This is a genomic window from Hazenella coriacea, assembly GCF_004341825.1.
GTDB lineage: Bacteria > Bacillota > Bacilli > Thermoactinomycetales > Thermoactinomycetaceae > Hazenella > Hazenella coriacea.
Window position 1 is genome coordinate 1 of the sequence record NZ_SMAG01000011.1, and the last position, 57671, is coordinate 57671.

At 40.1% G+C, this 57671-nt stretch carries 54 protein-coding genes and 1 rRNA gene (1 of these 55 running past the window's edge); 52 read left to right on the plus strand and 3 right to left on the minus strand.

Annotated elements, in window-relative coordinates:
• Positions 1-93, plus strand: a 5S ribosomal RNA gene (gene rrf / locus EDD58_RS13705); the annotation flags it as partial.
• Positions 94-168: 75 nt separating this feature from the next.
• Here rrf and EDD58_RS13710 read toward each other — a convergent pair.
• Positions 169-1323, minus strand: coding sequence for an MFS transporter (locus tag EDD58_RS13710; protein WP_131926520.1), 1155 nt, complete (start codon positions 1321-1323; stop codon positions 169-171).
• 236 nt (positions 1324-1559) lie between these two features.
• Here EDD58_RS13710 and EDD58_RS13715 point away from each other — a divergent pair, with 236 nt between their 5' ends.
• Both EDD58_RS13715 and EDD58_RS13720 read left to right on the plus strand, forming a co-directional pair.
• Positions 1560-2423 (plus strand): LysR family transcriptional regulator, encoded by an 864-nt coding sequence (locus EDD58_RS13715; RefSeq protein ID WP_131926522.1) that lies wholly within the window; start codon positions 1560-1562, stop codon positions 2421-2423.
• Positions 2424-2768: 345 nt separating this feature from the next.
• The gene (locus EDD58_RS13720) at positions 2769-3998 is read left to right on the plus strand and encodes an MDR family MFS transporter (RefSeq protein WP_131926524.1); all 1230 of its coding nucleotides are present in this window, start codon (positions 2769-2771) and stop codon (positions 3996-3998) included.
• A 261-nt stretch (positions 3999-4259) separates the two neighbouring features.
• On the opposite strand, the gene EDD58_RS15310 is transcribed toward EDD58_RS13720, so the two are convergent.
• On the minus strand, positions 4260-4880 hold the full coding sequence (locus EDD58_RS15310; protein ID WP_341539278.1) for an Asp23/Gls24 family envelope stress response protein: 621 nt from the start codon (positions 4878-4880) through the stop codon (positions 4260-4262).
• Positions 4881-5146: 266 nt separating this feature from the next.
• On the opposite strand from EDD58_RS15310, the gene rimP reads away from it, so the two are divergent.
• From rimP to EDD58_RS13950, 45 genes are all read left to right on the plus strand, one after another.
• The gene (gene rimP, locus EDD58_RS13730) at positions 5147-5608 is read left to right on the plus strand and encodes a ribosome maturation factor RimP (RefSeq protein ID WP_131926526.1); all 462 of its coding nucleotides are present in this window, start codon (positions 5147-5149) and stop codon (positions 5606-5608) included.
• Positions 5609-5630: 22 nt separating this feature from the next.
• The gene (gene nusA, locus EDD58_RS13735; protein WP_131926528.1) at positions 5631-6719 is read left to right on the plus strand and encodes a transcription termination factor NusA; all 1089 of its coding nucleotides are present in this window, start codon (positions 5631-5633) and stop codon (positions 6717-6719) included.
• A 19-nt stretch (positions 6720-6738) separates the two neighbouring features.
• Complete coding sequence (gene rnpM / locus EDD58_RS13740) at positions 6739-7017, plus strand: RNase P modulator RnpM (RefSeq protein WP_131926530.1); 279 nt, start codon at positions 6739-6741, stop codon at positions 7015-7017.
• Positions 7010-7306, plus strand: coding sequence for a YlxQ family RNA-binding protein (locus EDD58_RS13745; protein WP_131926532.1), 297 nt, complete (start codon positions 7010-7012; stop codon positions 7304-7306). The genes rnpM and EDD58_RS13745 overlap by 8 nt, the downstream gene beginning before the upstream one ends.
• A gap of 27 nt (positions 7307-7333) precedes the next feature.
• Positions 7334-9646: a translation initiation factor IF-2 gene (gene infB, locus EDD58_RS13750; RefSeq protein WP_131926655.1), complete on the plus strand. Its 2313-nt coding sequence runs from the start codon at positions 7334-7336 to the stop codon at positions 9644-9646.
• A gap of 5 nt (positions 9647-9651) precedes the next feature.
• On the plus strand, positions 9652-9930 hold the full coding sequence (locus EDD58_RS13755; RefSeq protein WP_424321681.1) for a DUF503 domain-containing protein: 279 nt from the start codon (positions 9652-9654) through the stop codon (positions 9928-9930).
• 21 nt (positions 9931-9951) lie between these two features.
• Positions 9952-10314, plus strand: a complete 363-nt coding sequence (rbfA, locus tag EDD58_RS13760) for a 30S ribosome-binding factor RbfA (RefSeq protein WP_131926536.1) — start codon at positions 9952-9954, stop codon at positions 10312-10314.
• Positions 10307-11278, plus strand: a complete 972-nt coding sequence (locus tag EDD58_RS13765; RefSeq protein WP_131926538.1) for a DHH family phosphoesterase — start codon at positions 10307-10309, stop codon at positions 11276-11278. Before rbfA ends, EDD58_RS13765 begins: the two co-directional genes overlap by 8 nt.
• A complete protein-coding gene (truB, locus tag EDD58_RS13770; protein ID WP_131926540.1) occupies positions 11275-12201 on the plus strand; it encodes a tRNA pseudouridine(55) synthase TruB in 927 nt (308 codons plus the stop codon). The genes EDD58_RS13765 and truB overlap by 4 nt, the downstream gene beginning before the upstream one ends.
• On the plus strand, positions 12183-13124 hold the full coding sequence (locus EDD58_RS13775; RefSeq protein WP_131926542.1) for a bifunctional riboflavin kinase/FAD synthetase: 942 nt from the start codon (positions 12183-12185) through the stop codon (positions 13122-13124). The genes truB and EDD58_RS13775 overlap by 19 nt, the downstream gene beginning before the upstream one ends.
• Positions 13125-13273: 149 nt before the next feature.
• Positions 13274-13543 (plus strand): 30S ribosomal protein S15, encoded by a 270-nt coding sequence (gene rpsO, locus EDD58_RS13780; protein ID WP_131926544.1) that lies wholly within the window; start codon positions 13274-13276, stop codon positions 13541-13543.
• A gap of 122 nt (positions 13544-13665) precedes the next feature.
• Complete coding sequence (gene pnp, locus EDD58_RS13785; RefSeq protein ID WP_131926546.1) at positions 13666-15792, plus strand: polyribonucleotide nucleotidyltransferase; 2127 nt, start codon at positions 13666-13668, stop codon at positions 15790-15792.
• Positions 15793-15917: 125 nt separating this feature from the next.
• The gene (locus tag EDD58_RS13790) at positions 15918-16895 is read left to right on the plus strand and encodes a polysaccharide deacetylase family protein (protein WP_131926548.1); all 978 of its coding nucleotides are present in this window, start codon (positions 15918-15920) and stop codon (positions 16893-16895) included.
• A 173-nt stretch (positions 16896-17068) separates the two neighbouring features.
• A complete protein-coding gene (locus EDD58_RS13795) occupies positions 17069-18322 on the plus strand; it encodes a M16 family metallopeptidase (protein ID WP_131926550.1) in 1254 nt (417 codons plus the stop codon).
• On the plus strand, positions 18312-18758 hold the full coding sequence (gene dut, locus EDD58_RS13800; protein WP_207903312.1) for a dUTP diphosphatase: 447 nt from the start codon (positions 18312-18314) through the stop codon (positions 18756-18758). The genes EDD58_RS13795 and dut overlap by 11 nt, the downstream gene beginning before the upstream one ends.
• 17 nt (positions 18759-18775) lie before the next feature.
• Complete coding sequence (locus EDD58_RS13805; protein WP_131926554.1) at positions 18776-18955, plus strand: aspartyl-phosphate phosphatase Spo0E family protein; 180 nt, start codon at positions 18776-18778, stop codon at positions 18953-18955.
• Positions 18956-19062: 107 nt separating this feature from the next.
• A complete protein-coding gene (locus tag EDD58_RS13810) occupies positions 19063-19332 on the plus strand; it encodes a YlmC/YmxH family sporulation protein (protein ID WP_131926556.1) in 270 nt (89 codons plus the stop codon).
• A 109-nt stretch (positions 19333-19441) separates the two neighbouring features.
• Positions 19442-20341: a dipicolinate synthase subunit DpsA gene (dpsA, locus tag EDD58_RS13815; RefSeq protein ID WP_131926558.1), complete on the plus strand. Its 900-nt coding sequence runs from the start codon at positions 19442-19444 to the stop codon at positions 20339-20341.
• Complete coding sequence (locus EDD58_RS13820; RefSeq protein WP_131926560.1) at positions 20338-20940, plus strand: dipicolinate synthase subunit B; 603 nt, start codon at positions 20338-20340, stop codon at positions 20938-20940. Before dpsA ends, EDD58_RS13820 begins: the two co-directional genes overlap by 4 nt.
• A gap of 168 nt (positions 20941-21108) precedes the next feature.
• Positions 21109-22140: an aspartate-semialdehyde dehydrogenase gene (locus EDD58_RS13825; protein WP_131926562.1), complete on the plus strand. Its 1032-nt coding sequence runs from the start codon at positions 21109-21111 to the stop codon at positions 22138-22140.
• Between the two features lie 19 nt (positions 22141-22159).
• The gene (gene dapG, locus EDD58_RS13830; RefSeq protein WP_131926564.1) at positions 22160-23392 is read left to right on the plus strand and encodes an aspartate kinase; all 1233 of its coding nucleotides are present in this window, start codon (positions 22160-22162) and stop codon (positions 23390-23392) included.
• 14 nt (positions 23393-23406) lie between these two features.
• Complete coding sequence (dapA, locus tag EDD58_RS13835; RefSeq protein WP_424321682.1) at positions 23407-24288, plus strand: 4-hydroxy-tetrahydrodipicolinate synthase; 882 nt, start codon at positions 23407-23409, stop codon at positions 24286-24288.
• 238 nt (positions 24289-24526) lie between these two features.
• A complete protein-coding gene (locus EDD58_RS13840; protein WP_131926657.1) occupies positions 24527-26194 on the plus strand; it encodes a ribonuclease J in 1668 nt (555 codons plus the stop codon).
• Between the two features lie 183 nt (positions 26195-26377).
• Positions 26378-27103, plus strand: a complete 726-nt coding sequence (locus EDD58_RS13845) for a ClpP family protease (protein WP_131926568.1) — start codon at positions 26378-26380, stop codon at positions 27101-27103.
• On the plus strand, positions 27100-27321 hold the full coding sequence (locus EDD58_RS13850) for a YlzJ-like family protein (RefSeq protein ID WP_131926569.1): 222 nt from the start codon (positions 27100-27102) through the stop codon (positions 27319-27321). The genes EDD58_RS13845 and EDD58_RS13850 overlap by 4 nt, the downstream gene beginning before the upstream one ends.
• A 73-nt stretch (positions 27322-27394) precedes the next feature.
• On the plus strand, positions 27395-29701 hold the full coding sequence (locus EDD58_RS13855; RefSeq protein ID WP_131926571.1) for an FtsK/SpoIIIE family DNA translocase: 2307 nt from the start codon (positions 27395-27397) through the stop codon (positions 29699-29701).
• Positions 29702-29917: 216 nt separating this feature from the next.
• Entirely contained in the window at positions 29918-30952 is a 1035-nt protein-coding gene (locus EDD58_RS13860) for a BMP family lipoprotein (protein ID WP_131926573.1), read from the plus strand.
• Between the two features lie 275 nt (positions 30953-31227).
• Positions 31228-32733 carry an ABC transporter ATP-binding protein gene (locus tag EDD58_RS13865; RefSeq protein ID WP_131926659.1) on the plus strand — a complete coding sequence of 502 codons (1506 nt, stop codon included), beginning with the start codon at positions 31228-31230 and terminating at the stop codon, positions 32731-32733.
• Positions 32734-32735: 2 nt separating this feature from the next.
• The gene (locus EDD58_RS13870) at positions 32736-33818 is read left to right on the plus strand and encodes an ABC transporter permease (protein WP_131926575.1); all 1083 of its coding nucleotides are present in this window, start codon (positions 32736-32738) and stop codon (positions 33816-33818) included.
• Complete coding sequence (locus EDD58_RS13875) at positions 33805-34746, plus strand: ABC transporter permease (RefSeq protein ID WP_165875988.1); 942 nt, start codon at positions 33805-33807, stop codon at positions 34744-34746. Before EDD58_RS13870 ends, EDD58_RS13875 begins: the two co-directional genes overlap by 14 nt.
• Before the next feature lie 338 nt (positions 34747-35084).
• Positions 35085-36131: a BMP family lipoprotein gene (locus tag EDD58_RS13880; RefSeq protein ID WP_131926579.1), complete on the plus strand. Its 1047-nt coding sequence runs from the start codon at positions 35085-35087 to the stop codon at positions 36129-36131.
• 271 nt (positions 36132-36402) lie between these two features.
• Positions 36403-37704 carry a hypothetical protein gene (locus EDD58_RS13885; protein WP_131926581.1) on the plus strand — a complete coding sequence of 434 codons (1302 nt, stop codon included), beginning with the start codon at positions 36403-36405 and terminating at the stop codon, positions 37702-37704.
• A 27-nt stretch (positions 37705-37731) separates the two neighbouring features.
• Positions 37732-38508, plus strand: a complete 777-nt coding sequence (locus EDD58_RS13890; protein WP_131926583.1) for a trypsin-like serine peptidase — start codon at positions 37732-37734, stop codon at positions 38506-38508.
• 214 nt (positions 38509-38722) lie between these two features.
• Entirely contained in the window at positions 38723-40015 is a 1293-nt protein-coding gene (yfmF, locus tag EDD58_RS13895; protein WP_131926585.1) for an EF-P 5-aminopentanol modification-associated protein YfmF, read from the plus strand.
• Positions 40008-41303: an EF-P 5-aminopentanol modification-associated protein YfmH gene (yfmH, locus tag EDD58_RS13900; RefSeq protein ID WP_131926587.1), complete on the plus strand. Its 1296-nt coding sequence runs from the start codon at positions 40008-40010 to the stop codon at positions 41301-41303. The genes yfmF and yfmH overlap by 8 nt, the downstream gene beginning before the upstream one ends.
• Positions 41304-41520: 217 nt before the next feature.
• Complete coding sequence (ymfI, locus tag EDD58_RS13905; protein WP_165875984.1) at positions 41521-42270, plus strand: elongation factor P 5-aminopentanone reductase; 750 nt, start codon at positions 41521-41523, stop codon at positions 42268-42270.
• Between the two features lie 135 nt (positions 42271-42405).
• Positions 42406-42654 (plus strand): DUF3243 domain-containing protein, encoded by a 249-nt coding sequence (locus EDD58_RS13910; RefSeq protein WP_131926591.1) that lies wholly within the window; start codon positions 42406-42408, stop codon positions 42652-42654.
• Between the two features lie 606 nt (positions 42655-43260).
• The gene (locus tag EDD58_RS13915) at positions 43261-44028 is read left to right on the plus strand and encodes a DUF3388 domain-containing protein (protein WP_131926593.1); all 768 of its coding nucleotides are present in this window, start codon (positions 43261-43263) and stop codon (positions 44026-44028) included.
• Between the two features lie 32 nt (positions 44029-44060).
• Positions 44061-45194 carry a helix-turn-helix domain-containing protein gene (locus EDD58_RS13920; protein WP_131926595.1) on the plus strand — a complete coding sequence of 378 codons (1134 nt, stop codon included), beginning with the start codon at positions 44061-44063 and terminating at the stop codon, positions 45192-45194.
• 16 nt (positions 45195-45210) lie between these two features.
• Positions 45211-46554, plus strand: a complete 1344-nt coding sequence (locus EDD58_RS13925; RefSeq protein ID WP_131926597.1) for a helix-turn-helix domain-containing protein — start codon at positions 45211-45213, stop codon at positions 46552-46554.
• A 327-nt stretch (positions 46555-46881) separates the two neighbouring features.
• Positions 46882-48345 (plus strand): helix-turn-helix domain-containing protein, encoded by a 1464-nt coding sequence (locus EDD58_RS13930; RefSeq protein WP_165875985.1) that lies wholly within the window; start codon positions 46882-46884, stop codon positions 48343-48345.
• 112 nt (positions 48346-48457) lie between these two features.
• The gene (locus EDD58_RS13935; protein WP_131926601.1) at positions 48458-49315 is read left to right on the plus strand and encodes a RodZ domain-containing protein; all 858 of its coding nucleotides are present in this window, start codon (positions 48458-48460) and stop codon (positions 49313-49315) included.
• Between the two features lie 170 nt (positions 49316-49485).
• Positions 49486-50067: a CDP-diacylglycerol--glycerol-3-phosphate 3-phosphatidyltransferase gene (pgsA, locus tag EDD58_RS13940; RefSeq protein WP_131926603.1), complete on the plus strand. Its 582-nt coding sequence runs from the start codon at positions 49486-49488 to the stop codon at positions 50065-50067.
• A 33-nt stretch (positions 50068-50100) separates the two neighbouring features.
• Complete coding sequence (locus tag EDD58_RS13945; protein ID WP_131926605.1) at positions 50101-51348, plus strand: competence/damage-inducible protein A; 1248 nt, start codon at positions 50101-50103, stop codon at positions 51346-51348.
• Positions 51345-52934: a DEAD/DEAH box helicase gene (locus EDD58_RS13950; RefSeq protein WP_131926607.1), complete on the plus strand. Its 1590-nt coding sequence runs from the start codon at positions 51345-51347 to the stop codon at positions 52932-52934. The genes EDD58_RS13945 and EDD58_RS13950 overlap by 4 nt, the downstream gene beginning before the upstream one ends.
• A gap of 69 nt (positions 52935-53003) precedes the next feature.
• Here EDD58_RS13950 and EDD58_RS13955 read toward each other — a convergent pair whose 3' ends face one another.
• Positions 53004-53288 (minus strand): metal-sulfur cluster assembly factor, encoded by a 285-nt coding sequence (locus tag EDD58_RS13955; RefSeq protein WP_131926661.1) that lies wholly within the window; start codon positions 53286-53288, stop codon positions 53004-53006.
• Positions 53289-53478: 190 nt separating this feature from the next.
• Between EDD58_RS13955 and recA the strand changes: the two genes are divergently transcribed.
• The 4 genes in view from recA to EDD58_RS13975 are tightly spaced (at most 39 nt apart) and all read left to right on the plus strand, a layout consistent with a single transcriptional unit that may run on beyond the window.
• Positions 53479-54588, plus strand: coding sequence for a recombinase RecA (gene recA / locus EDD58_RS13960; RefSeq protein ID WP_131926609.1), 1110 nt, complete (start codon positions 53479-53481; stop codon positions 54586-54588).
• 39 nt (positions 54589-54627) lie between these two features.
• Positions 54628-55287 (plus strand): RecX family transcriptional regulator, encoded by a 660-nt coding sequence (locus EDD58_RS13965; RefSeq protein ID WP_131926611.1) that lies wholly within the window; start codon positions 54628-54630, stop codon positions 55285-55287.
• The gene (locus tag EDD58_RS13970; protein ID WP_131926613.1) at positions 55287-56270 is read left to right on the plus strand and encodes a metallophosphoesterase family protein; all 984 of its coding nucleotides are present in this window, start codon (positions 55287-55289) and stop codon (positions 56268-56270) included. Before EDD58_RS13965 ends, EDD58_RS13970 begins: the two co-directional genes overlap by 1 nt.
• Positions 56267-57671: the 5' portion of an AAA family ATPase gene (locus EDD58_RS13975; RefSeq protein WP_165875986.1), read on the plus strand. 80 nt of this gene lie beyond the right edge of the window; 1405 of the gene's 1485 nt are visible here — the first part of the coding sequence; it begins with the start codon at positions 56267-56269; its stop codon lies off the right edge, out of view. The genes EDD58_RS13970 and EDD58_RS13975 overlap by 4 nt, the downstream gene beginning before the upstream one ends.

Consider the following 57671-nt stretch of genomic DNA (forward strand, 5'->3'; position numbering starts at 1 on the left):
CCACTCGTTCCCATCCCGAACACGACCGTTAAGCCCTCCAGCGCCGATGGTACTTGGGGTGCAGACCCCTGGGAGAGTAGGACGTTGCCAGGCAATTTATAAAGAATGAGTTAGGAGATTGATCCTAACTCATTCTTTTCTTTATTTGGGATGTATGGTGTGTAAATTTTAATCCGTTTGACTTTTAGTTTTATTTGTAAACATTATTACTAATTGTCCCAAAAAGGCTACTAACACGAGTAAACCAGTAACAACAGGAAGTTGAGAAGGACTTAAACCTGAAAGTAGAATAAATCCTCCAACCATTGATCCTACTGCACCCCCTAAATAATTTGCAGAACTGTTTAATGCGACAACAGCTTCAGAATGATCAGGTTGTGCAAGAAGTAAGGCGTGTTGTTGTGGTGCTAAAGAAGCCCAACCCATTGTTCCCCAAAGGAAAATAGGTAGATATAGTAACATAGGAAATTTAAGTGCAAAGGGCAGACTAAACATTGCTAATGCCAATACAGCTAAGATCCCAGACAAAAGTAATGCTGGACGTCCTAGTCGATCAATTAGGGTTCCGATTGAGAAGCTTCCCACAACTCCTCCGATTCCCCAAGCCCACAGGTATGGAGTGACATTATTAATATCTCCAACATTCTGTAAGAGAGATGAGATATACGTATAAAGACCTAAACTAGCAATGGCAGCTATAAATGTGATACTAACGATTGCTAAGACTTTTTTATTAGTCATCATTGTAAAACGTTGACGTAATGATGGTGGGGCTTTAGCAAGGGTGTTGGGAAATGAAACGATTATTCCGATTATTGGGATAAAACCTACTATGGTAACCAACCAGAGAGTTCCTTGCCATCCAACTTGTTCGGCTGTAATTAAACCAAGAGGAACCCCTATAACTGTTCCCATACTCATACCGCCAAGTGTCATACCGAGAGCGCGACCACGTTTTTGTTCAGAAACAAGGCTTGCCGCTGCAACAGTGGCCAATGGAGAAAATAGACCCGCCCCAGCACCTGCGACTGCTCGTGCTATAAGCAACAATGAAAAATTAGGAGCTAATGCACTAGCTGCATTTGCAATAGAAAATACAGCTAATGCGATAACTAAAATATTACGCATTGATTTTCTAGCTATCAGTGTTGCAAATATTGGAGCTACTAAGGCAAAGCAAAGAGTGAAAACGCTGACTACTTGCCCTGCTTGTGAATGACTAATGCTAAATGTTGCACTAATTTCAGGTAATAAACCTGCTACTACATAAGCATCAAATCCAAGAGCAAACATACCTAATGTCAGAAGTAAAACCTTTTTCATCTGGATCCCCTCGTTTAAGTTGATGAGTTAGATGTTTTGTATCACTACTTTCATCTTTGTTTAAGAGGGAATTATGGTATAAACAATCCCTGATCTTAGACAAGCTCTATATAACATTATGTTATGATGATGAAAGCTGTATGTGTTATATAAAGTATCAGAGATTTATTGCATAAGGAATAAACATTATTCTATATAGATATAACGAATTGTTATATCGAAAGGGGATTAAAGCAATGAATATGGAATGGTTAAACAGTTTTGCTCAGGCTGTTAAACTAAAAAGCTTTTCTAAAGCCTCCAAAGCTATTAATCTTTCCCAACCTGCTTTAAGCAAACATATTCGTAATCTAGAAAATGATCTAGATGTTACATTATTCTATAGAACCTCTACTGGAATCGAACTCACTGAGGCAGGCAAACGTTTTTATGCTCGGATTATGCCTGTTATTTCAGAAATAACTGAGATCCGCCAAGAATTACGCCAATTTTGCCGAAGTAATCCAATAGCTATAGGGAGTCTTCCGAGTATAGCTACATACTATTTACCTGCAAGATTAAAAGAAATTCAAGAAATAAATCGCCCTCATACTTTAATGATTCAAAACACATCAAGGGAACTCATACAATCATTACAAGAAGGAAGGCTTGATGTCGTGTTTCTTAATGCATTATATACAGACGAGTCTTTATGGAATTATGAATTATTTGAGGAACCTTACTGCGCAGTATTTCCTTTAGAGCATCGTTTCCACTCGAAAAAATCTGTTGATCTTGCTGAGATCTGTGAGGAGCCACTCATTGTTCATCAAGCCCCATGTGATTCAAGGAAACATATTATTTCCGAAATGGAGTTGCTTGGACACAAGCCTCATATCATTAATGAGGTTGCTTTTGGTGATTTTATCTATGGGTATGTGATGGCGGGGATGGGAATAACGATTGTTCCTGAGTTGGTGGCTAAGAATTTAAATCACCTCCAACTCTTCGCCTTACCCATTGTGGATGCTAGAAGAACGATTTCAATGACAACTAAAAGTAACAAACTTGGAAAACAGTTAGCTAAGTTTATGTCAATAAAGGATGATTTTATACTATGAAATATTATTCTGGTGGCTACTATATTGTCTCCCTGACATCCAGCTCGGATTATAAGAACGAGAAGCTTATGCCAGAACCCATTTTGTCGGCAGTGATTGTATCTGTGATACAAAAGCTAACGACGGAGCGTATAATTCTATTTTAGGTTTTTTTATGTTATATCATTTTTATAAGCCTCGATAAAGAATTGGTATATTCGACCATCTCTGATCTCATTCTTACATCTAGTATTGTTACTAGAAATGGAACATGATAAAGTAATTCTGTAATCGAAATAAACTGGTGAACCGTAGGTGACCCCTATTTTTTGATGGGGGTCTTTTTGGGTGGAGAGGGATCGAGAGATGATAAAGAAATGGAAACAGATGCCAACGGTTATGTGGATATTAGCCGTTTGTTTTATGGTAAACACGTTAGGGGAATCTCTGTTATGGCCGTTACAGATGACCTATATCCATCAACAATTTGGACAATCATTAACAGTTGGCGGATTTGTCCTCTTTTTTCATTTTGCAATTGCTTTTATAGGTAATCTGATTGGTGGGTATTTATATGATCGTTGGGGAGCGAAACGGATCTTCACGTTATCGATCTCTTTTTCATTTTTAATTGTTATTTTGATGATGTCAGCAAAAGAATTTTACTTGTATGCGACCCTTCTATTATTATTGGGATTTTCAAAAGGGATGTTTCTTCCTTTAGCAAGATCTCTTCCTCTTCAGATTTGGCCTGAAGGGGGTAGGGATGCAGTAAATGTGACTTATGTGATGGAGAACTTGGGTGTCGCACTTGGAGCAGCCTGTTCGGGATTTCTAGGAGAAGTTTCGATGAATTTAGTGTTTGCAGGAAATGCTTTTACTTATATTTTAGTTTTAGTAGCAACCCCTTATTTGTTTCGACGTCTCTCTCAAACTATTACTGAAACAGAAAATGAGATTGAGGAATCAAAATCAGCTGTCGGAAAAGTGGTTGATTCAAAAAGAGGGATGTTTCAACTGGTTATGCTTACATCGTTCTTTAGTATTTTAATTATTTCCTATGTACAGTGGCAAACGGTTGTCCCAACTTATTTAAAAAGTATTGATATCCCTTTAACAGCATATGGTCTGCTTTGGACGGTGAATGGCTTGCTTGTTGTTACAGGGCAACCATTTGTAACTTGGCTCATTCGTGTAACAAGGATGAAACTTCATATGCAGATTTTTTCGGGATCGCTTCTGTTTGTGATTACAATGTTGATTCTTTCTCAAGCAACTCACTATGAATGGTTTGTTCTTGGGATGGTTGTGATGACATTTGGAGAGATGCTGGTTTGGCCAGCGGTTCCTGCTCGGGTTGCAGAGATTGCACCTAAAGACAAGCAAGGGTTTTACCAAGGAATTGCTGTCAGTGGACATTCAGTTGGGCGAATGATTGGACCTCTATTGGGTGGTTATTTATTTGAGCAGTTGGGTAACCAAGTGATGTTTATGTCAATGGCTGCAATTTGTTTATTAACAAGTGTACTATTGTGGAGCTATCAACTAAAATCCTACAAGAGGCAAAGTCATTGGGGTTCAGAACAAGCTAGCTGAATGTCAATCAATGATAGATTTCAGATTTGTTGTTAATAAAAAAGGTAAATAGTTTTTAAAATGGGTGATAGTGAAAGTAGGAGCCTTTTCTCGACCCTGTTTGATACAAAGCCGAGAAAAGGATATCCTTGCACATTACATAAGGGTTCAATTGGGAGAAATCAGTTAGATTAAACTCCCTTTCTTAATTAAGGGAGTTGAACCCGCTGTTCGAGGGATCCTGTACAGTTGCGAAATTATCACTTTTAAATGGAAATTTATTTATCTTATCATTCTATGTGGTTCTGTACTTTTAGGTTGTTTTTCTTCTTTTTCCTCTTGTAGAGTCACTCCTTCGACGAACATATTTACCTCAACTACAGAGAGACCAGTCATATTTTCGATGGCTTGTTCAACAGATTCAACCACTTGCTTGTATAGATGGGGGACATTTCGCCCGTACTCTACGATTACTTTTAAGTCTACAGCTACCTCCATTTCACCTAGCTCTACACTAACCCCTTTAGATAGGTTTTTTCGTCCGAGTCGTTCGGCAAATCCTTCTACCATTCCTCCGCTCATCGCTACGATTCCTTCGATTTCACTCGCAGCAATTCCAGCAATGGTTTCGATCACATCTGCGGAAAATTTTAAACCTGAACTCGTTATCTTTTTTTCAGCCATTGTTGTAACCAACCTTTCATTTGATAGTCTTCTCAATTGTAACATCACTAACATGGACCCAGAAGGTGAATGAACAGGAACAGAGTCATGGTTCCAATGTTGTTCAGGGTGGATTGTCAGATTGTAAATGACAAGTCCAGTAGATTCCTCACAGAAGATATTAGGCATCCAGTACATTTCTTCCTGTTTATATTTTGCACTTTTTAAGAATGATTTCATTTACCTGTTTTAGGGATAAAATTATTCATAAAAAGAAAAGAGAGGATGATTTTATCCCGAGAGCGAAAAAAACAAGTACTTGACAAAAGATTGAGCTTGAAATCAATAGGTTTTTGAAATCCAATTGCACCTGTTTTTATGATTGTGATATAATCAATTTGGCTATACTTGAGTGTAGATACGTCTGATGCGGAAGAGTGGGTTTTTTGGCCCACTCTTTGCATTTGCTTAAGACAAACTCAAGTTAGGGATAAGGAGGGTTGGCTTTGAGCCGCCAAGTTACTCAAACTGTCGAGAAGATTGCCTTGCCTATTCTTGAAGCTGAAGGGCTCGAGTTAGTAGATGTTGAGTACAAAAAAGAAGGGCAGAATTGGTTTTTACGTGTGTTTATTGATCGGGAAGAGGGTTCTATCGATCTTGATGATTGTAGTCGAGTCAGTGAACAACTCAGCAATGCGCTGGATGAAGTGGATCCCATTCCAATGGCGTATTTTTTGGAGGTATCTTCACCAGGTGCAGAACGCCCGTTAAAAAAAGAAGCAGATTTTAAAAAAGCGATTGGTAAACATGTTCATGTAACTACATATGAACCAATACAAGGGCAGAAAGTTTTTGAAGGAGTATTATCCCACTTTTTAGATGAACAATTAACATTAGATGATAAGGGAAATACCATTCATATTCCACTTAATAAAGTGGCTAAAGCTCGCTTGGCAATCGTTTTTTAATCTGAAGGGAGGAAGTAGACCGATGAATGCTGAGTTCATCGAGGCCCTCGGTCAACTAGAGAAAGAAAAGGGAATTAGTAAGGATATTTTGATTGATGCGATTGAAGCTGCACTGATCTCTGGATACAAACGGAATTTTCATTCTGCTCAGAATGTACGGGTGGATATTAATCGTGGGAATGGTGCAGTTAAGGTATTTGCTAGAAAGACAGTTGTTGAAGAGGTTCTTGATCCGCGGTTAGAGATCTCTTTAGATGCAGCAAGTGAAATCAATAAAGTGTACCAATTGGGAGATATTGTGGAGATCGAGGTAACTCCCGCTGATTTCGGAAGAATCGCCGCACAAACAGCGAAACAAGTGGTGACTCAACGGATTCGGGAAGCGGAGCGCAGTATTATCTACCAAGACTTTATTGATCGTGAAGAAGATATTGTGACTGGGATTGTACAAAGGGCAGACAATCGCTACTATTATATTGACTTAGGGCGAATTGAAGCATTATTACCACATACAGAAACGATGCCTGGAGAACGTTTTAAACACGGTGATCGTGTTAAAACGTTTATCACGAAAGTAGAGAAATCCACTAAAGGACCACAAATCTTTGTTTCACGGACACATCCGGGTTTATTAAAGCGCCTGTTTGAATTAGAAGTTCCTGAAATCTTTGAAGGTGTAGTTGAGATTCGTTCAGTAGCTAGAGAAGCCGGATATCGTTCGAAGGTGGCTGTTTACTCTCGTGATCCAGATGTTGATCCAGTAGGTGCTTGTGTCGGACATCGTGGGCTTCGTGTTCAGACCGTTGTCAATGAACTCCGTGGAGAGAAAATCGATATCGTTCGTTGGTCTGATGATATTGATGAGTGGATCGCTAATGCATTGAGCCCATCTAAAGTCGTTAGCGTAACTGTTTTTGAAGAAGAAAAAATGGCACGTGTAGTCGTTCCTGATCATCAGTTATCATTAGCGATCGGGAAAGAAGGACAGAATGCACGTTTAGCAGCCAAGTTAACTAATTGGAAAATCGATATTAAAAGCGAGTCGGAATCGGATGTTCATAGTGATGAACAATTAGAAGATTTCACCGATGAGCAAGAAGAACATAAGTGAAATTCGGGAGGTTGCAATGATGAAGCAACGAAAAGTTCCCATGCGTAAGTGTGTTGCTTCTCAGGAAATGTTTCCTAAAAAGAACCTTGTTCGTGTGGTGCGTACACCTGAAAATGAGGTCATTATTGATCCCACTGGAAAAAAATCGGGACGTGGTGCCTACTTATGTGCCAATATAGATTATATCGATATGGCGCAAAAGAGAAAAGCTTTGGATCGAGCTTTAAAAGTTTCAGTAAGACCAGATTTTTATGACCAGTTACGAGAATATATCAAGCAGGTAGCGACAGATGAATAAATTATTCTCTTTGCTGGGGCTTGCTATGCGGGCTGGTAAAATCGTATCGGGTGAGGAGCTTGTACTTAAGGAAGTTCGTTCGGGAAAAGCTCAACTCGTTTTGTTAGCAATAGATGCAGCTAAAAATACTGAGAAAAAAGTCTCTGATAAATGTTCAACCTACCAAATCCCGATCCTCAGATACGGAACAAGGCATGAACTGGGAAATGCGATTGGTAAAGCGGAGCGAGTCGTTATCGCAATTACAGATTCAGGATTTTCCCGGTCAATGCAGAAGCTCGTTCAGTAACTGACGGGGGTGAATGGTTTGACCAAAATGCGCGTGTATGAATACGCAAAAAAAATGAATATGACCAGTAAAGAAGTCATTACCATACTTGAGCGTATGGACCAGAAAGTAAATAATCATATGAGTGTGATGAACGAAGGAATGATGCAAAAAGTGGAGCAATTCGTTAATAAAGTGAAACAAGGGACGACTCCTGATCCAAGCAAGGAGCAAAAGTCCCAGGGAGAGAAGAAGTCAAAGCCAAGTAATCAAAGAAAGCAAACAGGCGGACCGAATAAAACTCAAAGCAATCAATCACAAAGCCGCCCGAATAAAAGTAATCAACCACAAAAAGGACCTCAAGCGAAAAGGGCAAATGCTAATCCGAATCAGAAGCCCGCACGTCCAGGAAATGAAGGGGCCAAAAAGACAGACTCTTTCAAGGGAACGGAAAATGCTGGGGCTGCCAACCGTGGGAAAAAAGCTGATCATAATAAAGGGAAATCCTCTTTCTCCAGATCCAAAGATAACACGAGACCCAATCGTGGTGGTAAAGGTTGGAATCGGAAAAAGCAAGGACCTCCAAAGGAAAAACAAGCACCTGTTCTGCCTAAAGAGATTATCGTTTCAGGTCCTCTCAGTGTAGGAGATTTTGCCAAGCTGTTGCGTAAAGAAGCTTCTGAAGTGATCCGGAAGTTAATTGCACTCGGGATTATGGCTACGATCAACCAAGAGATTGATGTAGAGACGATGAGCGTCATTTCTGAAGAGTTTGGTGTTCCTCTCAAGTATGAGGAAGAAGTGGATGAATCCAACTTTGATGATCAAGAAGAGATTGATGATCCTAAAGACTTGGTGGAACGTCCACCTGTGGTTACGATTATGGGTCACGTGGATCATGGTAAAACTACGTTACTCGATAAAATTCGCCAGAGTAAAGTGACTGAAGGTGAAGCGGGTGGCATCACCCAACATATTGGTGCTTACCAAGTGGAAATTAATGAGAAGAAAATCACCTTTTTGGATACACCCGGTCACGCTGCCTTCACAACCATGCGTGCACGTGGAGCTAAAGTTACCGATATCACTATTTTGGTAGTTGCAGCAGACGACGGTGTTATGCCACAAACGATTGAAGCGATTAACCATGCGAAAGCAGCAGAAGTTCCAATCATTGTTGCTGTGAACAAAATGGATAAACCAGAGTCCAACCCTGATCGTGTCAAACAGCAATTGACTGAACATGGTCTTGTTCCAGAAGAATGGGGTGGCGAAACAATTTTTGTACCTGTTTCGGCATTGAAAGGCGAAGGAATTGACGATCTCCTAGAGATGGTACTTCTTGTTTCTGAAGTTCAAGAATTAAAAGCAAATCCATCTAAACGAGCTCGTGGTGTTGTCATCGAGGCTGAACTGGATAAAGGTCGTGGAGCGGTTGCTACAGTATTAGTTCAAAATGGAACCTTGAAAGTGGGAGACGGAGTCGTTGCTGGGAATTACTTCGGTAAAATTCGAGCGATGGTCAATGATCGCGGACGGCGTGTAAAAGTAGCTACACCTTCAACTCCTGTAGAGATTTTAGGTTTGTCTGATGTTCCAGGAGCTGGGGATCCGTTAATGGTTTTTGAAGATGAGAAAAAAGGTCGTGCTATTGCTGAAAAGCGTCTCTTTAAACAGAGAGAAGAAGATCGTGGGGCCAATTCTCGAGTTACCTTGGATGATCTGTTTAAACAGATTAAAGAAGGCGATATCAAAGAGTTAAATATTATTATTAAGGCAGATGTTCATGGTGCCGCTGAGGCAATGAAAGGCTCATTGGAAAAAATCGACATCGAAGGCGTCCGAGTGAAAATTATTCATACCGGTGTAGGTGCCATTACTGAGTCGGATATTATTCTCGCCTCTGCATCCAATGCGATCATTGTTGGCTTTAATGTTCGTCCAGAACCAAACGCCCGGGTAGTAGCTGAGGCTGAAAAAGTAGAAATTCGTTTACATCGGATTATTTACAAAGCCATTGAAGAGATTGAAGCAGCGATGAAAGGACTTCTAGACCCTGAATATGAAGAGCGAGTTGTGGGGGCTGTGGAAGTTCGACAAATCTTTAAAGTGTCCAAGGTTGGAACTATTGCGGGATGTTATGTCACAGAAGGAAAAGTTGTTCGAGATGGGCATATTCGTTTGATTCGTGACGGAATTGTTGTTCATGAAGGTAAGTTAGATACATTGAAGCGTTATAAAGATGATGCTCGTGAAGTGGCTCAAGGCTATGAATGTGGATTGACGATTGATGGATATAATGACATCAAAGAAGGAGATGTCATCGAAGTTTATGTCATTGAAGAAGTGAAGCGTAGCTAATCATGGTGATTGGTTTGCTGGAGGTTTCTGGTAGAGTTATTGGCTCCTCTTCGTTAAAAGATAAGCGAAGCGTCATCAAGAGAGGACAAACTCGAATCCGTAATCAATTTAATCTTTCAGTGGCAGAAATTGGTCATCAGGATGATCGACAAATAACAGAATTAGCATTAGTAGGTGTTGGAAGTAATCGAGTGATCGTCGAAAAAGAGTTGCAGCAAGCCTTGAAACTATTGGAATCGTTAGATGGACTTGAGATTTATGAAGCAGAACTATCCTATTTGTAATCAGCAGAGGAGGTTTCGACAATGGCCCGCATTCGAGTGAGCCGTGTCGGCGAGCAGATCAAAAAAGAATTAAGCCAAATTATTCAGCAAGAGATTAAAGATCCTCGCATCGGTTTTGTTACAGTGACTTCTGTAGAAATGAGCGGTGATTTACAAATCGCCAAAGTTTATGTAAGCGTGTTTGGAAAAGAGGAAGAAAAAAGTCAAACGCTTGCTGGACTAGAGAAGGCAAAAGGATTTATTCGTTCTGAAGTTGGACGTCGAATTCATCTGCGTCATATCCCTGAAATGCATTTTGTGATGGATGAGTCCCTTGATCATAGTGAACATATCTCAAAATTATTGCATGATGTCCATGATCAGGAGAAGCAAGGAAATGAATAAATTTGCTGATGTAATGCGATTCATTCAAGAGGCTGATGAAATTTTAGTTGTCTCCCATGTGAATCCTGATGGTGATGCAGTCAGTTCAACTTTGGCGGCAGCTGAAATTATTCGTTTTTTGGGTAAATCAATAACGATGGTTAATGAATCTCCCGTACCAGATAAGTTTTCTTTTCTATCCGGTGCGGGGGATATTCTTCAACCAGAACAATTAACCCATGATTATCGGTTCGTTGTGGCATTAGATTGTGGAGATGAAGGTCGAATCGGATCAGTTCGGGAGAAGTTCACTGATGATGTACAAATTGTAAATATTGACCACCATATATCGAATGATTATTTTGGTATGATCAATGTAGTAGAAGAGGCAGCAGCCACAGCAGAAATTTTATTTCAGTGGATTGAAGAGGTCCAGATTCCATGGACTCACTCTCTAGCTACCATGATTTATACAGGTCTTCTAACAGACACAGGAGGGTTTCGTTATTCTAATACAACCCCTCAAGTATTAAGGCAAGCAGCACATTTGGTGGAGTTAGGAATTCCTGCTTATCAAATTGCAGATCAAGTGTTAGAGACAACAACGATCGAACATCTTCAACTTCTTCAAACAGCACTCCATACCTTGCAACGGTCAGAAGATGGATGGGTGGCTTGGATGACGATGTATGTTGAAGATCTAAGAAAAGTGTCAACGAACGAGGATTTGGATGGTATTGTGAATTATGCCCGTAATATTGAGGGTGTTGATGTTGGACTTCTCTTTCGGGAGACAGAAGATAACTCTGTTAAAGTTAGCTTACGATCCCGTGCACGTGTCGATGTCGCAAAGATTGCTAAATCTTTGGGTGGTGGAGGACATGCTCGTGCTGCTGGCTGTACATTACTGAATATTACTGTGGATGAAGCAAAAAAACTAGTGTTGTCCCGTGTTCATGCACAGCTGGAGAGTGAACTAAGTTGAAACATGGGATTATTCCTGTTTATAAACCTCGTGGGTTGACGTCTCATGATGTGGTAGGTAAAATCCGTCGTCTGGCGGGGCAAAAAAGAGTAGGACATACGGGCACGCTAGATCCAGAAGTGGAAGGCGTGCTACCTATTTGTTTGGGGCAAGCGACTCGATTGGTTGAATATATTCAAGAGTTACCTAAGAGATACAAGGGTTCTTTGCTTCTAGGGACTGCAACTGATACCGAGGACCAGACTGGAAAAGTGATTGAAGAAGTTGACGTTGTAAAAATTTCTCAAGAAGAGGTTGAAGAAGTATTTTCAAGCTTTCTTGGCACAATTGAACAAGTTCCTCCAATGTATTCAGCAGTAAAAGTGGGTGGAAAACGATTATATGACTTGGCTCGTCAAGGAGTAGAAGTAAAGCGTCCTTCACGTCAAGTTACAATCTATCAGCTACATTGTACAAGAGTGACTCAAGGAAAACGACCTCAGATTGATTTCGATGTGGTCTGCTCCAAAGGAACTTACGTACGCACATTATGTGTCGATATAGGGAGAGCTTTGGGATATCCTGCTCATATGGCATCATTAATCCGTACAGAGAGCGGACCTTTTCGAACAGCGGATTGTTTCACCTTTTCTGAACTTGAACTTGTAGCGGAAAAAGGAAGTTGGGAAGAGGTATTGACACCGTTGGATGCGGTGTTAGGTCATTTTCCTAGTGTTATTCTTGAAGAAGAAGATGCCTTACGTGCATTAGATGGATGGTCGCTCCAGGTCGACTTCGAAAAGGGAGCGTTGAGTCATCATTCTTTAGTTCGAGTTTATTCTGAATCAGGGCGTTTTTGTGGGTTATATCGTTTGGAAGAACCGTTGGCAAAACCAGAAAAAGTGTTTCGGGATGTGGATGTGGAATGCAAATCATCAACCTAAGTTACCCTTTTCAACCTCATACTTTTGATGTTGAAGTTACGATGGCGTTGGGTTATTTTGACGGTGTACACCTTGGACATCAAGCTGTGATTCAGGAGGCTATACGGTTGGCACATTTGTCAGGAACTGAACCAGCAGTCATGACCTTTCACCCTCACCCTCGAGAAGTATTAGGAAAAGCAAAAATTACACGTTACTTGACTCCCTTATCTGAAAAGCTAGCGTCTTTTTCTGAACTGGGTGTAAAGCGTGCTTATGTGATGAAGTTTGACACTGAATTTGCTCAGTTAACTAAAGAAGAATTTGTGCAACAGGTACTGGTCCCTCTTCAGGTGAAGGGTGTTGTCACTGGATTTAACTATTCGTTCGGTCGTTTTGCATCAGGAAAGGCTGAGGATCTGGCTATATTAGGGAAGGATTTGTTTACAGCCAAGATTGTACAACCTGTGGAGATTGAGGGAAAAGTACTTAGCAGTTCTCGAGTTAGAAAAGAACTCGCTGAGGGCGAAATGGAAATAGTTTCGCAAATTTTGGGGCGACCTTATAAGGTTAAAGGCAAAGTGGTACTAGGAGATCAAAGAGGAAGAAAGATGAAGTTTCCTACCGCTAACCTACAGCTTGATCAACCATACATGATTCCTAGACGTGGGGTTTATGTAGCACGAGTTCATTATCCTACAGGTGTTGCATCGGGCATTATGAATATCGGTGTTCGTCCTACATTTACGGAGAATGAACAAGTGGAGAAACTAGAAGTTCATCTATTAGACCGAGATCTCGATCTTTATGGGCAGGAGTTAGAAGTGGAAATGTTACATTTTATTCGAGATGAACAGAAGTTTTCTTCCATGAATGCTTTGATAGAACAGATTCAAAAGGATCGCCAAACGGCCGAAGAATGGTTGGCGGCATATGTAGAATAACTTTAATCTTGCTATTTTACTCATGCACTCATTTATGATATACTTACACGCGTAGCCTATTGCTACTAGCTAAAACCTTGACGCGGATGATCGATAACCTCGACGATGATCTGGGTCATGGGGTTTTGTTTAGAAGGAGGTGTCCCTACATGGCATTAACTAACGATCGCAAAAAAGAAATTATCGCTGAATTTAAAACGCATGAAAGCGATACTGGATCTCCAGAAGTTCAGATTGCTATTCTGACGCATCGGATTAATGAGCTAAACACTCACTTAAAAGATCATGATAAAGACCATCATTCACGTCGTGGTCTTCTAAAAATGGTAGGACAACGTCGTAACTTGTTAAACTACTTGAAAAACAATGACGTTACTCGTTATCGTGAACTTATCCAAAAACTTGGATTACGTCGATAGAAAAAAGCGGGGTGCTTGCCCCGCTTTTTTATCTTATCTTTTAAAAAGTGGAGAGAAGGAAATACTGTACATATGAAGAAATATGGTATGTTGCTGTGTTTGAAAGGAGGACATCAAAGCTCATGGAGTCATCAAGGTTTGAAACAGAGTTTGCAGGCAGAAGCCTAAGTTTTGAGGTTGGTAAGTTTGCGGCACAAGCAAGTGGTGCTGTGATGGTTCGCTATGGAGATACTGCGGTTCTTGCAACCGTTGTCACTTCAAAGGAGCCTAAGGATACGGATTTTTTTCCACTAACTGTTAACTATGAAGAACGTTTATATGCAGTTGGGAAAATCCCAGGAGGTTTTATTAAACGGGAAGGACGTCCAAGCGAAAAGGCTATTTTGGCTAGTCGATTGATTGACCGTCCGATTCGCCCTTTATTTGAGGATGGTTTTCGTCATGAAGTTCAGGTAGTAACGACTGTGATGTCAGTAGATCAAGATTGTTCTACTGAAATTGCGGCCATGATTGGAGCTTCATTAGCATTATCCATCTCCGAGATTCCTTTCCAAGGTCCGATTGCTGGAGTGATCGTAGGACGAGTCGATGGTCAATATGTGATTAATCCTACAGTGGAGCAGATGGAGAAGTCCGATTTGCACCTTGTTGTAGCTGGAACCAAAGATGGAATTAATATGGTGGAAGCAGGATCTGACGAAATCCCTGAAGAGACTGTTTTAGAGGCGATCCTCTATGGTCATGAAGTGATTAAAAAGATGGTTGCTTATCAAGAAGAAATTGTTTCTCAAGTGGGCAAAGAAAAAATGGAGCCCCAATTATTTGAAGTAGAAGCTGATATCAATCAAAAAGTGCGTGACTTAGCTACCACTTCTTTGACTGAAGCTGTATTGGTAGAGGAAAAACAAGCTCGCCAACAAGCGATTGATGAAGTCAAAGACAAAGTGATTGAGCAATTAGCAGCGGAACTGGAAGCAGAGATTTTCGTTGAGAAAGAGAAAGAAATAAATATTGTTTTAGATCGCATAGTCAAAGAAGAGGTTCGTCGTCTTATTCTTGAAGAAGGAAAACGCCCAGATGGACGGAAGACAGATCAAATTCGTCCTTTATCAAGCGAAGTTGATATTCTTCCACGGACACATGGGTCAGGTTTATTTAAGCGTGGACAGACTCAAGTGCTAAGCATTTGTACATTGGGAGCACTCGGTGATGTACAAATCTTGGATGGTCTGGATCTTGAAGAGTCTAAACGCTTTATGCATCACTATAACTTCCCTCCATTTAGTGTGGGTGAATCACGTCCATTACGGGGACCAGGTCGAAGAGAGATTGGTCATGGTGCTTTGGGCGAACGAGCTCTAGAGCCTGTGATTCCGTCTGAAGAAGTATTTCCTTATACGATTCGTGTTGTATCCGAAGTTTTAGAGTCTAATGGCTCCACATCCCAAGCAAGTATTTGTGCATCTACGCTTGCTCTTATGCATGCAGGTGTACCCATCAAGTCTCCTGTCGCAGGAATTGCCATGGGTCTAATTAAGGAAGATGACAAAGTTCAGGTACTCACTGATATCCAAGGGATGGAAGATCATCTAGGTGATATGGACTTTAAAGTAGCAGGGACCCGTCAAGGGGTGACTGCTCTACAAATGGATATCAAAATAGCAGGGATCGACCGCTATATTTTAGAGAAAGCATTAAAACAAGCGAAAAAAGCACGTATGGTCTTGTTGGATCATATGGAGGAAGCGATTGCTGAGCCTCGTAAAGAACTTTCACCTTACGCGCCTAAAATCCTCACACTGCGTATTCATCCAGATAAAATTCGTGATGTTATTGGTCCTTCAGGTCGAGTCATTAATAAGATTATCGAAGAGACTGGCGTTAAAATTGATATCGAGCAAGATGGTCGAATCTATATCGCTTCACCTGAGCAACAACAAAATGAAAAAGCAAAGAAAATTATCGAAGATCTTGTTCGTGAAGTTGTTGTAGGTGATACCTATCTAGGTACAGTGAAAAGGATCGAAAAATATGGAGCGTTTATTGAGATTTTTGCTGGAAAAGAAGGCTTATGTCATATTTCTCAATTAGATATGAACAGAGTCGCAAAAGTTCAAGATGTGGTTAGTGTCGGTGACTCGATTATGGTAAAGGTCGTCGAGATTGATGACCAAGGACGGATTAACCTGTCACGCAAAGCGATTTTAAAAGAGCAACAAGAGGCTTCCGAAAAAGCTAAAAACTCTTGATCGTAAAAGTTGAATACTGATGGCAACAAAAGAGTCAGAGCGATCTGCCTCTTTTTTTACTTTCTGTGTAGTTGTGAATAGGTAGCTTTCAACACGCATAAGTTAAAAAAGGAGGTGAACAAGCTATGACTTTTCCACTTCGAGTGGCTGGTCTGATTGTATCGGTTGTATTCGTCATTTATATAGTTCAATCACCACCCGTGGATTCTTTTGTATTAGAAGTAAAAGAGAATCAAGTGACTCCAGTGTTTTCCTTTGATCAGGAAGAGAATCTCTTAAAGAAGAAAATTCAAGAAGAAGCATCATCCTACTACATAAAGCCGATCGATGCTCGGATTGATCGAGTTTGGAAAGCAATTCCTGGTCTAAATGGACGTGAAGTAGATGTAGAAGCAACTCTAGCTAAAACGATGAAACAGAAAGATAAGCAAAAAATAGCATGGGTATTTCGCGAAATCCAACCTAAGGTAACTTTAGATGAGCTTGAACATGCACCTATTTATCGTGGAAACGAACAAAAACGTGCTGCGGCTTTGATGATCAATGTGGCTTGGGGAACTGAACACCTTCCTAACATGCTTGATATTTTACGAAAAGAACAGGTCAAAGCTACTTTTTTTTTAGACGGGTCTTGGCTGGCTAAACACCCAACAGAAGCAGAGAAGATTGTCCAAGAAGGTCATGAAATAGGTAACCATGCATACTCCCATCCTTTAATGAGTCGAATCACACAAGATCGAATGGATCAGGAGATTTCTCGGACCCAACAACTGATTGAAAAAACTTTACATATTAAAAGTAAGTGGTTTGCTCCACCGGCTGGTGATTTCAATGATCAAGTCGTCAAAGTGGCGAGTCAACATGGGATGAAAACTGTTTTATGGACAGTTGATACTGTAGACTGGAAAAAAACATCGAGTCCTCCGATGATGATTCGAAAAATTGAACAAAATATTGATTCAGGACATTTGATTTTGACCCATCCAACAGATCGAACAGTTGAAGCACTTCCGCAAATCATCCGTGTAGTGAAGAAAAAGGGGTTAAAGTTGGGAACTGTGGGGGATGTTTTGTCATCTGAAAGAGTAGATGTCATTGAGTGATGCAAGTCTTTTTTGTTATAGTAGAGTATACTGCACTCTGGAGTCAATCGTGTGGATGAATAAAAGAGACGATATTTCCGCAATGAATGAATCTGAATAAGCTCTTAGAGAGCGAAAAATGAGCTCTGATCGATAAGTTAACTCAAAAACTGATCATAAACTAGGAGGGTCTAATGATCGTTAAACAAACGCTATCCAATGGACTTCGGGTAATCGCAGAACAAATCCCTCATGTACGTTCTGTTGCTCTTGGGATCTGGATCGGTACAGGTTCTCAAAATGAAACTATTCATAACAATGGAATTTCCCATTTCATTGAACATATGATGTTTAAGGGGACAGAAAGTCGTACGGCTCGCCAATTAGCTGAGTCATTTGATGAGATCGGTGGTCATGTGAATGCTTTTACCTCCAAAGAGATGACCTGTTATTATACCAAAGTTCTTGACGAACATTTTTCTACATCTTTAGAAATCTTAGCAGATATGTTTTTTAATTCTACGTTTTTAGAAGAAGAGATTGAAAAAGAAAAAAAGGTGATTATTGAAGAGATCCGTATGGTGGAAGATGCCCCTGATGATCTTGTACATGACTTGCTCTCTGAAGCCTCAATGGGGATCCACCCTTTAAGCTATCCTATTTTAGGCTCGATAGAAAATGTACAAAGTTATCAGCGAGATGATCTCATACATTATAAAGATCAATTCTATCATCCTCATAACGTGGTCATTGCGATTGCAGGGCATCTACCAGATGATTATTTGGAACAGATTGAAGCCTTGTTTTCAGGATATACTGGTGAATCTGTTTCAAATATATGTGAGCAACCGGTCTTTACACCTAATATGAAAATTAGACAAAAATCTACAGAGCAATCTCATATTTGTATAGGATTACCAGGGCTTCCTGTGGGAGATCCACGCATTTATACTTTAGTATTATTAAATAATGTATTGGGTGGAAATATGAGCTCTCGTCTCTTTCAAGAGATTCGTGAAGAGCGTGGGTTAGCTTACTCTGTATTTTCGTATCATTCCGCACATCGAGATACAGGTATTTTCTCTATTTATGCTGGGACAGCGCATGAACAAGAAGATGAAGTTTGTGAACGGATTCAACAAACATTGGCGCATGTTCGAGATCAGGGATTGACTCCTAAGGAATTAAAGAAAGCCAAGGAGCAACTCAAAGGAAGTATGATGCTTGGTTTGGAAAGTACTAATAATCGGATGAGTCGGATGGGGCGTAATGAAATCCTTTTAGGTAGACATCTAAGCTTAGATGAAGTAGTGGACAGCATAGAAAAAATTACTCTTGATGAAGTGAATCAGCTCGCAAGAGAGATTTTCTCATCTGAGATGTCACTCGCATTAATTTCACCAACAGGGAAAGAGCCGACAACTTTTAGGAGGAACAATCTTGTTTAATGTCCAAATGATTCAATTAGCAGGAAATAAAGATCTTCCTCTTCCTGTTCAAATGTCTTCAGGTTCCAGCGGATTTGATCTACAAGCGGCAGTGAACGAACCCGTTATCATTCGGCCAGGACAGTGGAAACTGATCCCTACAGGGTTTGCAATTGCCATGCCACCAGGATTAGAAGCACAGATCCGGCCGAGAAGTGGACTAGCATTCAAACATGGTATTACGGTACTAAATAGCCCAGGTACCATAGATGCGGATTATCGGGGAGAGATCGGTGTCTTAGTACTTAACCTTGGGGAAGAGCCATACCAAGTGGAACGTGGACAGCGAATCGCTCAAATGGTCTTTATGCAAGTGCCTGACGTTCAGTTGCAAGTGACAGATCAACTAGATTCAACAACCAGAGGAACAGGTGGGTTTGGACATACCGGTAAATAGGAAGAGGTGGATTTCCTATGGTTACAACGTCCCAGAGCCTACAATTAGAAAAAGAGTTAGAGAGGCTGCGACTTGAGCTTTATCAATCTGTTAATGGGGAGCTTTCTCGTTTAACAGATGCCAGAGTTTTGCCTGTCTCCCAAGAACTCGATGACATCATTGTACAAGTTCAAAGAGAAAAGCAAAGGCATTGTTAATCCAATGATTCGTTCACCTTTTGATGAAGGTGAACTTTTTTTGTCATAAATGAATGAACTGCTTGAATACATTTTTTACAACGTAGATCAAGGGAGGAAGAAGCTGGATGAGATGGAGTGAATTTTCTACTAAAGAGTGTGTTGATATGGTTAATGGTGAGAAGATCGGTAGTTTTAGTCAAGCAGATCTTACCTTTCACCCACAAACGGGAAAAATTGAAACGGTCTTAGTTCCAACTCAAACATCTTGGTTTAAAAAAAATAAACATGAAGTAGAACTCTCCTGGAAAGTAATTAAAAAAATTGGTCCAGAAATGGTTTTGGTTGATACATCATCTAATCGTCTAACAGCAAAAGGTGAAACTAGCTTTAAATAAGGGAACCAGTTACTTGCCAGCAACATATGATGGGATCAAGGAAGAACAAGAAAGATGAACGCTCATTTAGGATGACCAGTCAATTTCTGTAGAAAGGGGTCATGAGCGAATGCTGGCAGGAAAACATGTCGTCTTTCTCGGTGGAGATGCACGACAATTAGAAGTGATTAAGAGTTGTATACAGATGAACGCCAAAGTTAGTTTGATCGGCTATGACAATTTACAAAGTCCTTTTAGTGGAGCTACCCTTCGAGAATTAAGTACCGATTTTCTCAAACAGGCAGATATCCTCGTTTTACCTATCATTGGCACAGATGAAAAAGGACAGATCAACAGTGTTTTTACCTCTAAACAACTCATCCTCTCAGAAGAACACGTTCAAGCATTACCCAAGCACTGTATCGTTTTTGCAGGAATTGCTCGCTCTTATTTAACAAGGTTATGTCAAACGTATGATGTCACCTTAATCGAGCTGATGGATCGCGATGATGTTGCCATTTACAACTCCATTCCAACAGTGGAAGGAGCTTTAATGATGGCAATTCAAAATACAGATATCACTATACATGGTTCGGTCAGTATTGTGTTGGGATTAGGGAGAGTTGGGATGACCCTAGCTCGAACCTTACATGCGATCGGAGCAAAGGTGAAAGTCGGAATCAGAAGCTCTGATGACTTTGCAAGAGCATTTGAAATGGGAGTCGAACCTTTCCATATTCAAGATTTGTCAGAACATCTTAGAGACGCTGACCTTGTATTTAATACGATCCCTGCAGTGGTGATTACCGCTCCAATCTTAGCCCAGATGCCATATGATGTTGTGATTCTAGATCTGGCTTCCAAACCCGGAGGCGTTGACTATGCGTTTGCTGAGAAAAGAGGGATTAAAGCATTATTTGCTCCCAGTTTACCAGGAATCGTGGCACCCAAAACTGCTGGGAAAATCTTGGCACGAACGATTACACAACTAATGTTTCATGCGGTTGAAAAGGAGGGAACAGTACAATGAACTTTGAAGGGCTAACAATCGGGTTTGCGTTGTCGGGTTCCCATTGTACTCATGATGAAGTATTACCGCAAATGAAACGATTAGTTGAACAAGGAGCACGGATCATCCCTATTTTGTCCCATACAGTAGCAACCGTGGATAGTCGTTTTGGAACTGCTGAAGATTGGAAAAAACAAATTATTGAAATGACTGGTGAGACTCCACTCATGACGATCCCAGAAGTGGAGCCCCTTGGACCTAAGGGATTATTAGATTGTTTGGTCATTGCTCCTTGTACGGGTAACACACTGGCAAGGTTAGCTAATGCCATTACGGATGGACCTGTTTTAATGGCTGCTAAAGCACAGATGAGGAATCATCGTCCGGTTGTGTTGGCAATCTCTACGAATGATGCACTTGGATTGAATGCAACCAATTTAGCACGTCTTCTTACAGCGAAGGATCTTTATTTTGTACCGTTTGGTCAAGATAATCCTGAGAAGAAGCCAAAATCAATGGTTGCACGAATGGAGTTAATTCCTGAGACATGCCGATTAGCGATCGAAGGTAGACAACTCCAACCATTAGTAGTTGAAAAATACCGTGACTTCACATCATAATAGATAAGAACAATGGGTCAAAGAAATATTTTTAACAAGATAAAGCATGAAAGCATCTTTATGGATGATGCAAATCGATGAGGTTTACTAGTCCCCTACATAAAAGTATAAATATATTGAAGGGGACTTTTTGTATTTTGTTTTTAAGATGGGAAGGGGAATGACCAGATGAAAAAGGACTTATACACAGTGGCTGTGGTTGGAGCAACGGGTGCGGTTGGACAACAGATTCTCAAACATTTGGAGGAGCGAAAATTCCCAATTAAGGAGATACGCCCCCTCGCTTCTGCACGATCTGTGGGTCAGACAATTACATTTGGAGGGAAAGAAGTAGAAATACAAGAGGCAACACCTCATGCATTTAAGGGCGTTGATCTTGCTTTATTTAGTGCTGGTGGAAGTGTAAGTCTCTCCTTAGCAAAGGAAGCTGTAGCACATGGAGCCATTGTGATTGATAATACAAATGCATTTCGTATGGACCCTGAAGTCCCATTGGTTGTTCCGGAAGTAAATCGGGAAGCCATTCAGGAACACAAAGGGATTATTGCTAATCCTAACTGTTCAACGATTCAAATGGTCGTGGCTTTAAAGCCGTTATTAGACCAGTATGGCTTGGAACGGGTGATTGTTTCTACGTACCAAGCCGTTTCTGGAGCCGGTTGGCAAGCTTCGGATGAGCTTCTCAGCCAAAGTAATGCGGTCCTCCAGGATGAACAAGTTGAAGCGAAAATTTTGCCTGTAGGACGATTGCCGCAACACCACCAAATGGCATTTAATGTGATTCCTCAGGTGGATGTGGCTCAAGATAATGGATACACACTTGAAGAGATGAAAATGGTTAATGAGACAAGAAAAATCTTTAGTGAAAATGAACTTGCGTTATCAGCTACCTGTGTGCGTGTACCTGTATTGCGGGGACATAGTGAATCGATCTATGTGGAATTAAAAAGTGAATATGACCTAGAAGAAGTGCGGCAATTACTTAGCTCTACTTCAGGCGTCGTTGTGCAAGATCAAATCGAGAAGCAGATTTATCCCATGCCCCTAGATGCTACTGATCAAATAGAGGTTTATATAGGCCGGATTCGTCGTGATCTCAGTCATCCCCGTGGTCTCCACTTATGGGTGGTTTCTGATAATTTATTAAAAGGGGCTGCTGTGAATACGATTCAAATTGCAGAAGCCATCATCGCAGACTAGGAACAGAGAAGGGAAATTTATGAAAATTTTAGTGCAGAAATTTGGGGGCACCTCTGTGGGGACACCTGAGCAACGTCAATACGTTCTACACCATGTTCAACGTGCTCAAGCAGAGGGGTTTGCTGTGGTAGTGGTTGTTTCAGCAATGGGAAGAAAAGGAGACCCATACGCAACAGATACTTTATTAGGTCTAACCCAACAATACGGAAACATATCTTTACGAGAACGAGATTTATTAATGAGTTGTGGAGAAATCATCTCTGCTTCTACTCTTTCTAGCCTACTCTCCCAACGGGAGATTGAAAATGTTGTATTGACGGGTGGACAAGCGGGAATTATCACCAATGATCATCACGCCAGCGCGCAAATCATTACGATTAATCCCAAACGGATTCGGGCAGAGTTGGAAAAGGGAAAAGTGGTCATTGTAGCTGGTTTTCAAGGTCAAACAACAGATGGAGAAATCACAACCCTCGGTCGTGGAGGCAGTGATACGACTGCTACTGCCTTAGGTGTGGCTTTACAAGCTGACTGTGTAGATATTTTTACAGATGTAGAAGGAATTATGACTGCTGATCCTCGAATTGTTGAGGATGCTTCCCCGCTTGAAACAGTCACTTATATTGAGATGTGTAATTTGGCTTTTCAAGGAGCAAAAGTAATCCATCCTCGTGCTGTAGAAATTGCGATGCAGACGAATGTACCCATTCGTGTCCGGTGTACAAAAACGGATCATCCTGGAACGCTTGTGACGAGTGTCCTGACTACGAACACTGTAGCTGGAGAGATGCGAGATTCACTCATTACTGGGATTACCCAAATGCCAGATGTCACACAGGTGAGGGTGCCAACCAATAAAGGTCAATATGATATGCAACTGAAAGTTTTTAAAGCAATGGCAGATAATGAGATTAGTGTTGACTTTATCAGTGTGAATCCAAGTGGAATAGCTTATACTGTGTATGATCAGTATGCGAAACGTGCCGAGCAAATTTTACGAGATTTGGATTTAGAGCCTGAGTTACAAGAGAATTGCGCAAAGGTTTCTGTCGTAGGAGCTGGAATTTACGGAGTTCCTGGTGTAATGGCGAAGATCGTTGAAGCACTTACTGAAGAAGATATTCAAATCTTACAATCAGCGGATTCGCATACAACGATTTGGGTTTTAGTGAAAGGAACTGATATGGCTCAAGCAGTTCGTGCCTTACACAGGAAATTTAATTTGCATTTATTAAACTATGGATCGATGTGATGGAGGGAATGAAGATGCAATTTGGACGGTTAGTAACAGCTATGATTACTCCATTTACCAAGGAACATCAAATTGATTGGTTAAGTTTAGAGAAAGTAATCGAACATTTAATTGAGACAGGCACCGATGCGATTGTTGTTTCCGGGACGACTGCAGAATCCCCCAATCTCTCAAAAGAAGAGAAATTAAAGCTCTTTCAATTTACATTAAATCAAGTACAGGGCCGTGTGAAAGTGATTGCGGGCACAGGATCAAACAACACGGAAGAAACCATCGATTTTACCAAAGAAGCTGAAAAAATCGGTGTAGATGGTGTGATGTTAGTTGTCCCTTATTACAATAAACCATCACAAGAAGGTTTATATCAACACTTTGCAGCGATTGCTACATCTACATCATTACCGGTTATGTTATATAACGTTCCAGGTCGAACGGGCGTGAATATGAGTGTATCCACAATGGTGAAACTCGTTAGTTTGAAAAATGTGGTAGCAATTAAAGAAGCTAGTGGAGACCTAACGCAAATTTCGCAACTGATTGCCTCGATTCCTGACGATGTTGCAGTATACAGTGGAGATGATGGGATTACTTTACCTGTTATGGCTGTTGGTGGGGTAGGCGTTGTAAGTGTGGCTAGTCATGTAATCGGAAAAGAAATGAAAAAGATGATCGAAGCGTTTTTTGCTGGGGATCATGAAACAGCAACTTCTATTCATCAACAATTTTTGCCTGTTTTCCAAGGACTATTTATTACTTCTAATCCAGTTCCAGTGAAATACGCTTTGTCTAAATTAAATTTATGTGAGCCTTGGGTACGTCTACCACTAGTTGAAATGGATGAAACTGAGAAATTAGCTACCGATGGATGGATCGAGCTATTAAAGAAAACAGTATAAAATAAGTATGGAATCGTAATACTATGCCGCCCATTGAGGCGGTTTTTTTGTTGTTAAGGTAAGAAAAAATAAATTTCGAACAAACTAAGGATGAAAAGTGTTACCCATTTCCCTCGAAACTGAAAAGGAAATCAAACATTTAGTTGCATACACTTTTTCCAATCGTATATAATGTGGTTAGTGAGATTTGTGCGGTGAAGGGTGAACCAACAATTAAATATAGGAGGTTACATTTTTGATTAAAAACCAGCGAGGCAAGTTACACATTTTTGCTCTCGGTGGGTTGGATGAAATCGGAAAAAATATGTATGTGGTGCAGTACGGGAATGACATCGTGGTTATTGATTCGGGTCTTATGTTTCCTGAGCAAGAAATGCTTGGGATCGATATAGTAATTCCTGACATCACATACTTGATTGAGAACCAGGATAAAGTACGTGGGATTCTATTGACACATGGACATGAAGATCATATCGGTGGGCTTCCGTATATTCTTCGACAACTCAATGTTCCCATTTATGCTACTAAGCTAACAATGGGCTTAGTTGAACATAAGTTACGAGAAGCACATATCTTAAATAACACCAAGCGAGTTCTGATCAGTAGTGAATCAGAAATTACTTTTGGTGCTTTAAAAGCAACATTCTTTAATACCAACCATAGTATTCCAGATTCTGTTGGAGTGTGTGTAGAAACTCCAGAAGGTGCCGTTGTCCATACGGGAGACTTTAAGTTTGATATGACTCCTGTGAATGGGATGCAAGCTGATATTCACAAGATGGCGGAAATTGGAAGAAAAGGTGTTTTGTGTCTATTATCCGATAGTACAAATGCCGAAAGGTCTGGTTTTACTGGCTCTGAACGGACAGTAGGAGAAGGGTTAAACGAAGTTTTCCGCAAAGCTAAACAGCGTGTCATAGTGGCTACGTTTGCCTCAAATATCCATCGCATCCAACAAGTGGTAGATGCATGTAACTTGTATGGACGAAAGTTGGCGGTGGTAGGGCGCAGTATGGTGAATGTGGTTAACATTGCCTCTGATCTAGGTTATTTACAAATTCCTTCTGACTTATTAATTGATCCAGATGAGATTAACCGTTTACCAGCTCACAAAGTAGCGGTAATGTCTACTGGAAGTCAAGGGGAGTCTATGTCTGCTTTAACCCAGATGGCAAATGCATCTCACCGGAAGGTAGAAATCTTACCAGGTGATACAGTGGTAATCGCTGCAACCCCAATTCCTGGCAATGAAAAACTGATTGGTCGAACCGTAGACCAGTTATTCCGTATTGGTGCCGATGTTGTTTATAGTAAAACTTCTCATGTACATGTATCTGGTCATGGCTCTCAAGAAGATCTTAAGTTAATGCTCAATCTCATGAAGCCCAAATATTTTATTCCGATTCATGGTGAGTATCGCATGTTGCGTGCTCATGCACAACTTGCTGAGTCTGTTGGTGTACGGCCTGAAAATATTTTTATTTGCGACAACGGCGATACCGTTGAGATTTCGGGAGGCAAGGCTAGATATGGTCCTAAACTCCCAACAGGTAAGGTACTTATTGATGGTTTAGGCGTTGGAGACGTAGGAAATATCGTATTAAGAGACCGCAAACTCCTTTCACAAGATGGAATTTTAGTTGTTGTTGTCACCCTAAGTAAGGCAAATGGAACGATTTTATCTGGTCCTGACATTATTTCACGTGGCTTTGTATACGTTCGTGAATCTGAGCAGTTGCTTGAAGAAGCCAATCAAGTTGTCAACCAGACTATGGAAAAATGTATGAAAGAACAAGTGAGTGAATGGGCATCATTAAAAACAAGTATTCGGGATGCTCTAAGTAAATTCTTGTTTGAACGCACCCGTCGTCGCCCGATGATCTTACCGATTATCATGGAAGTTTAATCACAAACTCATGAAAAAGAGTCGCTCTCCTTGAATAAAGGATTGTCGGCTCTTTTTGTTATTAGTTTTTGCAAGAGAAGAGTTTGGCGTGAAATAGAGAAGAGTAGTTTTCCCTTGGAAACCAGGTTTTTTTATCTCTTCATTCGTACATACTGAAAGGAGGAGATCGAAAGGGTGATTTGAATGGCAGATGAAAGACAATTCCAGTCTCAAGAGGTTCCTAGTGAGGAATTGGAGAAGAAGAAAAGTGCAATTCAATCGATTCAACAACTAGGGGTTACAAATGTACCACAACTTGAATCAAATATTTTTTGCTTACCTATTATAGGGCAAGTTGAAGGGCATTTAGTGATGCCTCCTCAAAACAAAACAACTAAATATGAGCATGTTATTCCACAAATCGTAGCAGCAGAACAAAACCCTAAAATCGAAGGAATTGTGATTATCCTTAATACAGTTGGGGGAGATGTGGAAGCAGGTTTAGCGATTGCAGAAATGATCGCAACGATGAGTAAACCTACTGTTTCCATTGTATTGGGAGGAGGACATAGCATTGGTGTACCTATAGCTGTCGCAGCAGATCGTTCTTTTATTGCTGAAACAGCCACTATGACGATCCATCCTGTACGACTGACTGGACTCGTGATTGGAGTCCCCCAAACATTTGAATATATGGAAAAAATGCAGGATCGAGTGATTCGCTTTATCGCTAGTCATTCTAGCATTAGCGAAGAGAAGATCAGAGATTTGATGTTTCGTACAGGAGAATTAGCTCGCGACATCGGAACAAATGTGATCGGAAAAGATGCTGTTTCCATTGGTTTAATTGATCGAATGGGTGGAATCTCAGATGCGCTATCTGAATTGAATCAAAAAATTCAAGCGAATCGAGGAGAGTTGCTACAATGATTTACTATTCGGTCATGCCGCAAGAGGTCGCTTTTCAAGATGAACAAAATAATTCATCTAAAGAAAAAGAAATGGTCATTGATGGGGTTCATCTTTCAGTTCGCATGGATAACGCTGATGAAGGAACGATTATTCGGGTGTTATGTGCAGATCTGTATAAGTTTTTAGAGCCACGATTTCAACCAGGTGAAAAATTACAATTCATTCCAGAAAATTAGGTGAAAGATCTGCTGGCGAGCATTTCCATGCTATAATGAGAAATGGACTGGATTGGAAGAAAAGGTGGTCGTTATGCCTAAGAAAAAGATGAAAAATCCGACTCGCCAAGAGCAATTGAAGAAAGAGATCGTTTTCGAGTTATATGGGATTGGTATTCTTGCAATATCGTTGATTGCCATTGCTAGGTATGGTGCCATAGGGAGAAACTTAACAACCCTATCCCGTTTTGTAGTGGGGACATGGGATTTTATTCTCCCTTTATTAGGGGTTGCTTTATCTGTCTATGTCATTGTAAAACGGCAATGGCCAAGAAATTGGTCTCCCCGTATGACAGGAGTTGTTCTATTACTACTTACCTTGTTAACTTTTACTCACTACCTAACATATCAAGTGATTCATGTTGGGGGTAAGGGAATTTTAGATTCGACTTGGTATATGCTTTTACAAGAACGACAATCTCCTGTTCCATTGGATGTGGGTGGAGGAATGGTTGGGGCAATCATTTATACACTCCTTCACTTCTTATTTGATGACATTGGTACATTAATTGTATTGGGAGCAATGGTTTTATCAGGGGTATTGCTTGTAACCGATTCTTCTTTTCTCAAATTCATTCGCAAATTTCGCAAAGCTTGGGAGCAGAAGAAAAAAGAAGGAAAACAATGGTTGGCTAATTGGATTAAGGGTAAAGCAAATCAAAACTCTCAGAAGACTACACGAACTAGCGGAAAAAAAGTCCCATTTCCAAATGTTAGCTTGGATCCGATTGGGGAGCAGCCAGTGGTTCATGATTTTGAAGAAAAGGCGTATGTACGTTCTTCCCAGACTCAAGGACAGGAGGCGGGGCAGCTCAGTCTTAATATCAAAGGTTCATCCATCGTAGATGAGGTCAACAAAGAAAGTCAACCTATGGATCTGGAAGAGTTGTCTTTTCAAACTACTAAGCCTCAAAAAACTCATTATCGTCTGCCTTCGTTTTCGCTATTAAAGAGACCTAAAAAGCGAAGTGGGAAGGATAAAGAGGATGTCAATACGAACGCAGATTTACTCAAACTAACACTAGATAGTTTTGGTGTACAAGCCAAGGTGACAGATATTCATCGTGGTCCAACGGTTACTCGATATGAAATTCAACCTGAAATTGGGGTGAAAGTAAGTCGAATCGTTAGTTTGGCGGATGATATTGCACTTGCACTTGCAGCGAGAGATATTCGGATTGAAGCACCGATTCCAGGCAAATCAGCTGTCGGGATTGAAGTTCCCAATGCGGAAGTTTCGATGGTAGCTCTTAGAGATGTGATAGAGAGTGAAGCATACCAACAATCATCGGCTAAGTTAAGTATGGCTTTAGGATATGATATTTCTGGGGAACCGATCGTAGCCAACTTAGCGCAAATGCCTCATTTGTTGGTAGCTGGAGCGACTGGATCAGGGAAAAGTGTTTGTATTAATGGGATTATTACAAGTTTATTATTTAAAGCAAGCCCCGATGAGGTAAAGTTGATTATGATTGACCCAAAGCGAGTAGAACTGAATATCTATGATGGAATTCCTCATCTACTTACACCTGTAGTTACAGATCCCCGAAAAGCAGCGATGGCACTAAAAAAAGTAGTTGTAGAGATGGAAAAGCGTTATGAGAACTTTGCCAAATATGGAGCAAGGGATATTGAACGATATAATCAAATGGCTGCTGAATCAGATGAACTCACTGCTTATCCTTATATTGTGGTGATTGTTGATGAATTAGCAGATTTGATGATGGTAGCTCCTTCTGATGTGGAGGATGCGATTTGTCGGCTGGCACAAATGGCGCGTGCTGCGGGAATACATCTAATCATCGCCACACAACGTCCTTCTGTCGATGTCATTACTGGGTTAATTAAAGCGAATATTCCATCGAGAATCGCTTTTGCTGTCTCTTCCCAAGCAGATTCACGAACCGTTCTCGGTATGGGAGGAGCGAATAAGCTACTAGGTAAAGGGGATATGTTATATTTTCCTATTGGAGCTTCGAAGCCGGTTCGAGTTCAGGGCGCTTTTCTTTCTGATGAAGAAGTGGAGTCGATTGTTAATTTTGTTAAAAATCAGCAGAAACCAGAATACAACGAAGAATTGATCCCATCTGCAGTGGATCACAGCCGGAGAGAGGAGTTTCAGGATGAACTCTATCCTCAAGCTGTACAGCTTGTACTAGAAGCGAAAACAGCTTCAGTCTCTTTGATTCAACGCCGATTAAGGGTTGGGTATACACGGGCTGCTCGTTTAATTGATATGATGGAAAACAATGGTATCGTGGGTCCGCATGAAGGTAGTAAACCACGAGAGGTATTAGTGACTATGGAACAATTTGCAGAAAATAAAAGAGTAGCCAAATAGAATAACAAATGGTATAACAATAAAGGGGTAATCATTGCAATTATGGTATAACAACCTTCTAATTGGACAGATATGGGTTTAAACCTCGTTAGTTGTTACCATGGATTGCTTTATTTACCACTTAGGTGCTCTTATACATATTTTAAATTTAGATATGTTCCTAAGTGTATTTGATCCCCGAAAATATACCAGTTATCATCAAGGGGAGGAAGAGCTGTGAAAAAAAGGTCTTGGCTCGCATTGTTGCTTTCTGCGATCCTTGTTTTGGCTGTCGGTTGTGGTGGTCAAGATCAAGGGAGTACAGATCAAGGCAGTGGATTTAAAGTAGGTATGGTTACGGACACAGGTGGACTAAATGATGAATCATTCAACCAAACCGCTTGGGAAGGAATCAAAAAAACCGAGAAGGATTTGGGAGCTAATATTAAAGCACTAGAATCTAAACGCGATGAAGATTATGTACCAAACTTAACCAAATTTGCACGTGAACCACGTGATATTACTTGGGCAGTCGGATTCAAATTTGAAAAATCAATTCCTGAGGTTGCTAAGCAGTTCCCCAACGCAAAATTCGGAATTGTTGATACGAATCTAGGAGGAGACATTCCTGCAAACGTAACTGCGGTTACTTTTAAAGAGCATGAAGGCTCTTTCTTAATGGGGGTAATTGCTGGTCTAACCACAAAATCAGACAAAGTAGGATTTATTGGTGGAATTAGTTCCCCGTTGATCTCCAAATTTGAATCAGGCTTTAAAGCTGGTGTACATGCAGCAAACCCAAAAGCAACGGTTCAAGTCGCTTATGCTGAAAGCTTTACCGATGCAACCAAAGGTCGTTCTTTAGCACAAAACATGTATAACGGTGGCGCTGACGTCATTTTCCATGCTTCTGGTGGTGTGGGTAAAGGATTGTTTGATGAAGTTAAAACTCGTAAAAAAGGTGAATTCTGGGCGATTGGTGTAGATATGGACCAATCAAACCTTGCACCTGATCATACATTAAGTTCTATGATTAAAAGGGTAGATGTAGCTGTATTTGAAGTAACGAAAGAATTAAAAGAAGGAAAACTTCAACCTGGTAAACAAATCGAGCTTGGCTTGAAAGAAGAAAGTGTAGGGATTGCTGAAAATACCAATAAGCATGTAAGTGAAGATGTATTGAAAAAGGTTGAAGAGTTTAAGCAAAAAATCGTTAGCGGTGAAATCAACGTTCCACAAACAGAGGAAGAATATAAACAGTTTGCAAAATAATTCCATGTTTCATGCTGTAGGGCTAGCAAATCCCGCTAGCCTTTTTTTGTCAAATTTGATGTTGTTTCCTACTAATAGCTAAACTGACCCAATTCCTTCGATTGACTCAATTTCTTCTCTTTGTGTTCTCATATTCCCATAGTAAAATCATTCTATGTCTGATCAAGTTGCTATATGTTATACCGATTTGAATAATCAATAATCCTTTCACATTCCCAGCAACATCTTGGTAAATGATAAATAAATAAGGGGGGAGATCAGTGAACGTTGTTGAAATGAGAGGGATCACCAAGCGATTCCCTGGTATTGTAGCCAATGACAACATCAATCTGACTGTAAAACAAGGTGAAATCCATGCATTGCTCGGTGAAAACGGAGCAGGGAAGTCAACATTAATGAACATTTTGTTTGGTTTATACCAGCCAGATGAAGGTGAAATTCTGATCAAGGAAAAACCAGTAACCATTACTGGACCAACGATGGCTAACCAATTGGGTATTGGTATGGTGCATCAACATTTTATGTTAGTTCAACCGTTTACTGTGACGGAAAATATCATCCTTGGTGATGAGCGTAGTAAGAGTGGATTAGTTAACTATAAAAAAGCTGAACAACAGATTCAAGAGTTATCAGATCGGTATGGCTTAAAAGTAGATCCTAAGGCGAAAGTCTCTGACATTTCAGTAGGGATGCAACAACGGGTAGAGATTTTGAAAACGCTCTATCGAGGAGCGGATACCTTAATCTTTGATGAACCGACAGCTGTTTTAACTCCACAAGAGATTGAGGAATTGACGACCATTATGCGGACATTGGTCAAAGAAGGAAAAACGATTATTTTTATTACACATAAGTTAAAAGAAATTATGAGTACGGCAGATCTATGTACTGTGATCCGGCGTGGTAAAGTCATTGAAACGGTAAAGATATCGGAGACTGATGAAAAGAAATTAGCAGCTCTTATGGTGGGGCGGGAAGTTGAGTTTACCGTTGAAAAGAAAGAGTCCGAGCCTAAAGAAGCTGTTCTCAGTATCAAAGATCTCTATGTGGAAGATACTCGAGGATTAGATGCTGTGAAAGGACTTAATCTTGAGGTTCGTGCAGGTGAAATTGTTGGGATTGCTGGTGTTGATGGGAATGGACAGTCTGAGCTGATTGAGGCGATTACAGGTCTTCGAAAGGTGAAGTCTGGTCAGATCCAGTTGAAAAACCGTGATATTACCAACCTCAGACCCAGAAAAGCAACTGAAGCAGGGTTAGGTCATATTCCAGAGGATCGACATAAACGTGGGTTAGTTCTCGACTTTAGTGTGAGTGAAAATATGGTTTTACAAACTTATTATCGCAGTCCTTTTTCTGAAGGCTTAAAGTTACAATTTGATGAGATGGAAAGATATAGTGACCGATTAATTCAAGAGTTTGATGTTCGTACTCCAAGTAAGGATACCCTTGCCCGATCTTTATCAGGAGGAAATCAACAAAAGGTGATCATTGCACGTGAAGTGGATCGTGATCCGGATCTATTGATTGCCGCTCAACCTACCCGTGGTTTGGATGTTGGGGCAATTGAATTTATTCATCGTCGATTGATTGACCAACGAGACAAAGGAAAAGCGGTATTGTTAGTCTCCTTGGAGTTGGATGAAATTTTAAATGTGAGTGACCGTGTTGCTGTCATCAATGGAGGCCGAATTGTGGGATGGGTTGACCCAAAAGAAGTTACACAAGAAGAGCTTGGATTATTGATGGCAGGTAGAACGATTCAAAAGGAGGCGAGGTAAACATGTCACAGTTGCTTGCTAAGTTAAACAAGAGCTCCACGTTCCTCGCTGCACTAATCTCTATTTTACTTGGGATTTTAGTTGGAGCTATCATGATGCTAGTCGCTGGTTACGACCCTGTTTTAGCTTATAAAGCGTTATTTACTAATGCATTGGTTAAACCCTACGATTTGGCAGAAACCATTCGAACAATTAGTCCATTACTGTTTACAGGATTAGCAGTGGCGTTGGCCTTTCGGACGGGCTTATTTAACATTGGGGTAGAAGGACAATTTATTGTTGGTCAAGTTTTTGCCTATATGGGTGTGATCGGGGCAGAAGCACTCGGTTTACCTGGATTTGTACAAGCAATCTTTGGGATTCTTGCTGGGGGATTGGCTGGAGCTGTCTGGGGATTTGTGCCCGGATTTTTAAAAGCTGTACGTGGAGTTCATGAGGTTATTATCTGTATCATGATGAACTTTATCGCCCTCTATTTATCTAATGTACTTGTTCGAACAAAACTATCTTCAGGAGCTGACTCGACTCCAGTCATTTCTGATGATGCTTGGATTCGTTTTGATTTTATCACGCAGATGTTTGAGGGCGCGCGAATTCATTTAGGAATTGTTCTGGCTTTGTTAACGGCATTTTTTATGTATTTCTTATTATGGAAAACAAAATCTGGTTACGAAATGCGGGCTGTAGGTTACAATCCTTCTGCTTCTGAATATGCAGGGATGAGTGTAAAACGAAGCATGATCTCCTCTATGATGATCAGTGGGTCTTTTGCTGGATTAGCTGGTGCAACTGAATTGTTGGGGACTTCTGGTTATGTGTCGATTCAAGCCGCTTTTACTGGAATTGGCTTTGATGGAATTGCCGTTGCTTTGTTGGGTGCAAATACACCTGTAGGTGTCATTCTATCTTCGATCCTCTTTGGTGTTCTCACTTATGGAGGAGGCAATATGCAGTTTGAAGCAGGTGTTCCTTTCGAAGTGATTCGTGTCGTGTTTGCAGCAATTATTTTCTTTGTTGCAGCGAAAATAACACAACCTCTGTTTAACCTTTTGAAAAAGAAAAAGGGGGTAAATAAAGGTGCTTGATACATTAACAAATATTTTACTGACAACGGTACTTTATGCTACCCCTCTGATTCTAGCAGGAATGGGAGGATTATTTTCTGAACGATCCGGGGTTGTAAACATTGGATTGGAAGGATTAATGACGATTGGTGCTTTTACAGCTGCAGTGGTTGCTTTAGAAACTGGTAATCCGTGGTATGGTTTAATCGCAGCAATCGTGGCAGGAATTATTTTATCTCTTCCTCATGCCATCGCATCTGTGACCTTTAAGGCGGATCAAGTAGTAAGTGGTGTTGCGATCAACTTTTTGGCGTTAGGTTTAGCCATGTATTTAGTAAAAGATATATATGATGGTGCAGGTCAAACGCCAGTTGTACAACAGACATTACAAAAAGTAGCGATTCCGTTTCTAAGTGAGATTCCTGTAATTGGTCCTTCGCTATTTCATGCATTGCCTACGACTTATATTGCCATTGCTGTTGTGTTTATCAGTTATTTTGTGTTGTATCGGACTACATTTGGGATGCGCCTACGGGCAGTGGGTGAACATCCACATGCAGCAGAAACGGCTGGAATCAGTGTAGTCGGGATGAGATATATAGCGGTAATGATCAGTGGGGCTTTAGCAGCGATTGGTGGAGCAGGTCTCTCCATCGCGATTGGTAGTGAGTTTAATCAGACGACAGTAGCTGGACAAGGATTTATCGCACTAGCAGCCTTGATTTTTGGTAAGTGGAAGCCCTTTGGGGTATTGGGAGCAGCCAGCTTCTTTGGCTTTGCTGTGGCACTTGCATTAATCGGGCAATTGTATGGATTTACGAATTATGTACCAAGTGAAGTTCTCAGTATGACCCCTTATGTACTTACCATTTTGGCTTTGGCTGGTTTTGTTGGTAGAGCCGAGGCACCTGCAGCAGTAGGAAAGCCATATGAAAAAGGAAGTCGTTAAAAAAAGTCAGCATCTAACCATTTGGGTTGGATGCTGTTTTTAATGACACCCAGAAAAGAAGTTGTGGTAGAAAAATCGATACATCTTATCATATTTCTTAAAAAGGAGAATTGGTACAGGCATTTTGACTAAATCGAGCATGTTACATAAAATCGTGCCATTGCCTTATTTGAATGATGTCTAAGCCTGTTTTTGACGAACTGACCGAAACTAGGTCATGACACGTGGATGAAGAGAATATCTAACAATCTCTAAATAGTAAAAGGATGTTTAATGCCAGAGTGGTCGAAGTTTTTTTGGAGATAATAAGAAAACCTAATAATTAAGGAGGTTTTCTTATGTCGAAGAGAATCATAGGGATGATTCTATCCGTTGTCATTCTAATTATGGTGGGATGTAATAACATGAATCAACCCAAGACTGGCGGTGGTGCAGGTGCCAAAAAGCAAGATCAGTTATCAGCGGGTTTGGTTACGGATACAGGTGGCTTGAATGATGAGTCATTTAACCAAATTTCCTGGGCTGGTCTTACACGGGCCCAAAAAGAGTTGGGTGCAGATATCAAAGCATTGGAGTCTAAGCGTGATGAAGATTATGTACCCAATCTAACCAAATTTGCTCGTGAAAAACGAGATATTATTTGGGCAATTGGTTTTAAATTTGAAAAAGCTTTACCACAAGTAGCTAAACAATTTAGTAATGTCAAATTTGGCATCGTTGATAGCAATCTTGGTGGCAACATCCCTCCAAATGTAACTGCGATTACTTTTAAAGAAGAAGAAGGCTCATTCTTAATGGGTGTTATTGCTGGCATGATGTCAAAAACAAATAAAGTAGGATTTATCGGTGGCATTAGTTCTCCACTTATCAAGAAGTTTGAGGTGGGTTATACCGCGGGAGTACGAGCTGCCAATCCTAAGGCAACTGTAAAAGTGGCCTATGCGGAAAGCTTCTCTGATGCTACGAAAGGACGCTCTCTCGCACAAAATATGTACAACCATGGAGTCGATATTATTTTCCATGCTTCAGGTGGAGTGGGGAAAGGTCTCTTTGATGAAGTGAAAACTCGTGAAAAGGGTAAATACTGGGCGATTGGTGTTGATATGGATCAATCATCCCTAGCGCCTGATCACACTCTTAGTTCCATGATCAAACGAGTTGACCAAGCTGTTTTTGATGTGATTCAAAAAGTGAAAAATAATGAACTTAAAATGGGACAGGAACTTTTGTATGGATTGAAAGAGGAAGGGGTTAACTATGCTCCCAATACCCAAAAACATGTGCCTGCAGATATCCTGAAAAAAGTAGATGAATACAAACAAAAAATTGTCTCTGGGGAAATTAAAGTTCCAAAAACAGGAGCGGAGCTAGCTTCATTTAAATAGTACGTATGAAAGAGTCGAGGATATCTTCCTAGACTCTTTTTTTATTTGATTTCATTTGCTCTAACTAGTATTTTTTCGCAATTATCCTCAATCATCCGCAATTACAATAGATAAAATATTTTTACAATTCATTCGTTATTATGAATTTGCTCCTCCGTGAATAGTAGATCAATTCTTTAGAGATGATAAAGATAACTTAACAATGAAAGGAGAGCTAAAGAGAAAAACAGATGTAGGTATAAACGAAATAAAAAATAAGGAGTCGGTTAAAATGGGTGCAAATTTAAATCAAGCAGTTGCTAAAGATGGCGTGATTGCTTATCGGGATCATGCAGACAAATCCACATTTCACTATTGGCCAGCAAGAATTGATGCGGTTTTAGGAGAGACCATTAAAGATTTTAGTGTGAAATACTGGGGGATTAATTCAAAACCCTACTATCAGCAAGTGGGAAAAAAGGTGGAAAGTATTGTGGGTGCAGAGTTGTCGGGTCGAGCTGCTCCCGATCTGACTCAAGGACAACGAGAAGCCATTATGGGAGCGATTAAGGAGCGCTACAATATCACTCCTAATCTCGTTCCCCTTACGTTAGAAAAGGGGATTCGGGTACAACCCGTTTTAGCACAGGGAGTTCAAAATAATGGATATGGATCTTCAAGTGTCTTTCCTGATCAATTCCAATTAGGAAATTCATTTATGTATAACGTAACTTCTGGAAATAGTTTATTCGCTCAGTTAGCGGGTAATCGAACTGAATATGTGGATGGAAATGCCAATCCTAGTTTTGGGGTGAACATCTATGGAACCGCTGATTTTTATGGTGATCCATGGATTGCTGAAATTGAATGTGATCTGAGTCAAGTATGGAAATATACACGTACCCAGTTTGAAACAGGGGTATATGGTTGGATGAACTTGGGGGCACAGTTAGATAAAATTGCCCAGTCCTTGGTGAAAGAAAATATTATCAACATTCGTTACATTCAAGGGTCTGGGGAAAGTGAATTTGGCCGTCAGCTTCTTGAAACGACCAAAACTGTTTTTGAAGCGATTAACAACCAGATTGTAAAAGGGGAAGGGATGTTTAAGTTTGAACCCAATCCTACTCCGCAAAGCCCTCCTCCTAAAGATAAAGGATGGTCAAGTAAGTTGTTGCCTTGGACAGTTTCTCTCAATTTATCCTATAGCAGTGAAGTGTTTAACCAACAAATCACCTACAAACAGAAAGTTGAATTTTCAAATAAAGTACCCCTTATGTTAAACACATCCATGAGTTTAGCAGTAAGTTGTAATAAAGAGACAAATCAATATTTTCAAGATTTCCAAGACCCTTATGAGAATTGTATTACCCCTCAAAAATCAGAAGGGTTACAAAAAAGGCTACAAGTAGAAGCTCAAGCCAAGTCAAAAAAGGTAGCTGAATACGAATCGTTGCTATTGAGTGGAAAGCTTACGATCAATGACTATGCAAAGTTATTGGAGCTGTTGGATACGATTACACTCACCGAAGCAAAAAAGATCGAAGAACAGACAAGTCGCTTAAGAGAATTAGAAAAAATGATTCTCAGTTAACTTTCGGCTTGCTTAGGAGGATATTAAATGGTAAGTCCAGTAGTTCATTGTTACACGTCTACCCATCTATTTCAAGAGTATTGGACAGATGACAAGCGTCAAAAAGCGAAGCCGATTGAAATTCCTGTGTTAGATGAGAAGCTACTTAAAAGTGAAGATTATTCTCAAATGAAAGCAACCCCTCATCAAGTGGATGTGACAACTTACCCTTATTCTTCGGGAGGAAAGTTATTCGTTTCAGATCCAGATGGAACCAATCGCACAGGCACAGCTCAATTTGTATCTTCAGGAAATATTTTATTAACAGCTGCCCACGTGGTGATTGATGATAAGGGAAACTTCCGTAAACATCCAGTCTTTGCTCGAGCGTATGACCAAGATCAAGGAGAATCATTTGTGGTTAAAGGAATTTTAGTCTGGGATGAGTGGATCAAAAATAAAAATCCTGCCTATGATTATGCATTTTGTCTAACGAGTAAACCCTATGAAGAAGGCGTAATGAGTTTAAAGTTGGGATGTACCTACTCCCAATTTCAGTCGATCGGATATCCTGAAAATTATGGGTTAAAGCGAGAAATGTATGCAGTCAATGGAACCAAAGGAATGGTTTCCAGACAGGTTGTACAGATGAAGGGGAATCCATTTGGCAAAGGGGCGAGTGGAGGGGCATGGATTGCAGAAGAGAAGTACATTATCGGAAACAATTCATTTCGTTTAAATAATGATTTAGATTCTTTATGGGGTCCTTTGTTTGATCAGAAGACAGAAGAGTTATTTGTAAAAGCTACAGAAGTTATCTGTTAAGTCTGTTTATCATAGGTCTTGTTTCTCTAGATTAGAGAAGCAGGGCCCTTTAAAGTTTGGGTATTAAAAATTAGACTCACGCTTTTTTTGTCAATTTTAGGTTATACTATGAATCAGTAGTACATATTTTTAGATGGTTCTCTTTTCTAATCTGTAGGGAATAAACTATTAGTGATTAGACTCTTAATGGCATATTTAAAGGAGAGGTTTTATCTTGACTTACGCTCAATTTGATACAGTTTCGATTGGGAATATTCGAGTTCATGTTTGTGCAAGTGAAAAATTTAAGACTACAACATTGGTTGCTAATATACAACAAGAGTTAAAAAAAGATTTAGTGACTCGAACGGCATTACTTCCGCAAATTTTACAACGAGGAACGATCTCTTATCCAACAACCATTGACTTTAAAAGATATTTAGACCATCTTTATGGCACCATTTTTTATGGGGATTTATTTAAACGGGGTGAAAGACACATTATTCAGCTTGGTATGGAAGTAGCGAATGAGCAGTATTTGAAAGAAACCAAATCACTGTTAGCTGAAGCGATTCGATTTTTCAGTGAAGTATTATCTAAACCGGTTACTGAAAATCGGGGCTTTAAAAGTTCTTATGTAGAATCTGAGAAGAAAGTATTAAAACAACGGATTGAAAGCTTACAGGATGACAAAATCCGTTATGCAGCACAACGGATGACGGAAGAAATGTGTCAAGGAGAACCTTACGCCATTTTCAACCATGGACAATTGGAAGATATACCAGTCATCGATGGAGAAAATTTATATACATACTACCAAGATGTGATAAGAACGTGTCCCATCGACTTCTATTGTGTAGGGAATGTAACTACAGATGAAGTGGTTCAGCTTTTACAACAGCATCTCGTGTTAGATTTATCAGGGGAGCGAAAAAAGATCTCTGTCGCTACCGTTCAACATCCTGTACAAAAAGTAAAAGTAGTTGAAGACCAACTTGATGTCAAACAAGGTAAGTTAAACTTAGGATGCCGAACTCAGATCTCGATTCAAGATGAGGACTATCCTGCATTACTCATGTATAACGGTGTGTTAGGTGGTTTCCCACATTCCAAACTATTTATGAATGTTCGAGAAAAAGCGAGCTTAGCTTATTATTGTTCTTCACGTATAGAAAGTCATAAAGGATTACTCAATATTCAATCGGGGATTGAGATTGCTAATTATAAACAAGCTGTCGAGATTATTCAACAGCAATTGGAAGCGATGAGACAAGGTGAAATCAACGACAAAGAAGTCGCACAAACAAAAGCGACTGTATCTAACCAGTATAGAGAAGTACAAGATCGTTCATACGAGTTAATCAATTATCACTATCACCATGTTTTGAGTGGAAAAGATCGCCCACTTGAGCAACTTTTAGAAGAGATTTCTAGTGTGAGTAAACAAGATATTCAGCGAGTTGCTCAAAAAGTTGAATTAGATACGATTTACTTCCTTCGGGATCAAGGGGGGACTTCACATGCATAAAATCGAATTAAAACAGGTTCAAGAAACCCTTTACCATGAGAAATTAGATAATGGTCTTGAAGTTTACTTGTTACCTCGATCCGGATTTAGTAAAACATATGCTACGTTTACGACAAAGTACGGCTCGATTGACAACACATTCCAAGTGCCAGGAAAAGAAAAAATCTCTGTACCTGACGGAATTGCTCATTTTCTGGAACACAAAATGTTTGAACAAGAGTCTGGCGAAGATGTGTTTCAACAATTTTCTCGACAAGGAGCTTCCGCTAATGCTTTTACAAGTTTTACGCGTACCGCTTATCTATTCTCCTGTACAGAAAATGTAGAACAAAATATTAATATTTTGCTTAATTATGTGCAGAGCCCCTATTTCACAGATCAAAATGTAGAGAAGGAAAAAGGGATTATCGGGCAAGAAATTCGCATGTATGATGATAATCCTGATTGGCGATCCTATTTCGGCTTGATTGAAGCCATGTATCAAGAACATCCAGTTAAAATTGATATTGCGGGGACTGTAGAATCGATCGCTAAAATTACGAAGGAAACACTCTATACCTGTTACGAAACTTTTTATCATCCCAGTAATATGTTACTTTTTATGGTTGGTCCTATTGATCCTCAACAGATGATAACTTTGATTAAGGAAAATCAAGCTCAAAAGCCTTTTAAACCACAAGCAGAAATCCAACGCTTTTTTGAGAAAGAACCAGATGAAGTTGCGCAAAAAGTGAATGAAATGCGTTTAAGTGTGGGTGTTTCAAAAGTAATGTGTGGATTTAAGGAGGGTAGGGAGGCTGTTGGAAAAACTGGAGAAGAGTTATTGAAACAGGAACTCACTACTTCTATACTCTTGGATGTGATGATTGGTTCTGGATCAGAGCTGTACCAGTCGTTATACGATGATGGACTCATCGATGATAACTTTGGGTTTGATTATTCATTGGAACAAGGTTATGGCTTTTCGATGATGGGAGGAGACTCATCGGATCCAGATCGTTTTCTCGAGCGAATTCAAAAAGAGATTCCCGCTTTTGTCGAAAAAGGGATCTCAGAAGATGAGTTTGAGCGGATTCGGAGGAAGAAAATTGGTCAATCTTTACGATCTCTCAATTCTTCAGAATCGATTGCGAACCAATTTACTAGTTATCGGTTTAATGACTCTGATTTATTTCGGATCATTCCGCTACTGGAAGAGATTACGCTTGAAGATGTAAATCAACGAATGATCGAACATATCCAATGGAATCGTTTTGCTGTGTCTCTTGTTCGACCTTTACAGTCTTAAAATGAATCACTTCAAAAGTGCCCTTCCGAGGGTGCTTTTTTATATCTAGAGGTCAGATTAACCTTGAAAAATTGCGAGAAAGAATCTAACTTTCTTGTCCAATAAATTGAATGGGTATAAACTAATTTTGTTTTCTTTTTAGCTCTGAGCTTATGATTAGTTTTATGTATTTTTTTCTCTGTTGGAGATATGAGGAGAAGTAAAGGGGGAATGAATGATGCAGTCACCAAAGCCATCAATTGCGTGGGTTGTTGGAGCGAGTGGAGGGATTGGCGCTGCTATTGCACAGTCTTTGGCTCGTTTGGGGATTAATGTAGCAGTAGGTTACTTTGCGAATCAAGAATTAGCAGAACAAGTAGCTGAAAAATGTAAAAAATGGGGAGTAAGGTCTCAACCAGTTCAAGTAGATGTACGTCATCGGAAATCGATTCAACAGGCGTATCAGTTTATTTGCCAAGAGATTGGCGCTCCTACCCATCTCATTCATGCAGGGGGACAAACCCATGTGGGTTTGATTCAAGACATATCGGATGAAGATTATGATCAGATAATGGATGTACATGTTCGTGGAGCCATTTGGATGATACAAAGTGTACTTCCGCCAATGATTCGAGAAAAAGAAGGAAGAATTATTCTAATCTCTTCTATTTGGGGAGAAACGGGAGGGGCAGGAGAAACGCTTTATTCCACAGCCAAAGCGGCACAGTTAGGATTAGTGAAGGCTTTGGCGAAAGAGTTAGCACCCTCTCAAATCACTGTGAATGCGGTTACTCCTGGTGCAATTCGTACCGCACTATTGGATCATCAACTGCCACTTGAGGATCAGGAAACTCTTGCAGAAGAAATTCCATCTGGTCGATTGGGTAAACCTGAGGAGGTTGCTGCGATGGTAGCATATTTAGCTACACCAGCGGCGAGTTATGTAACGGGTCAGGTGTTACGAGTCAATGGTGGATGGTATACGTAAATTTTGATAATAAAGTCATGCTAATTCAAGTGTGTAATGAAGATGGAATCAATTGGAACATAAAAAAGAGTATAAGAATTTCAGTTCAGACCCATATTACTCCTAGACGTATTCAGGTCAAAGGAGGAAATATAGATGTCTGTTTTAGATAACTTTCAAGAGTGGAAAGAATTTTTAGCTCATCGACTCCAGCAAGCTGAAAGTTTAGGTATGGATCGTCAAAGCATCAACGACCTCGCCTTTCAACTAGGAGATTATCTAGCTAAAGATATTGATCCTCAAAATGTACAAGAGCGTTTACTTAAAGATCTTTGGGATGTTGCTGATCAAAATGAACAACAGACGATGGCTGGTCTTATGGTAAAACTGGTAGAAAAACAATAATGAAATGATTACATCTAAAAAGCACCCAAAAACATGGGTGCTTTTCACTTCATATTTAATGGGGTAAAAAACGGGTATAAAGGAAAATAGGGAGTGATAGCTAATAATATAAAAAAGGATTCAAAAATCATACAAAAAAACATTACAATGTTAATTTTGAGGAATATTCTATTATATAATAGGTTTAAGTCAGTCACATATATATAGAACAGTGCTCCAAACATTATGGGAAGCTATTATGTAACAGAAATCAAGATATTTAGATCAAATAAGGAAGTCGAGGAATCAGAGTTTCACATAGAATCATCCATTTTTATACACTCATTAATATAACTAGAAATTTTGCTAATCTTATACTTATATAATAATATCTTGATGTATAAAATAATTTTTGGGATTCAAATACCCACTAGATATTCTAAAGTGAGGGTGTTATAGACAGTAGATCTGTTGTATAAACCATTGATATGAAGCGTTTATTCTTTGTTAAAAGTGTTCGCAAGACTTTTATCATATGCTATACTAAGAACCATATTATTATCAAATACAAATATTTGATAATAATGGAAAGTGCTTAGTTTATCCATAAAAAGGTAGGTTGAGGAAATGGATAGCCAAGAATGGTATTTAGAGTATCAGATTCATAATAATCGACCAGGTCTATTAGGGGACATTGCCTCATTATTGGGAATGCTATCCATAAATATCTTGACAATTAATGGGGTACAAGACCATCGGCGTGGAATGTTGTTACGGACAGCTGAGCAAGAAAAAATTGAAGTTTTGCGGCAAATATTACTTCGTGTTGATAATATCACGATCACTGCATTACGGCCCCCAAAATTAATGGATCGAATGGCCGTGCGCCATGGAAGATATTTAGACCGTTGTTTGGAAGATAAGCGAACTTATCGATTTACTAGGGATGAATTAGGTCTACTTGTCGATTTTATGGCAGAGTTATTTAAAAAAAGTGGACATCAGTTAATTGGGGTAAGAGGAATGCCTCGGGTTGGTAAAACTGAATCTGTTGTTGCTTCCAGTGTTTGCGCAAATAAACGATGGACTTTTGTTTCGTCCACTCTGTTGAAGCAAACAGTGAGAAGTCAACTAGCTCATAACGAGATGTCTGAAAGTAATCATGTCTATATCATTGATGGAATTCTTTCTACACTTCGGTCAACCGAACGACACGATACTCTTGTCAGAGAAATTATTCGAATGAATGCAACAAAAGTGATTGAACATCCTGATGTTTTTATCCGAGAGACTGAATTTTCTTTAGATGACTTTCACTACATCATTGAACTTCGAAATCATCCAGACGAAAAGATTACGTATGATGTAATTGAGCCTGGTTTTAATACACTTTAACTATAATTATGCATCCTGAAGGAGGTTAGGAAATGGCAGAAATCGGTCAATATTTGAGACAGGCTAGAGAGAAGTTAGGCTACTCTTTAGAGGATATGAACAGGGTTACTAATATTCACACTGAATATTTACAGGCACTAGAAAATGATCAATTTGATATATTACCTAGTCCATTTTACGCTCGAGCCTTTTTACGTACCTATGCAAAAAGCTTAGAATTAGAGGTAAAGCCCTTACTTGAGTTATATGAACAAGTGGCTCAACCTAAACTTCCTTCACCTCCAATACATAGTTCTGGACGTTTGCCTGGAAATATTGGGCAAGAAGGAACTCCGACAAGGATGCGTCCAACTTTACTTCCACCACCAGATCGGTTAGAAGGGATTAGTTCAAAGGGGACTAACTCCCAGCATTCACCCTTGACAACAGGCTCTCTACTAGATTCTGATCGGGTTCATTCATCTGATCCAACAGATGTAGCTAAGAGTCAAACACCTGCACAGAAGCGTGTTCACGCACTAGAGTCTACACCATCTAAATCAATCAAAAAGAGTCCAGTTAATTCTCAGCCTAATGATCCCAGCAAGAAAGCTCTCTCGCCACGTAGAGTTGCTTTAGAAGCTAAACAAGGAACGACTAATAAAGAAAATAAAAATAAAAAAGTGCCTAAACTTGCTATTACTATTGCCATAGGTGCTTTATTATTAGTAGGGGGAGGGACGGCGATATACAATTCGGACTTTCTTCAAACTAATCAGGTAAATAAAAAAGATTCAAGTTCAAATCAGAATCCAGATTCAATAGCACCTAACCTTTCTTTAAATGCAGGAGAGCAACAACTTCCTTTTTTAGAGGAGGGAGAGACATCCAGTAGTGAATTGGAAGGTCAGTTGTATTACATTAATAATGTAGATCAATTAGATGTAGTTTTAAAAGGAAAGAATGGGGAATCTGTTGTTCAATATGGTCCAAATAGCTCAAGTAGAGAACAAAAGACTCTGCGTGTAGGACAATCCCTTAAAATCGATACAGCTGGTAAAAATCAGATTTGGTTTCGCATCACGATTCCCTCCAATGTAGAAGTGATTGTAAACGGACAACTGATTAATACTATGGCGCAGGATACAGACAAAAGTTATCGCATTCAAGTAAAGAACAAAAAATAGTTTAGGGGGTGTTCTTTTGTCAGTAGATATTGGAAAACGCCTAAAACAAGCACGTGAAATGCACAGACTTACAATCGAAGATATAGCGGCGCAAACAAGAATACCTCAGAAATATTTACTCGCTATCGAAAATGGCCAGTTCGATCTCTTGCCAAGTCCGATTTATGTTCGATCCTATGTGCGAAGTTATGCAAATAGAGTTGGAGAAAATCCTCAGCTTCTTCTTAGGCACTATAACCCTTCATCGAATGCCTCTACATCGAGGGGAACTACAAGTGCCTACCCAACGGTTCGTCAAGAGCTTAGACGAGATCGGCCGGCGATTGCTCCTACCCGAAATCGCTCATCCATGGAAGAATCCTCATCCAGACGCGAGTCTTCATATGGCTACTCTGGAAGTGAAGCAGTCCAAAGTCAAAGTCGATATCAAAATCGAGAGATTTATGAGTCTTCACAGAATCGTGGGGAATATCATACGCATCCAACAGCTTATCAAGAGCAGTGGCAACAAAGGGATTTAAGTCAAACGATGGCTGCTAGATCAAGAAGGGTAAATCCTTCCAATAGTACGATTGTTCAACCTGAACCAAATACTTATCCAGCACAACCCTCAGCAAGATCTAACATTAATGAAGAATCGTCGACTGTTCTAGAAGCAGAAATTGTTTCATCTACACCTTACTCACAAAGAAGAAGACCTACTATGCCTAAAGATGTACCTGATCCTGAAGAATTAGGAATTGAACCTAAGACAAAGCACAGAGAAATTGAAATGACTCCTCTTCCAAGTAGAAGCACATCTACTCCAAGTCGTACTCAACGGATGCGGGCAGTAACTGAAGAAGATCATAATAAAAAATCAGGTTTCTCTTGGGGAAAACTATACAATTGGTTGTTAATTGTTGGAGCGATTGGTTTAGCTATTGCAGTAATTGTCTTCCTTTGGACTATGTATAGCGAACCAGAAGGTTCAAGTGCTTCTTCGAAGACTCCAATAGAATCTAAAGAACCGGACTCAAAAGGTGGATCTTCCACTAAACAGGAACCTATATTGACTTTAATTTCTACTGCCCCAAATGGAGTGGATCGGTGGGAGCTTTCAAATGTTCAACAAATTGACTTAAAGGTAGATGTGGCAGTGGGAAAAGAAAGCCAGTTAGAGATTCGTGATCAGGAAGTCGGTGAACCTATTGTCTCCATGCGACTGGAGCCCGGAAAAATGTTTACAAAATCGTTAAATAAAACAATTTGGATAACATTAAGCCATCCGGTTGATACAACAGTTACACTCAACGGAAAACAGTTACCTACGAACGGCTATAAGAAAGAAAAAAGTTTTCATATTAATCTAGTAAACTGAGCTCTCCAACTTGAGAGCTTTTTTTGACACATAAAACATAGCGTGGTATGCTTGTATCAAATTTAAATTGGTAGTGATCGTAAGAATTTTTTTCTTAAATGGAGATAAAGGAAGATCTTGCGTTTCATCTACTATTTTTATTATTTGTGGATTTGCTAATTGGAAGTATCTAACATACTTCGCAATCTACACCAATCATCTACACTCTCAAATTAAAAAATTTATTGTTTATTGAACTAACAATTTGTACAAGGTTGAAAGAACTAGATTTCCGCTGTAAATTCTGTGGATTGCGGACGTTCACACAACCCTTAGGAGGTGGCTGGGGTGTCTGTCGAAATCGGTTCGTTTCTTCGACAAGCCCGAGAGTCGATTGGACTGTCCCTCGATCAGTTACAGGAAAAGACCAGGATTCAAAAATCTTTCTTAGTCGCAATCGAGAATGGCGAATTTAATAAACTACCAAGTCCTTTTTATGTAAGGACATACCTTCGTTCTTATGCGAATTGTGTGAAAGTCGAGCCTCATCATATCCTGAGGCAGTATCGTAAAGAAGAACAGCGTGAGCGTGGCTTAACGGGTGTACATAAAGTTGTTACTGAAGATATGCTAAACAATAGCTTCACATCTCAGCAAACATTACAACTACCTCACCTAACAGGTCAAACCATGTCGATGCCTACGATCGGGTCCCAGTTTCAATCTGGAGCGAATCATGCTAAACATCGGACTAGTGCACATACCGCTTTAACGATTGCTAAAAATCAAGAGCTGACACGTAAATCAAGCGATTCAGCACGACGAGATTTAGGGTATCAACGAACAAGCGGCGGGACAAGATCAACTCCTGGGTTACCTATAGCTGAATCGGAGTCTGTTCCAAGTCAAAGTCGAGCGGTGGTTAGCAAAAGTACAAATCCAATTAAACGTTATGCGGATGAATCGACTGTGAATCGGACACGTTCTGCTGATACAACACCACTTAGTGGAACACGAAATTTAAAAGATTCCAATCCATCCATGCGTACAACGGACCCATCGATGGGTCGGGTGTGGGATAAAAACCAAACAGGAACCCAACGTTCCCAAAAATCTGCAATTCCCGCAGACGAAATTCCAACCCGATCATCCCGCTCATCGCGTTCGAAAAAAGAATTGACTCAATCTTCCATGCCACCAGTGGCTTCTGGAAGTATTCAAGAAATTGAGGATCAGCCGGAATCTCAAGTTGCTTTGCGTTTTGACCAACTAAGTCGAAGTGCCGTTAAAAATAATAGAAAAAGCAAGAAAGCAACACAGGATTTTCCAGTTAAAATGGTATCTAGCATTGCTGCTGGTATTTTAGTATGTGGTGGTTTGGTTTGGGGGGCAACACAGTTTTTCGGAGATGATCAAACAGACACGTCTTCTGCTAATGATAAAAAAGTCACCTCTAACAATAAGAATCAAGTTCCTTCTGAAGTGATGGATCAGACCACCATCGCTACTGTCTCCGAATCTGCTGAGCAAAATACCTATCAGTTATCTGGGGTTAAAGGTAAAGTAAAGCTTACTTTTGTAGGTTCAGGTGGAGAGTCAAGAGTAGCGATTGCCAATACAGGAATACAAATAGAATCAAACCTTATGGAAGATAAAACGGTAACCAGAGGGTTCGTTTGGGATTATGAATATGATTTCGATCAAAACAAAGATTTATGGATTAAAATAGGTGAACCTAAAAATATTTCTATTAAAGTGAATGGCAGAGAGATTGGCTCATCTAAACTTGTGAATGTACAATATACGAAATAATTAGCAAGCCTCGCTTCTTTAAGGGGCTTGCTTATTTTGACGTGTTCTATACTCTGCGATATACTGATGAAGTTAACCGTGGAATGAACTAACAGGAGGTAATCGGGTAAATATGACCGGTTTACAAAAAAATTCATTACGAGAAGCTCGGTTAAAAGACAGTATATCTATTGAGGAAATATCCGAAGAATTAAATATTGATTCCATTTATTTAGAAGCGATTGAAAATGAGGAGTTTTCTACTTTACCTTCTCTTTATGCAAAAGGTTATATTCGAACTTATGCGCGGTTTCTAGAAGTAGATCCAAATCCTTTACTTCAAGCGTACAAGGATTCGATGCCCAAAGAAGCAGTAGTTATTGACAATGAGAATTCAACACCACCATTAAGTCGTAAAGAGCGTGCTGAATTACACCAGTCAAAGCGAAGTTCTTCATCAAAGAAAAAGTGGATGGGTAAAAAGTTATCTTCGATTGGTTGGCCGATTTGGTCATTGATCGGACTCATTATTTTAGCGATTCCATTACTGATTTGGTGGCTTTCTGATGATAATCAAACAGTTGTTCACTCAGTCAATCCTTCTACTACTTCCTCACCTTCAGATGCAAAAGTGACCTCTGAGCAATCGAAATCAACTCGTGCCGAGGTTAAGCTGATTCAGCCATCTGAAACATATGATTATGGGGATGTTTATGGGATTTCACAATCTGACCAAGTTCAAGTGAAAGTTACAGCAGTTAAACCAACTGAGATTCGAGTTCGAGAAAGTGGACCTCAGGGGAAAATTATTTTTGAAAAAGAGTTACAATCGAATCAGGTTGAGACGTTTACTCATGATCAGTGGATCTCATTAAGAGTGAATCATCCTAGCCATGTTTTACTTTCAGTAAACGGTGTGACGATTGATACCTCAGAACAAAAAGAGATCCAAGTATATCAGCTAAAAGTAGTTGATGGAGCAGAGAGGTGATCATCCTCTCTGCTCTCTCTTTTTGACACGATTGTTCTGCTTGGTTTATACTTACGAAAGAATTATTACTAGGTGTTATCAACCGGAGGAAGAAACGTGGCACAAAAACAATTTACCTTCCATTCTTTACGATATCCGTGGTTTGGAGAGTTGCCAGGGAGGTTGGTAAGGTGAACCTGGCCAATAAAATCACGCTGGCTAGAATTTTTTTGGTTCCAGTTGTGATGATCTTCTTATTGGTTCGCTTTGAGATTGGTTATATTCATGTTGGAGATACCAAATTAACCATTAGTGAAATCATTGCAACAACCGTCTTTGTTTTGGCTGCGGCTTCAGATGGATTAGATGGTTATATTGCTCGTAAAAATAAAATAGTCACAAATCTTGGTAAGTTTTTAGATCCTCTGGCAGATAAGTTATTAATTACCGCTGCTTTAATATCGTTGGTGGAAATGCAAAGATTAGAGGCATGGATCGCTATTGCGATTATCAGCCGTGAGTTTGCTGTGACAGGATTACGTTTAATCGCTGCAGCTGAGGGAGTAATTATTTCAGCCAGTGCAATGGGGAAATTGAAGACGATCATCCAAATCGTTGCGATTATCTCATTGATGTTAAATAATTTTCCTTTTTCAGCACTAGCATTTCCGTTTGCAGATATTGCTAAATGGTTAGCTGTCATTATTACGATTGTCTCAGGTCTGGATTATTTTTATAAAAATAGAAAGCTGGTTAGCGTTACCAGAGAATAGTTCAACCATTTTATGTTGGGAAGGAAATGTTTTATGCGTGCGGAGATCATAACGGTTGGTACCGAATTATTGCTAGGTCAGACACTAGATCGTCACTCACAATATCTGTCCCAAGAATGTTCCCCTTTGGGAATTGGAGTCTATTACCATACATCCGTAGGGGATAATCGTCAACGGTTATTAGAAGTGATTCAACTAGCTAGTTCACGATCAGAGTTAATTTTTTTATGTGGCGGTTTGGGTCCAACCATGGATGATTTGACGAAAGAAACTTTGGCTGAGTATCTTGATGTTCGTTTGATACAAGATCCAGAGACTGTAACTCATTTAGAAAAATTATTTGTGGGGCGAACGATCGCTACGAATAATTTTAAACAAACTTATGTATTTCCTGATGGTGTTGTTTTCACTAATCAAAACGGAACAGCTCCTGGCTTATCAGTGAAGAGTAAGGGAGTTACATATATTTGTCTGCCGGGTCCTCCCAACGAATTAGTACCAATGTTTGAGACAAGTATTCGACCGTTTCTGCTTCAGTTGTTACCCGAAAAGCAAGTCATTGATTCACATACCTTGTCCTTTTTTGGAATTGGGGAATCTTTACTTGAGGAACGTTTAAATGACATCATAGAGAATCAGACCAATCCAACGATTGCTCCATATGCCAAAGAAGCAGGTGTTACATTACGTATTACAGCAAAAGCGAAGGATAAAACAACCGCACATGCGATGGTTCAACCGACTCTTTCTGCGATTATGGAACGAGTAGGTGAGTACTGTTTTAGTGAAAAAGAGGAATCCTTGGAAGAAGTCGTAATTTCTTTTCTCAAACAGCAGCAACGAACGCTTTCTGTGGTTGAAAGTTGTACAGGTGGGTTGTTAGCTCATATGGTTACGTCGGTTCCTGGAAGTAGTGAAGTTTTTAAGGGTGGAATCGTCTCTTATACCAATGAAGTTAAAAACCAAATCGCTCAAGTACCTTTGGATGTTCTCCAGCAACATGGTGCAGTGAGCTCTTGGACTGCGGAATCTTTAGCGACGCAAACCCTCAAGCAATTTCAGACTGATTTATCTTTGAGTATAACAGGTGTTGCCGGACCTGATCCTTCTGAAGGAAAACCGGTAGGTCTAGTGTATATTGGATTGGCTGAAAAGGGACAACCGTCTCGTGTTTATCAATTTCAATTTAAGGGTTCACGTAGACGGATTCAGTTACTTGCAGCCAAGTATGCCTTATTTATTCTTCAGCAATGCTTAAAGAAAGGTGAAACTACAACATGAATCGTTTTGACAAGTTTCAAATAAGCCCTGAAATCCTTAAAGGGATTCAAGATTTAGGATTTGAAGAGCCGTCTCCTATTCAAATCGAATGTATTCCTGCAGTTCTCCGTGGAGAAGATGTAATCGGTCAAGCTCAGACTGGGACAGGAAAAACAGCCGCATTTGGAATTCCTGTATTGGAAAGAATTGATCCGACTGACAGTCACGTTCAGAGTATTATTTTGGCTCCAACAAGGGAGCTAGCGATCCAGGTTTCTGAGGAGTTAAGACGTATTGGTCGTCCCAAGCGAGTAAAAACTTTACCGATCTATGGTGGGCAAGCGATTGGACGTCAAATTAAAGCTTTACAACAAGGTGTTCATGTAGTTATTGGTACACCAGGACGTCTTTTGGATCATTTACGCAGAGGAACATTGAAAGCAAATCATGTGGAAATGATTGTTTTAGATGAAGCAGATGAAATGTTGGATATGGGATTCATCGAAGATATCGAGTCTGTGATGAAATTTTTGCCAGATCAACGTCAATTGTTACTTTTTTCTGCAACAATGCCACCAGCGATTCGTCAATTGGCTCAAAAATACATGCGTAAACCCAAATATATCACTGTTAATCGTGGTGAGGTGACGGTTCCGGTGATTAAGCAATATTGTTATCGTGTGTTAGAGAACTTTAAAGTTGAAGCTCTATGTCGCATTTTAGATAGCGAAGAAGTAGACTTGGCGATTGTGTTCTGTCGTACTAAAAAGGGTGTAGATGAGTTAACTGATTCACTACAGGCACGTGGTTATTTAGCAGGTGGACTTCATGGTGATCTAGCACAGCAACAGCGAGACCGGGTGATGAACTCTTTCCGTAATGGAGATATTGAACTCCTTGTGGCTACGGATGTTGCTGCACGCGGGATTGATGTTGGCAGTGTTTCACATGTAATCAACTATGATATCCCACAAGATGTTGAAAGCTATGTCCACCGAATTGGTCGTACAGGTCGTGCGGGACGAAAAGGAGTCGCTTTAACACTCGTCACCCCACGAGAAATGAAACAACTTCGTACCATTGAAGAAGAAACTGGTTCACGACTCAGAGCAAAAGAATTACCAACATTGGAAGAAGTGGCTGCCAAACAACAGCAATCTTGGATGAGTCAAATTGAAGAAACAATTCAATCAGATGCTGATTTATCACTTTTTGAAGAGATGATTGAAGAATTAAGTGGAAAATTTTCTTCGGAAAAAGTGGCAGCAGCCGCACTTCATCTAGCTTTTTCCGAACGCTTTTCCCGTAATGCAGATTCAACTTATAACTTTGGAGAAACAGGTGCCTCACCAGGAATGGTTCGATTCTTTATCAATGTTGGACGTAATGCGAATCTACGTCCACAAGAGTTGTCAAAAGCAATCGCTGAAAACACAGGCATCTCTTTGCGGCAAGTAGGTAGAATTAATATCTATGATCGTTTCTCTTTCGTAGAAGTCCCTGAGGATGTAGCACCTTTTGTATACGAGGCGCTTCGTCAATCAAAAATTAATGGAACACGGGTCAACATGGAACCAGCACGTCCCCGTAATCAACGTTCAGAATAAAAGTATAAAAAGCACCCTTGATCATTGGGTGCTTTTTATTTTGTTAAGGATTTGGTGTGTGATCATCAATTAATCGGCAATACCTAGCGCAATTTTTGCATAACGGGACATTCGACTTTTGTCCCAAGGTGGATCCCACACAATGTTGACATGAACTTGATTGACACCTTCCACTTTTCGTACAGCATCTTCAACCAGTCCATTGATCATGCCAGCGAGTGGGCAACCCATAGCCGTAAGGGTCATGGTGATGTCTACATTTCCTTCATCGTCAAGGTCAACGTCATAAATCAAACCAAGATTGACTACATCAATGTTTAACTCAGGATCATTGACTTCTTCTAGTTGTTCCATGATCTGTTCTTTAATTATTTCTTTATCCACTTTTCCACCCTCCTCTCTTTTGTAATGTACCACAAACCTAGATGACTCACACCTATACACAAAAAGTCGAATAAATGTTCGTAAATGATCTTGGCAGATATTCAAAAACAATGTATGATGTGGATAGTTGATTTTATGGGAGAAAAAAGGAGGAAAGTGCATGTCAGATCGTCGTCAGGCGTTAGAAATGGCACTTAGACAAATAGAGAAGCAGTTTGGTAAAGGTTCGATCATGAAGATGGGGGAAGAGGTAGCTACCCAAGTTGAAACCGTTTCTAGCGGTGCGCTAGCCTTAGATATTGCTCTGGGGATTGGTGGATTCCCTCGCGGACGGATTATCGAAGTATATGGTCCTGAGTCTTCAGGTAAAACGACGGTTGCCCTGCATTCGATTGCAGAAGTACAAAAATTAGGTGGTCAAGCAGCCTTTATTGATGCGGAGCATGCACTAGATCCAATTTATGCTCAAAAATTAGGTGTAGACATCTCTGAGCTATTATTGTCCCAACCTGATACAGGTGAACAAGCTTTGGAGATCGCAGAAGCATTGGTTCGTAGTGGTGCGGTTGATGTGATTGTCATCGACTCTGTAGCAGCTCTTGTACCGAAAGCGGAGATTGAAGGGGAGATGGGCGACTCTCACGTTGGCTTACAGGCACGTCTGATGTCACAAGCCCTACGTAAATTATCTGGAGCGATCAATAAATCAAAAACAATCGCTATTTTTATCAACCAGATTCGGGAAAAAGTCGGAGTGATGTTTGGAAATCCAGAGACCACTCCTGGTGGACGTGCGCTTAAGTTTTACTCCAGTGTTCGTTTAGAAGTACGTCGTGCTGAAACGATCAAGCAAGGAAATGATATGGTCGGAAACCGTACTCGGATTAAAGTGGTCAAAAATAAAGTTGCACCTCCATTTAAGCAAGCAGAGGTAGATATCATGTTTGGTGAGGGGATTTCGAAAGAAGGAAGTGCTCTTGATATCGGAACGGAACTAGATATTGTTAACAAGAGTGGAGCATGGTACTCTTTTGAAGGTGAACGTCTAGGACAGGGACGAGAAAATGCTAAACAATTTTTGAAAGAGCGTAAAGATGTTTATCTCACTATCGAAAATCGAGTTCGTGACCACTACGAGCTTCCTCTCATACAAGCAGCAGATGTTATGGTAGAACAAGCTGCCACGACAGAAAAAGCAGAGACCAAGAAAGGTCGAAAAAGTAAAGACAAAGTAGCTGAAAAAGATGAAAAAGCTTCGCTAGAAGGGTAGAAAGATCGTCTGATTTTCAGGAAAGTGGGTGAAATATAGATGGAAACACAGTTGATCACCCGCATCGAAAAAAAGTCTACTTATTCACGAAGATACCAGATTTATGTGAATGACGAGTTGCAGTTTTCTGTTCACGAAGATGTACTGGTCAAGCATCGACTGTATAAAGGGATGCCCATCGATCCACAACAGATCCAAGAGATCCTCTCTTCTGAAGAATATGGAAAAGTTCGCCAAGCTACTTTGAGATATCTGAGCTATAAACCGAGGACCATCTGGGAAGTGAAACAGTATCTTGCTGGGAAAGATTTTGCGACCGAATATACAGAACAAGTGATTCAAGACTTTCAGGATCAAGGTTATTTAGATGATCGTCAGTATGCCCGCTCTTGGGTGGAAGAGCGACGTGCACATAAAGGACATGGTCAAATCCGGTTACGGCAAGAAATGCTAAAAAAAGGAATTGCGGAGAAGTGGATTGATGAGGCATTATCATATACAGATAATGATGAGGAGCGCCAACAGGCAATGAAAATTGCCGAACGGCGCTATCTTCGTATTTATCAGGACTCGTGGCCGAAGGTGGAACGACGGCTAGGTCAGTATCTACTACGACAAGGATACTCGGCTGAGATTGTGTACCCGATATTAACTATTTTTCGATCGCGTCATGAGCAAGAAAAAAGAGGAGATTTCTAATGCGATTTCTTTATTTTACAGATACACATATTCGGGGGACATCCCCTCGTAGTCGTACAGATGACTTTCAAGAAACTTTGCGCAATAAATTAAATGAAATTATTGAGATTGCCAAGTGTGAACAAGTTGATTATATCCTTCATGGTGGCGATCTATTTGACAGACCTAGCTTATCACCAGCAGTTGTACGCGAATTCGCTCGCATTTTTCGCGGGTTTCAAGTTCCTATGTATGTGATTGCTGGGAATCATGATATCTATGGACATAATCCAATGACCGTTGATCGGACGATGCTAGGGCTTTTAGATGCGTTTGGTACACTATCTTTGATTCAAGAGGGAGAGAAAGTTCGCCTAGAAAAAGACGGGATCATTGTACAGCTAAGCGGACAACCCTTTCACTATGATATCGATAAACGTGATGTAAGACAGGACTATGTGGTTGATAATGAAATAGGAGCGAACTATTGTATTCATATGGTGCATGGAATGCTTGTAGATCGAGCTTTGCCAGATGGTGTGGCTCATACGATGATCCACCAAGTTTGGAACGATTCGGTTGATATTCTACTTACAGGTCATTATCACGCCGGCTTTCCTGTTCAAGAGCATAACAGAAGATATATCATTAACCCAGGAGCTATCGCTCGAATTAATAATCATGTCTCTGAAATGAAAAGAACTCCACAAGTTGTCATCTTGGACTTAACGAATGAAATACAGGTCCAACTGGTTCCCCTTCAATGTGCAGAAAAAGGGGAGAGTGTATTAGATCGTACCGCTATTGAAAAAGAAGCTTATCGTCAAGAAAAGTTAACTTCATTTGTACAACAAATTCGCTCAGCAGGCGATTTTCGGGCTATTGATGTGTTGGAGATTATCGATGAGATCTCTAGACTGGAGGGAGTGCCTGACGAAGTGCGATTTGAGGCGCAGCGGCGGATTGCAATTGAACAGGAAGCAGAAGGGGAGACCATATCTTGAACCTGTTTAAAAAACTCATTATTGAAAACTTTCAATCTCACGAACATACAGTGATTGATTTTTCGACAGGACTTAATGTATTTGTAGGTCCTTCCGACAGCGGAAAGAGTGCTATTTTACGAGCCCTTCGTTGGGTCTTATTCAATGTACCACGAGGAACTGATTTTATTCGTAAAGGGGCTACTCAATGTCGTGTTAGCCTGATTTTTGCAGATGGGACGGAAGTGATAAGACTTCGCAGTTCATCAGTGAATCGATATATTTTACGAATACCCGATCAAGAAGAGCAACAGTTTGAAGGGTTTGGGAATACGGTTCCACAAGAAATTATTCAAGTTCATCATATTGAACCCATCCAACTGGATCAGAAAGAGATCTTTTTGCACTTTGGTACACAACTGGAAAGTCCTTTTTTGCTATCCGAATCTGATCGCAATAAAGCCAAAATCATCGGGAGGATCAGTGGTGCACATCTGATTGACAATGCCCTTAAAAAAACAAGTGCAGACCGACAGCAGATGGGTATGGAAACGAAGCAACTTGAACAGCAGATAGCAAACCTAAAGGAAAAATTGGAACCCTATGCGGAACTTCCTAAGATGGAGGAAGCTTATCTTCAGACAGAAGCATTATTTGCACAAGCTACTCATAAAAAAGAGAAAGTCAATCAACTGAAAAAGATACTGATCGAGTTACGAGTTGTTCGGGAAGAAATGAACCATTTGGAACAAGTGATTCAACGTTTACAACACATTCCTCGTCTAGAGCAACTTCTACAAATGTTGGAACTGAAAAAATCTCTATACCGTCAAATGCGACGATTACAAGAAAAACAAACTCTCATTAGTCAAGAAAAGGAGATTTGTCTAGAACGAATTGGTCAATCAAAGGATCTTCCCAAAGTGGAAAAGTTGCTTATCCAGATTGAAGCCAAAAGGTCTAAATGGAATAGGTCTCATCAGATTCATACTCGTTGGAGCGAACTCACTCATTTACAACAACAGCTAAAAAAGATGATCCAATCTTATTTGGAAGTTCCTCGATCGATGGAAATGATTCAAGCAATCCAACAAAATGCAAATCAATTGCAACGTTTATCTACTCTTCACCATCGTTGGGAACAACAGCAAAGAGAAAAAAAGAACCTACTTCACCTGCTTGAGCAAAGAAAAGATGTACCTCAGTTGGCTATTCAAATACCTCAGATCGAAGATAAATGGAAAAAATGGTTACGATTAAGGAAGATCAATGATCAACGAATGGAAATTCACCAAAGGATAGAGATTGGAAACCAGTTTTGTCGTGATAAAACTGAACAAATCGTTCAATTAACTGAGGAATGGGCAAGACTGCTTAAAAAAATGGGCAAATGTCCAACCTGTGGTTCACCGATCCATTCTT

Coding starts and splice junctions, on each gene's coding strand:
- EDD58_RS13870 (WP_131926575.1), top strand. CDS start 32,736: ATGTCACAGTTGCTTGCTAAGTTAAACAAGAGCTCCACGTTCCTCGCT.
- EDD58_RS13970 (WP_131926613.1), top strand. CDS start 55,287: ATGCGATTTCTTTATTTTACAGATACACATATTCGGGGGACATCCCCT.
- EDD58_RS13765 (WP_131926538.1), top strand. CDS start 10,307: ATGAATAAATTTGCTGATGTAATGCGATTCATTCAAGAGGCTGATGAA.
- EDD58_RS13745 (WP_131926532.1), top strand. CDS start 7,010: ATGAATAAATTATTCTCTTTGCTGGGGCTTGCTATGCGGGCTGGTAAA.
- EDD58_RS13910 (WP_131926591.1), top strand. CDS start 42,406: ATGTCTGTTTTAGATAACTTTCAAGAGTGGAAAGAATTTTTAGCTCAT.
- pnp (WP_131926546.1), top strand. CDS start 13,666: ATGGAGTCATCAAGGTTTGAAACAGAGTTTGCAGGCAGAAGCCTAAGT.
- EDD58_RS13915 (WP_131926593.1), top strand. CDS start 43,261: ATGGATAGCCAAGAATGGTATTTAGAGTATCAGATTCATAATAATCGA.
- EDD58_RS13790 (WP_131926548.1), top strand. CDS start 15,918: ATGACTTTTCCACTTCGAGTGGCTGGTCTGATTGTATCGGTTGTATTC.
- EDD58_RS13945 (WP_131926605.1), top strand. CDS start 50,101: ATGCGTGCGGAGATCATAACGGTTGGTACCGAATTATTGCTAGGTCAG.
- EDD58_RS13710 (WP_131926520.1), bottom strand. CDS start 1,323: ATGAAAAAGGTTTTACTTCTGACATTAGGTATGTTTGCTCTTGGATTT.
- EDD58_RS13825 (WP_131926562.1), top strand. CDS start 21,109: ATGAAAAAGGACTTATACACAGTGGCTGTGGTTGGAGCAACGGGTGCG.
- dpsA (WP_131926558.1), top strand. CDS start 19,442: ATGCTGGCAGGAAAACATGTCGTCTTTCTCGGTGGAGATGCACGACAA.
- EDD58_RS13865 (WP_131926659.1), top strand. CDS start 31,228: ATGAGAGGGATCACCAAGCGATTCCCTGGTATTGTAGCCAATGACAAC.
- EDD58_RS13855 (WP_131926571.1), top strand. CDS start 27,395: ATGCCTAAGAAAAAGATGAAAAATCCGACTCGCCAAGAGCAATTGAAG.
- dapA (WP_424321682.1), top strand. CDS start 23,407: ATGCAATTTGGACGGTTAGTAACAGCTATGATTACTCCATTTACCAAG.
- EDD58_RS13720 (WP_131926524.1), top strand. CDS start 2,769: ATGATAAAGAAATGGAAACAGATGCCAACGGTTATGTGGATATTAGCC.
- rbfA (WP_131926536.1), top strand. CDS start 9,952: ATGGCCCGCATTCGAGTGAGCCGTGTCGGCGAGCAGATCAAAAAAGAA.
- EDD58_RS13920 (WP_131926595.1), top strand. CDS start 44,061: ATGGCAGAAATCGGTCAATATTTGAGACAGGCTAGAGAGAAGTTAGGC.
- nusA (WP_131926528.1), top strand. CDS start 5,631: ATGAATGCTGAGTTCATCGAGGCCCTCGGTCAACTAGAGAAAGAAAAG.
- ymfI (WP_165875984.1), top strand. CDS start 41,521: ATGCAGTCACCAAAGCCATCAATTGCGTGGGTTGTTGGAGCGAGTGGA.
- EDD58_RS13965 (WP_131926611.1), top strand. CDS start 54,628: ATGGAAACACAGTTGATCACCCGCATCGAAAAAAAGTCTACTTATTCA.
- infB (WP_131926655.1), top strand. CDS start 7,334: ATGCGCGTGTATGAATACGCAAAAAAAATGAATATGACCAGTAAAGAA.
- dapG (WP_131926564.1), top strand. CDS start 22,160: ATGAAAATTTTAGTGCAGAAATTTGGGGGCACCTCTGTGGGGACACCT.
- EDD58_RS13795 (WP_131926550.1), top strand. CDS start 17,069: ATGATCGTTAAACAAACGCTATCCAATGGACTTCGGGTAATCGCAGAA.
- yfmH (WP_131926587.1), top strand. CDS start 40,008: ATGCATAAAATCGAATTAAAACAGGTTCAAGAAACCCTTTACCATGAG.
- EDD58_RS13805 (WP_131926554.1), top strand. CDS start 18,776: ATGGTTACAACGTCCCAGAGCCTACAATTAGAAAAAGAGTTAGAGAGG.
- EDD58_RS13955 (WP_131926661.1), bottom strand. CDS start 53,288: ATGGAACAACTAGAAGAAGTCAATGATCCTGAGTTAAACATTGATGTA.
- EDD58_RS13845 (WP_131926568.1), top strand. CDS start 26,378: ATGGCAGATGAAAGACAATTCCAGTCTCAAGAGGTTCCTAGTGAGGAA.
- EDD58_RS13820 (WP_131926560.1), top strand. CDS start 20,338: ATGAACTTTGAAGGGCTAACAATCGGGTTTGCGTTGTCGGGTTCCCAT.
- rnpM (WP_131926530.1), top strand. CDS start 6,739: ATGAAGCAACGAAAAGTTCCCATGCGTAAGTGTGTTGCTTCTCAGGAA.
- EDD58_RS13950 (WP_131926607.1), top strand. CDS start 51,345: ATGAATCGTTTTGACAAGTTTCAAATAAGCCCTGAAATCCTTAAAGGG.
- EDD58_RS13850 (WP_131926569.1), top strand. CDS start 27,100: ATGATTTACTATTCGGTCATGCCGCAAGAGGTCGCTTTTCAAGATGAA.
- EDD58_RS13890 (WP_131926583.1), top strand. CDS start 37,732: ATGGTAAGTCCAGTAGTTCATTGTTACACGTCTACCCATCTATTTCAA.
- EDD58_RS13715 (WP_131926522.1), top strand. CDS start 1,560: ATGAATATGGAATGGTTAAACAGTTTTGCTCAGGCTGTTAAACTAAAA.
- EDD58_RS13775 (WP_131926542.1), top strand. CDS start 12,183: ATGCAAATCATCAACCTAAGTTACCCTTTTCAACCTCATACTTTTGAT.
- EDD58_RS15310 (WP_341539278.1), bottom strand. CDS start 4,880: ATGAAATCATTCTTAAAAAGTGCAAAATATAAACAGGAAGAAATGTAC.
- EDD58_RS13885 (WP_131926581.1), top strand. CDS start 36,403: ATGGGTGCAAATTTAAATCAAGCAGTTGCTAAAGATGGCGTGATTGCT.
- rpsO (WP_131926544.1), top strand. CDS start 13,274: ATGGCATTAACTAACGATCGCAAAAAAGAAATTATCGCTGAATTTAAA.
- recA (WP_131926609.1), top strand. CDS start 53,479: ATGTCAGATCGTCGTCAGGCGTTAGAAATGGCACTTAGACAAATAGAG.
- EDD58_RS13880 (WP_131926579.1), top strand. CDS start 35,085: ATGTCGAAGAGAATCATAGGGATGATTCTATCCGTTGTCATTCTAATT.
- EDD58_RS13935 (WP_131926601.1), top strand. CDS start 48,458: ATGACCGGTTTACAAAAAAATTCATTACGAGAAGCTCGGTTAAAAGAC.
- EDD58_RS13810 (WP_131926556.1), top strand. CDS start 19,063: ATGAGATGGAGTGAATTTTCTACTAAAGAGTGTGTTGATATGGTTAAT.